50 protein-coding genes (2 of these 50 running past the window's edge) are annotated in these 57,671 nt (G+C 44.8%); 31 read left to right on the plus strand and 19 right to left on the minus strand.

Features of this window, described 5'->3' with window-relative positions; translation table 11 throughout:
- Both FDP09_RS05780 and htpG read right to left on the minus strand, forming a co-directional pair.
- Positions 1-2,499, minus strand: partial view of a SusC/RagA family TonB-linked outer membrane protein gene (locus FDP09_RS05780; RefSeq protein ID WP_137401747.1) — the 5' portion only. The gene continues 717 nt to the left of window position 1, outside the view; only the first 2,499 of its 3,216 coding nucleotides appear in the window; it begins with the start codon at positions 2,497-2,499; its stop codon lies off the left edge, out of view.
- A 292-nt stretch (positions 2,500-2,791) separates the two neighbouring features.
- Complete coding sequence (htpG, locus tag FDP09_RS05785; protein WP_137401748.1) at positions 2,792-4,675, minus strand: molecular chaperone HtpG; 1,884 nt, start codon at positions 4,673-4,675, stop codon at positions 2,792-2,794.
- Positions 4,676-4,981: 306 nt separating this feature from the next.
- On the opposite strand from htpG, the gene FDP09_RS05790 reads away from it, so the two are divergent.
- From FDP09_RS05790 to FDP09_RS05795, 3 genes are all read left to right on the plus strand, one after another.
- Positions 4,982-5,779, plus strand: coding sequence for a formyl transferase (locus FDP09_RS05790; protein ID WP_137401749.1), 798 nt, complete (start codon positions 4,982-4,984; stop codon positions 5,777-5,779).
- 576 nt (positions 5,780-6,355) lie between these two features.
- A complete protein-coding gene (locus tag FDP09_RS23720) occupies positions 6,356-6,523 on the plus strand; it encodes a hypothetical protein (protein WP_187328808.1) in 168 nt (55 codons plus the stop codon).
- Between the two features lie 156 nt (positions 6,524-6,679).
- On the plus strand, positions 6,680-7,267 hold the full coding sequence (locus FDP09_RS05795) for a uracil-DNA glycosylase family protein (RefSeq protein ID WP_137401750.1): 588 nt from the start codon (positions 6,680-6,682) through the stop codon (positions 7,265-7,267).
- A 762-nt stretch (positions 7,268-8,029) separates the two neighbouring features.
- Here FDP09_RS05795 and FDP09_RS05800 read toward each other — a convergent pair.
- The 4 genes from FDP09_RS05800 to FDP09_RS05815 are packed head-to-tail and all read right to left on the minus strand — an operon-like array spanning position 8,030 to position 11,146.
- Positions 8,030-8,605, minus strand: coding sequence for an FKBP-type peptidyl-prolyl cis-trans isomerase (locus tag FDP09_RS05800; RefSeq protein ID WP_137401751.1), 576 nt, complete (start codon positions 8,603-8,605; stop codon positions 8,030-8,032).
- Between the two features lies 1 nt (position 8,606).
- A complete protein-coding gene (locus FDP09_RS05805; protein WP_137401752.1) occupies positions 8,607-9,167 on the minus strand; it encodes an FKBP-type peptidyl-prolyl cis-trans isomerase in 561 nt (186 codons plus the stop codon).
- 4 nt (positions 9,168-9,171) lie between these two features.
- Positions 9,172-10,119 (minus strand): FKBP-type peptidyl-prolyl cis-trans isomerase, encoded by a 948-nt coding sequence (locus FDP09_RS05810; RefSeq protein ID WP_137401753.1) that lies wholly within the window; start codon positions 10,117-10,119, stop codon positions 9,172-9,174.
- Positions 10,106-11,146, minus strand: a complete 1,041-nt coding sequence (locus FDP09_RS05815; protein WP_137401754.1) for a DHH family phosphoesterase — start codon at positions 11,144-11,146, stop codon at positions 10,106-10,108. Before FDP09_RS05815 ends, FDP09_RS05810 begins: the two co-directional genes overlap by 14 nt.
- Positions 11,147-11,340: 194 nt before the next feature.
- Between FDP09_RS05815 and FDP09_RS05820 the strand changes: the two genes are divergently transcribed.
- The gene (locus tag FDP09_RS05820) at positions 11,341-11,763 is read left to right on the plus strand and encodes a nucleoside-diphosphate kinase (RefSeq protein WP_137401755.1); all 423 of its coding nucleotides are present in this window, start codon (positions 11,341-11,343) and stop codon (positions 11,761-11,763) included.
- 504 nt (positions 11,764-12,267) lie between these two features.
- Here the strand turns inward: FDP09_RS05820 and FDP09_RS05825 are convergent.
- Positions 12,268-12,504: a hypothetical protein gene (locus FDP09_RS05825; RefSeq protein ID WP_137401756.1), complete on the minus strand. Its 237-nt coding sequence runs from the start codon at positions 12,502-12,504 to the stop codon at positions 12,268-12,270.
- A complete protein-coding gene (locus FDP09_RS05830) occupies positions 12,479-13,081 on the minus strand; it encodes an RNA polymerase sigma factor (protein WP_137401757.1) in 603 nt (200 codons plus the stop codon). The genes FDP09_RS05825 and FDP09_RS05830 overlap by 26 nt, the downstream gene beginning before the upstream one ends.
- A gap of 404 nt (positions 13,082-13,485) precedes the next feature.
- Between FDP09_RS05830 and FDP09_RS05835 the strand changes: the two genes are divergently transcribed.
- The 4 genes from FDP09_RS05835 to FDP09_RS05850 all read left to right on the plus strand — a co-directional run bounded on the left by FDP09_RS05835 (position 13,486) and on the right by FDP09_RS05850 (position 19,357).
- Positions 13,486-14,121, plus strand: a complete 636-nt coding sequence (locus tag FDP09_RS05835) for a hypothetical protein (protein WP_137401758.1) — start codon at positions 13,486-13,488, stop codon at positions 14,119-14,121.
- Between the two features lie 79 nt (positions 14,122-14,200).
- Complete coding sequence (gene uvrA, locus FDP09_RS05840) at positions 14,201-17,017, plus strand: excinuclease ABC subunit UvrA (RefSeq protein ID WP_137401759.1); 2,817 nt, start codon at positions 14,201-14,203, stop codon at positions 17,015-17,017.
- Between the two features lie 356 nt (positions 17,018-17,373).
- Positions 17,374-18,420 (plus strand): WD40/YVTN/BNR-like repeat-containing protein, encoded by a 1,047-nt coding sequence (locus tag FDP09_RS05845; protein ID WP_137401760.1) that lies wholly within the window; start codon positions 17,374-17,376, stop codon positions 18,418-18,420.
- A gap of 190 nt (positions 18,421-18,610) precedes the next feature.
- Positions 18,611-19,357 (plus strand): 1-(5-phosphoribosyl)-5-[(5-phosphoribosylamino)methylideneamino]imidazole-4-carboxamide isomerase, encoded by a 747-nt coding sequence (locus tag FDP09_RS05850; protein ID WP_137401761.1) that lies wholly within the window; start codon positions 18,611-18,613, stop codon positions 19,355-19,357.
- A 79-nt stretch (positions 19,358-19,436) separates the two neighbouring features.
- On the opposite strand, the gene FDP09_RS05855 is transcribed toward FDP09_RS05850, so the two are convergent.
- Positions 19,437-20,549 carry an aminotransferase class I/II-fold pyridoxal phosphate-dependent enzyme gene (locus tag FDP09_RS05855; RefSeq protein ID WP_229683536.1) on the minus strand — a complete coding sequence of 371 codons (1,113 nt, stop codon included), beginning with the start codon at positions 20,547-20,549 and terminating at the stop codon, positions 19,437-19,439.
- A 24-nt stretch (positions 20,550-20,573) separates the two neighbouring features.
- Positions 20,574-21,584, minus strand: coding sequence for a dipeptide epimerase (locus FDP09_RS05860; protein WP_137401762.1), 1,011 nt, complete (start codon positions 21,582-21,584; stop codon positions 20,574-20,576).
- Positions 21,585-21,919: 335 nt separating this feature from the next.
- Between FDP09_RS05860 and FDP09_RS05865 the strand changes: the two genes are divergently transcribed.
- From FDP09_RS05865 to FDP09_RS05890, 6 genes are all read left to right on the plus strand, one after another.
- Entirely contained in the window at positions 21,920-23,413 is a 1,494-nt protein-coding gene (locus FDP09_RS05865) for a M14 family metallopeptidase (RefSeq protein ID WP_137401763.1), read from the plus strand.
- A 537-nt stretch (positions 23,414-23,950) separates the two neighbouring features.
- Entirely contained in the window at positions 23,951-24,283 is a 333-nt protein-coding gene (locus tag FDP09_RS05870; RefSeq protein WP_137401764.1) for an ArsR/SmtB family transcription factor, read from the plus strand.
- Between the two features lie 54 nt (positions 24,284-24,337).
- Positions 24,338-24,799, plus strand: coding sequence for an SRPBCC domain-containing protein (locus tag FDP09_RS05875; RefSeq protein WP_137401765.1), 462 nt, complete (start codon positions 24,338-24,340; stop codon positions 24,797-24,799).
- A 198-nt stretch (positions 24,800-24,997) separates the two neighbouring features.
- Positions 24,998-25,396, plus strand: a complete 399-nt coding sequence (locus FDP09_RS05880; protein WP_137401766.1) for a DoxX family protein — start codon at positions 24,998-25,000, stop codon at positions 25,394-25,396.
- A gap of 11 nt (positions 25,397-25,407) precedes the next feature.
- Entirely contained in the window at positions 25,408-25,773 is a 366-nt protein-coding gene (locus tag FDP09_RS05885) for an iron chaperone (protein ID WP_229683537.1), read from the plus strand.
- Positions 25,770-26,366: a YdeI/OmpD-associated family protein gene (locus FDP09_RS05890; protein ID WP_137401768.1), complete on the plus strand. Its 597-nt coding sequence runs from the start codon at positions 25,770-25,772 to the stop codon at positions 26,364-26,366. Before FDP09_RS05885 ends, FDP09_RS05890 begins: the two co-directional genes overlap by 4 nt.
- Before the next feature lie 49 nt (positions 26,367-26,415).
- Here FDP09_RS05890 and ccsA read toward each other — a convergent pair whose 3' ends face one another.
- The 3 genes from ccsA to nrfH form a co-directional block, all read right to left on the minus strand.
- Positions 26,416-29,490 carry a cytochrome c biogenesis protein gene (gene ccsA, locus FDP09_RS05895; RefSeq protein WP_308421172.1) on the minus strand — a complete coding sequence of 1,025 codons (3,075 nt, stop codon included), beginning with the start codon at positions 29,488-29,490 and terminating at the stop codon, positions 26,416-26,418.
- A gap of 108 nt (positions 29,491-29,598) precedes the next feature.
- Positions 29,599-31,092: an ammonia-forming cytochrome c nitrite reductase gene (nrfA, locus tag FDP09_RS05900; RefSeq protein WP_137401770.1), complete on the minus strand. Its 1,494-nt coding sequence runs from the start codon at positions 31,090-31,092 to the stop codon at positions 29,599-29,601.
- Between the two features lie 4 nt (positions 31,093-31,096).
- Positions 31,097-31,747, minus strand: coding sequence for a cytochrome c nitrite reductase small subunit (nrfH, locus tag FDP09_RS05905; protein ID WP_137401771.1), 651 nt, complete (start codon positions 31,745-31,747; stop codon positions 31,097-31,099).
- A 555-nt stretch (positions 31,748-32,302) separates the two neighbouring features.
- Between nrfH and FDP09_RS05910 the strand changes: the two genes are divergently transcribed.
- Both FDP09_RS05910 and FDP09_RS05915 read left to right on the plus strand, forming a co-directional pair.
- A complete protein-coding gene (locus FDP09_RS05910) occupies positions 32,303-32,488 on the plus strand; it encodes a hypothetical protein (protein ID WP_137401724.1) in 186 nt (61 codons plus the stop codon).
- Between the two features lie 648 nt (positions 32,489-33,136).
- Complete coding sequence (locus tag FDP09_RS05915; RefSeq protein WP_137401772.1) at positions 33,137-34,912, plus strand: arylsulfatase; 1,776 nt, start codon at positions 33,137-33,139, stop codon at positions 34,910-34,912.
- Between the two features lie 353 nt (positions 34,913-35,265).
- Here FDP09_RS05915 and FDP09_RS05920 read toward each other — a convergent pair whose 3' ends face one another.
- Together FDP09_RS05920 and FDP09_RS05925 are read right to left on the minus strand one after the other, a co-directional pair.
- On the minus strand, positions 35,266-36,351 hold the full coding sequence (locus FDP09_RS05920; RefSeq protein ID WP_137401773.1) for a BamA/TamA family outer membrane protein: 1,086 nt from the start codon (positions 36,349-36,351) through the stop codon (positions 35,266-35,268).
- A 60-nt stretch (positions 36,352-36,411) separates the two neighbouring features.
- Positions 36,412-38,928, minus strand: a complete 2,517-nt coding sequence (locus tag FDP09_RS05925) for a PemB family protein (RefSeq protein WP_137401774.1) — start codon at positions 38,926-38,928, stop codon at positions 36,412-36,414.
- A gap of 22 nt (positions 38,929-38,950) precedes the next feature.
- On the opposite strand from FDP09_RS05925, the gene FDP09_RS05930 reads away from it, so the two are divergent.
- The 10 genes from FDP09_RS05930 to FDP09_RS05975 all read left to right on the plus strand — a co-directional run bounded on the left by FDP09_RS05930 (position 38,951) and on the right by FDP09_RS05975 (position 50,617).
- The gene (locus tag FDP09_RS05930) at positions 38,951-40,747 is read left to right on the plus strand and encodes a MutS-related protein (RefSeq protein WP_137401775.1); all 1,797 of its coding nucleotides are present in this window, start codon (positions 38,951-38,953) and stop codon (positions 40,745-40,747) included.
- 83 nt (positions 40,748-40,830) lie between these two features.
- Positions 40,831-40,983, plus strand: a complete 153-nt coding sequence (locus FDP09_RS05935) for a lmo0937 family membrane protein (protein ID WP_112784064.1) — start codon at positions 40,831-40,833, stop codon at positions 40,981-40,983.
- A gap of 1,571 nt (positions 40,984-42,554) precedes the next feature.
- Positions 42,555-43,694 carry a 5-(carboxyamino)imidazole ribonucleotide synthase gene (locus tag FDP09_RS05940; RefSeq protein WP_137401776.1) on the plus strand — a complete coding sequence of 380 codons (1,140 nt, stop codon included), beginning with the start codon at positions 42,555-42,557 and terminating at the stop codon, positions 43,692-43,694.
- 3 nt (positions 43,695-43,697) lie between these two features.
- Positions 43,698-44,213, plus strand: coding sequence for a 5-(carboxyamino)imidazole ribonucleotide mutase (gene purE, locus FDP09_RS05945; RefSeq protein ID WP_137401777.1), 516 nt, complete (start codon positions 43,698-43,700; stop codon positions 44,211-44,213).
- A 166-nt stretch (positions 44,214-44,379) separates the two neighbouring features.
- On the plus strand, positions 44,380-44,808 hold the full coding sequence (locus FDP09_RS05950) for a hypothetical protein (RefSeq protein WP_137401778.1): 429 nt from the start codon (positions 44,380-44,382) through the stop codon (positions 44,806-44,808).
- Positions 44,809-45,005: 197 nt separating this feature from the next.
- A complete protein-coding gene (locus FDP09_RS05955) occupies positions 45,006-45,803 on the plus strand; it encodes a helix-turn-helix transcriptional regulator (RefSeq protein WP_137401779.1) in 798 nt (265 codons plus the stop codon).
- A 120-nt stretch (positions 45,804-45,923) separates the two neighbouring features.
- A complete protein-coding gene (locus FDP09_RS05960) occupies positions 45,924-46,610 on the plus strand; it encodes an ion channel (protein WP_137401780.1) in 687 nt (228 codons plus the stop codon).
- A 994-nt stretch (positions 46,611-47,604) separates the two neighbouring features.
- Positions 47,605-48,912: a sensor histidine kinase gene (locus FDP09_RS05965; RefSeq protein WP_137401781.1), complete on the plus strand. Its 1,308-nt coding sequence runs from the start codon at positions 47,605-47,607 to the stop codon at positions 48,910-48,912.
- Positions 48,913-48,951: 39 nt separating this feature from the next.
- Entirely contained in the window at positions 48,952-49,965 is a 1,014-nt protein-coding gene (locus FDP09_RS05970) for a TlpA disulfide reductase family protein (protein ID WP_137401782.1), read from the plus strand.
- A gap of 43 nt (positions 49,966-50,008) precedes the next feature.
- Positions 50,009-50,617: a peroxiredoxin-like family protein gene (locus FDP09_RS05975; protein ID WP_137401783.1), complete on the plus strand. Its 609-nt coding sequence runs from the start codon at positions 50,009-50,011 to the stop codon at positions 50,615-50,617.
- Positions 50,618-50,716: 99 nt separating this feature from the next.
- On the opposite strand, the gene FDP09_RS05980 is transcribed toward FDP09_RS05975, so the two are convergent.
- On the minus strand, positions 50,717-51,085 hold the full coding sequence (locus FDP09_RS05980; RefSeq protein ID WP_137401784.1) for a winged helix-turn-helix transcriptional regulator: 369 nt from the start codon (positions 51,083-51,085) through the stop codon (positions 50,717-50,719).
- A gap of 113 nt (positions 51,086-51,198) precedes the next feature.
- Between FDP09_RS05980 and FDP09_RS05985 the strand changes: the two genes are divergently transcribed.
- Positions 51,199-51,846, plus strand: coding sequence for a nitroreductase family protein (locus tag FDP09_RS05985; protein ID WP_137401785.1), 648 nt, complete (start codon positions 51,199-51,201; stop codon positions 51,844-51,846).
- 287 nt (positions 51,847-52,133) lie between these two features.
- Positions 52,134-52,715, plus strand: a complete 582-nt coding sequence (locus FDP09_RS05990; protein ID WP_137401786.1) for an O-methyltransferase — start codon at positions 52,134-52,136, stop codon at positions 52,713-52,715.
- Positions 52,716-52,779: 64 nt separating this feature from the next.
- Here the strand turns inward: FDP09_RS05990 and FDP09_RS05995 are convergent, their stop codons facing one another.
- Positions 52,780-53,193, minus strand: coding sequence for a hypothetical protein (locus tag FDP09_RS05995; RefSeq protein WP_137401787.1), 414 nt, complete (start codon positions 53,191-53,193; stop codon positions 52,780-52,782).
- Positions 53,194-53,553: 360 nt separating this feature from the next.
- Between FDP09_RS05995 and FDP09_RS06000 the strand changes: the two genes are divergently transcribed.
- Together FDP09_RS06000 and FDP09_RS06005 are read left to right on the plus strand one after the other, a co-directional pair.
- Positions 53,554-54,252 carry a DUF4328 domain-containing protein gene (locus FDP09_RS06000; RefSeq protein ID WP_137401788.1) on the plus strand — a complete coding sequence of 233 codons (699 nt, stop codon included), beginning with the start codon at positions 53,554-53,556 and terminating at the stop codon, positions 54,250-54,252.
- 27 nt (positions 54,253-54,279) lie between these two features.
- Complete coding sequence (locus FDP09_RS06005) at positions 54,280-54,660, plus strand: DUF805 domain-containing protein (protein WP_137401789.1); 381 nt, start codon at positions 54,280-54,282, stop codon at positions 54,658-54,660.
- Between the two features lie 121 nt (positions 54,661-54,781).
- Here the strand turns inward: FDP09_RS06005 and FDP09_RS06010 are convergent, their stop codons facing one another.
- On the minus strand, positions 54,782-55,384 hold the full coding sequence (locus tag FDP09_RS06010) for a DNA-3-methyladenine glycosylase I (protein WP_137401790.1): 603 nt from the start codon (positions 55,382-55,384) through the stop codon (positions 54,782-54,784).
- Between the two features lie 101 nt (positions 55,385-55,485).
- Positions 55,486-56,550 carry a carbohydrate-binding family 9-like protein gene (locus FDP09_RS06015; RefSeq protein ID WP_137401791.1) on the minus strand — a complete coding sequence of 355 codons (1,065 nt, stop codon included), beginning with the start codon at positions 56,548-56,550 and terminating at the stop codon, positions 55,486-55,488.
- Between the two features lie 212 nt (positions 56,551-56,762).
- Between FDP09_RS06015 and FDP09_RS06020 the strand changes: the two genes are divergently transcribed.
- A protein-coding gene (locus FDP09_RS06020; protein ID WP_373289257.1) for a deoxyguanosinetriphosphate triphosphohydrolase crosses the window boundary here: on the plus strand, positions 56,763-57,671 show its 5' portion. It continues 438 nt past the right edge of the window; only the first 909 of its 1,347 coding nucleotides appear in the window; the start codon lies at positions 56,763-56,765; the stop codon falls past the right edge of the window.

Consider the following 57,671-nt stretch of genomic DNA (forward strand, 5'->3'; position numbering starts at 1 on the left):
CGCACGGCTGATCGTGAGCGATGGTACCCGGGTGGCCCTGCCAAACAGCACTGCATTTTCGCCTTCATCTAGTTGGTCCACATTATTGCGATACATGGAGTAGTTACCTGATATGCTGTAACTAAAATCCCGGCCATGGGCAGTATTGTTATATCCCAAACTAATATCCATTCCTTTGTTGGTCATCTGCCCGACATTGAAATATGGCGCTACTGCATCGCCGTGGCCATAGCTCACCGGAACCTGAAACAACATGTCCGTGGTTTTTCTGTTCCAAAGGTCCAATTCGAAAAAGATCTTTCCAGCGAGCATTTCTACGTCAAGCCCGAGGTTATTGGAAGTGGTGGACTCCCATTTGGCATTTCTATTGCCAAACTGCAGTACATCAAACCCCACAGTGGGGGTAGAAGTGGAGCCATCAATCGGGTAACCCGCATTAAAGATATTGGTTTTATAAGTGGTGTAGGCATTGTAGTCTCCAATCAGCTGGTTACCAGTCTTGCCCCAGCCATAGCGCAATTTCATATCCGATATAAAAGGCAAGGCATTTCTGACAAATAATTCATCCGATAATCTCCATCCTAAGCTAAACGCAGGGAACACTGCTGATCTGGAGGCCTGTAAGAACCTAGACGATGCATCATTCCTAAGGATAAACTGTACGAGGTATTTGCCTTCATAAGAATAGTTAAACTGGCCAAAAGTGGAAAATAGGCTATAGTCCACATTTACCTCGCCCGAGTTTTTTGCCGTGGAGGCATCTCCCAGGTCAAGGTAGCTAAGCACTTGGGTGGACAGAAAGGGAAACTTCTCCCTTCTGGCAGTGAATGTCTCACCAAATTCCCGGATGGCCTCGGTGCCTATATAAGCGTCCACTTTGTGTATATCGCCAATGGCATGAGACCAACTTAAGGTATTCGTCCAGACGGTCTGGAGAGAATATTGATTTTGGGCCTCTGAGCTATTGATGAAGTTTCCTTCTACATATTCAGGTTGCGGCCTTCCGAGGAGCCTGCTTCTTCTCATATTGCCATCAAATCCATAACTGGTCTTGAAAATCAGGTCATCCGTAATGTCATAGGAGGCATATACATTGCCAAATCCACGGATTCTGAAATGACGGTTATCTTTCTGCCGTTCAAGGATGGCAACAGGATTGTAGTTGTTGCCCAAATTCCGTCCACGGCTTCCTGCAAATTGCCCCATAATATCATATACCGGGAGAAGCGGGTGGTTTTTATATGAACTGGAAACTGCGTTTTGTTCGTCGTCATTGGAAAATCCTCCCTTGCGGATGTCAAATGAGGTAGAAAGGTTTTCGCCAATGGTCAGTTTGTTGTTCAGGGCCTTGAATTCGGTATTTGCTCGAAGGCTGTACCTTTCATAGCCTACATTATTGACGATCCCTTCTTGGTTAAAATAATTTAGGGATAATGCATACCGCCCATTTTCGGTCCCCCCTGCAGCACTTACCTGATAATTCTGGATGGGAGCCTTTCCTGTAGATTCTTTCCACCAGTCTGTATCGCCTGCACGGGTGATGGGGTAAATATTACCAGGCTCCAGCGCATATAAGTCTGGATTGGTCGCCGGGTCACCTTCCATGGCGCCACTTGGAAAAACATAATCCGGTATCATTACTTCGCCATTGGAGCCATAGGTATATTGGCCATGATCTGTGGTTCTGCCGGCGTAGGTATTGGCTAAGTACAGGTATCGGCCGAGCTCCTCTCCATTGAGCACTTCGGGGCTGTTGGCGGCTGATTGAGTACCGTAATAGGCGCTGACAGCTATAGTGGGTTTTCCTACTTTGCCACGCTTAGTCGTGATGATCACTACCCCATTGGCCGCTCTGGATCCGTAGATGGAAGCTGCGGAAGCATCTTTTAGGATTTGGATTGACTCGATATCATTGGGGTTTAAATTGCCTTGGTTTTGGGTTGGCACTCCATCGATGACATAGAGTGGATCATTGTTTCCGATCGTACCAAAACCTCGAATCCTTACGGTAGCATTGCCGCCTGGAGTGGCATCGTTTACGATGTTTACACCTGATGCGCGGCCCTGAAGTTGTTGTGCAAAAGTAGTCGCCGGGACTTTTTGAAGTTCTTCTGAATCCACCGACGATACGGCGCCTGTGATGTCCTTTTTTGACTGGGAAGTGTAGCCTGTTACTACGACCTCTTCCAGACTGCTCATCGATGCCCCAAGCGTCACATCGATAGCACTTCTTGTGCCTACCTTTTCCTCTTTGGATTCATATCCTACAAAAGAAAATACGAGAATACTTTCATTGCTGGGGACCTCTATGGAGTACATGCCGTCCAGATCAGTCACGGTACCGTTTGAAGTTCCCTTCACCAAGACAGTGGCTCCGGGCAGTCCTTCTTCCGTGTCATCCGTGATCTTACCTGAAATCGTTCGCTGGGCAAACGCTGATAATCCGGTACTCAATAACAATAGCGTTATCAAGGACCATTGATTGTAAAACTTGGTCATACTAAATGGGTTAATGAAAATAAATAGATCAATAGTCTGCTAAATTCCTTTATAGACCTGTATGGTCACAAGGTGCAAGACCTGCTAAAAGTAAATAAATTGATAAATGGTTTCAAAAATATTTAAGAGGTTTTTTATATTTAAAAATAATAATATGTCGTAATAAGTTAAAAAAGCAAAATATTAGTTTAAATAAATCAAAAATAGTGAAAATGACCAATGCCTTTTATACAAAAACTCCCCATAGTATCTTATGCTATGGGGAGCTTTCAAATGGGCAAGAGGAGGTGAATTAGATCATCTCCACACTTCTCTTCACAAACTCGGTCAGGTCCTTTCCTGAAAGCATTCCTTGGGAAAGCTTCGCCAGATCAAATGCCTGCTTGGCCAGTCGCCCTTTTTCGTCCTCACCTTCTGCCTTGAGGATTTTGTCGATGATCTTGTGGTTGCCATTGATGGCTACTTTGTAATTGTCAGGCATAGCACCATAGAAGCCCATACCTCCTCCGGTCTGTGCCATGTCTTTCATCCTGCGCATAAACTCCTCCATGGTGATGGTCACAGGAAGTTCCTCTGGGCTGAGACCTTCCACTTCCACCGTATAGCTCTGGTTGGCTATGGCTTTTTCAAAGATCTCCTTCACTTGCTTGCTTTGTTCCTCTGTCAGGACATTAGCGGTACTATCCTCTTTTTTGATCAGCTTATCCACGACATCGGCATCCACACGCTTGAGGGAGGTTTTTTCCAGCTTCTGCTCCAAGTTATTGATAAAATGGCTGTCTATCGGAGAGTCGAGCGAAAGCACGTCATAATCCTTCTTGTTGGCGGATTCGATAAAGGTATTTTGCTTATCGGGATCAGTGCTGTAGAGGAAAATGGTCTGCTCGTCTTTGTCCGTCTGTGCAGCTTTTACTTTTTCCTGGTATTCAGGTATGGTGAAGTATTCATCCTTGGTGTTTTTGAGCAGGGCAAAATCTTTTGCTTTGTCATAGAACTTGTCTTCGCTGACCATGCCATATTTCACAAAGAGCCCAATATCATTCCATTTGGACTCGTAGGATTTTCTGTCTTTTTTGAACAGTTCACCCAGCTTGTCGGCCACCTTTTTGGTGATGTAGCTGTTGATCTTTTTCACATTCCCGTCCGCCTGTAAGAAGCTTCGTGATACATTTAGTGGGATATCCGGAGAGTCGATCACACCGTGCAGCAACATCAGGAATTCCGGAACGATGTCTTTCACCTCATCGGTAATGAATACCTGTCTTGAGAAGAGCTTGATTTTATTGCGCTGTAGCTCGAATTCATTTTTTACTTTAGGGAAATATAGGACCCCTGTAAGGTTAAATGGATAGTCCACATTCAGGTGGATCCAGAATAGCGGATCTTCGCTCATGGGGTACAGTTCTTTGTAAAAAGCGAGATAATCCTCGTCTTTTAGCTCACTCGGCGCTTTGGTCCAGATGGGCTGGGTGGTGTTGATGATGTTATCAACTTCTACTGACTTGTATTTAGGTTTCCCTTCTTCATCTTTGCCATCCTCTACATTTTCGGTTTTGGTCTCAAACTTGATCGGGATGGGGAGGAATTTACAGTATTTGTCCAGGATTTCCTGAAGTTTCCACTTGTCCAAAAATTCCTCGGACTCTTCATTGATGTGCAGCACGATCTCGGTACCGCGCTCGGTACGGTCTCCTTCAGAAATCTCAAATGAAGTACTGCCATCACATGTCCATTTGGCAGGCGTAGCGCCTTCTTGATAAGAAAGGGAGTGTATGTCCACCCGATGGGCCACCATAAAGGCAGAGTAAAAACCCAATCCGAATTTACCGATGATCTCATTGGCATCTTTGGCGTCCTTAAACTTCTCTACGAATTCGGTGGCACCAGAAAAAGCAATCTGGTTGATGTATTTTTTGATTTCCTCTGCCGTCATACCAAGGCCTTTATCGGCAATGGTAATGGTCTTTTTCTCCTTGTCAAAACTCACTTCTACGGTCAAATCACCCAATTCACCGCTGTACTGGCCTAAGGTTGCCAGCCGCTTTACCTTCTGGGTAGCATCCACCGCATTGGATACCAACTCTCTGAGAAAAATCTCATTGTCCGAATAAAGAAACTTCTTGATGATCGGGAAAATATTCTCGGTATGGATCGAGATTGTACCTTTTTCCTGCATAGCTATTTATGTTTTTAGATTTTTTGCTGAATTTAACCATCTGCTAATTATCAAGCGGTGTTCCAATTCTCGTTTTGTGCCAAAATGACAGTACTGGAGTGGGTTGGTGAAAAACACTTAAAAATTGAAACTTTTAAGAATCATAAGAGGTTTATATAAAGGAATTTAATATATGTGAAATACATTTTTAATATACTGTAATTCATTTATATTGTAGGTGGCTGCTGTTTTAGTGGCAATGAAGCCATTTCTTTTCCACCAATATAGTGCCATGGATTGCTGTAATTAATTGAGAGTCTATCAGATATGAAAATAGTAGTGATAAGTGAGTGTAAGGCTAGAGAGATGATTGTGGTGAACAGGATTCTCCAATTTCAGCCTCGAGCGGTGGTGGTGCAGCCGAGTTTTGCTAAAAAGCGCAAGAAAAGAAGTTTTGGGGATTTGGCAACCCGCCTCTTGGCAAAACTGCGCTATCGCGCACTGAAGCGAAATCTGGCCGTGGTGGATGACGGGAGCAGTGGGATATTAAACAAAGTAACTTTCGATAGTAAAATGCTGAATTCACCAGAGGGTATCGAATTTTTAAAGAGATTGTCTCCAGACCTGCTGATCACCTGCAGGGCACCGCTGCTCAGTCAAGAAGTCACTCAAATCCCAAAATTGGCAACGGTAAATGTTCACTATGGAATAGCACCAGAATACCGCGGGAACGACACGCTATTTTGGGCGCTTTATGAAAAGAATTACGAAAAGGTAGGAGGTACCATCCATCATATCAGCCAAGGGGTGGATACTGGAAATATCTTGGCAAAAGTTTATCCTGCACTTGTACCAGGTGACGACGAGACTTCCATCGATATCAAGACGTCACAGCTGCTTGCCGATACCCTATACCAATACCTCGAAGAAATTTCCCAAGCACGACAACCGATTCGGGGAGTGACACAGCAACACAAAGGAAAGAACTACCGCGCCACAGATAGGACACCGGCTAAAAGCCTTAAGATGCAATTCAGAAACCTACTTGGCAATTCATCCATACCCAGCCAAGAACAAAAGGTAGAAACTTTCTTTGAGCAAGAGAGCATTAGTATTTTTGCCTGATCGAGAAGCCGCATGGTGTATTGTACTAAATTGTTCGAAAGACTTTTTATCATTGAACCCATTAGTTAGTGCGTATCTGATAAATACGGGTTCTATCTTTTTTCCTTGGGCAGTTATTTCTCCAACCTGAGCTCGACTTAATTTTAGTATTAAAAGCGAACCCTTTTAAGGAGGATGTGGGTTGGAAAAGGGTGTGGCAATCCCGAAACTGCCACGGCTTCCACCCGCTCAGGCCTCCTCTAAGCCTCGCAGTGACGGTTTTATAATCGAACTGAGGTTTCTAGCTAAATTCCTAGGTGGTTTTCATCCCTTTACCTTTGTTACTTTTTTGCTTCAGGTCAAAAAAGTAACCCAAAAACCCCGCCGCTGGGCATCTATTGGGCTAAAATTAAAGCCTACCCCCATGCAGGCAAACTCCTCCTTTTCTAGTGGCCAACATTCTTTTTGGTCAGCATTTCGTCAAACAAGCCTGCCTTACTGCCCGCCCGCTTTTTAATTTCTTAACGCCCAATACCTGCAAGGCGGATTCAGTTAATAAGTCCCAAAAATGTATCGCTTTTAGGCCGCAGTCATCGGGTGGAAATTAATATAGGTGACGGATCCACGTCGCAGGGGAAATCCATGTCCCATTTTAAAGGGCAGACCACCGGCCTAGATTTCCTGCTTGCCGTAAGGCATGGTTTTCTTTCTTTTTTCATCAATAGCCTGCCCGAAGGCTTTCGAGGGAAAAAGGGAAAAGGATAAAATCCACCAAAATGACCAAAGCCATACAGTTTAAGTCAAATAGAAAGAAACTCCTAGCAGGTAAAAACAGATAAATAGCCTTAACTAAACGGCATTGATGCTGGTTTTAAAATATTGAGTAAGCTTGTTACCTTGTAAGAAAATTGGAACAAGCCCATGCAGCAATTGTTAGAGGAAATAGCATCTTGTAAGGCCTGTAAGGAATTTTTGCCATTAGGTCCCAAGCCCATCGTGGCGGGCAGTCCGCACAGCAAGATCATCATCATCGGCCAGGCACCGGGCAAAATCGTCCATGAAACCGGCATTCCCTGGAACGACAAAAGCGGAGACAACCTGCGCAAATGGCTGGGCGTGGACAAGACTACCTTTTACGATCCTCATAAAATCGCGTTGGTACCCATGGGGTTTTGCTATCCGGGCAGGGGAAAATCGGGAGACCTTCCGCCAAGACACGAATGCGCACCGCTTTGGCATGGAAGACTCTTGGACATGATGAAGGAAGTGCAGCTGACCTTATTGGTGGGTAATTATGCGCAGGCATATTATTTGGGAAGCCGGGCAAGGAATACCCTGACCGAGACGGTGAAAAATTTCCACGATTACCTGCCTGAATATTTGCCGCTGCCCCATCCCTCGCCCCGAAACAATATCTGGCAGGCCAAAAACCCGTGGTTTGGGGAGGAAGTGCTGCCTACACTGAAGGAGCGGACAAGGCGGGTTTTGGATCAGGGCAAACGCATTTAGAAAATCCAGTTTACGGCAGGCCACAAATCTGCCGTGTCCAAGTATGCACTAATGGCAGCATATGGGAAATTGTGAGGTTGTCTCATAAGTCCTCATCATTGCGATTGCGATGGATATCGGAAGAAGCGATCTCGTCATACGTGCAATGAAAGCACATCGAGATCACTTCACTCCGCTCGTGATGACGTATATTTATTTATAAGACAGCCTCGACTTAATTCAGCCCAATGGAGCCCATTGGGCTATAATGGTGGGGACCAACACTCCTTACGTCCTGTAAGATCAATTCAGAATAATGTCCGTTAAAAATACCTGGTGGGAGTTTTGCGCTAGGCCTTCAGCCTTTGGCTTCTGGTGGTGGTTAGGGACAAAAAGTCCAATCTTGAAAGCACCATCAGGCTTAGAAAGCAAAATGGGAATGATCTCTTTAAATGCGTTTGCCCTGGGTTTTGGATGAGAAATAGTGTTTTTCGGAAAATGAATATTATCTTCTAACCTGAGCTCGACTTAATTTTAGTATAAAAAGCGAACCCTTTTTAGGAAGATGTGGGTTGGAAAAGGGTGTGGCAACTCGCCGCGGCGAGCTGCCACGGCTTCCACCCCTCAAATCTCCCTTTAAGCCTCGCAGTGACGATTTTATAATCGAACTGAGGTTTCTAAAAGCGTTAGATGAAAGATTTGCTATCCTATTCTCTATGAAAACAAAAAACACCTCAGCAAAAGTTGAGGTGTTTTTTGTGATATTAATTTTTTTAGCGTGGTTTAATCCATTCCCAAGAAGTCCACTTCAAAGACCAAAATAGAATTGGCGGGAATAACTCCAACTTCCTGATCTCTATACATTAAAGGAGATGGAATGACAAAAATGGCTTTGGATCCACTTCTTATTGGCTTAAATCCAAAATGAAATCCTGCTTTTGGAGATACATTTGGATTAGGATTAGCTGGATTCAATTGAAAAAGTTCAAAACTTAGAGGCCTATAGGTATCCCCATCTTCATGTAGATCATTTTCAACAGCTATTGATTCAATATTCGTATCAAATACTTCTCCATCCATAAACTTACCGACATAATTGGTATAAATGACGTCACCGTAATTTGGCTTAGATGCATCTCCTTCTTCCTGCACAATGATCACAGTGCCACTTGGGTCATGGATGCGGTAAAGGCTGTCGATCTGGGCAGTGTCCAAGTAGGCGGCGATCTTGAGGCTATCGGTTTCCATATTGCCTTCAAAATCATACTGTGGGCCAAAATCATATGGATTGTTCGGTTCACATGAAAAGGCAACTATCCCTACTATCGCAGCCATCAGGCCTATCATTAACTTTTTCATATCACTCTTCGGTCGTTATTTCTTCTTCGTTTTTGATGACGTCCTTGATTTCCAGGTCAAACATCAACACGGAATTTGCTGGAATCCTGCCCGAAACTGCCCGGTTGCCAAACCCCCATGCAGACGGCATGATGACTCGCGCTCGGTCGCCTTTTTCCATTTCTAATAGCGCATAAATAAACCCCTTCAAATATTCTTGGTTATAAACTTCCAATGGGGCGTAATTTCTTTCGGAGGAGAACATGCCATTTTCCCGCGCTACTGCCTCGATATTGGTATCGAATACCGATTCATCCAGCAATCTCCCCACATAATTTACTTTTAAGGTATCTGCACCAGTAGTTTTTACTCCAGAATAGGAGAGCGAATCCCAAAGCATCACGATACCTGAACTTGAATCCTGCTCCTGCTTAATGTACTGGTAGTCCGTAGTGGTCAGGTACTCTTCGATCTTCTTGAGATCGTTTTGGAAAATTTCCTGCGGGCTTTCCTGATCCTCGATGCAGGACACAAACAGCCCTGCTAGGAGGGCTGTCAGTAAAATATGATTTAGAAATTTCATGCTATTATTTCTGCACGTCCATTACTTCTACGTCAAATACCAAGATAGAGTTTGGCTTGATTACCTCGCCTGCTTGTCTTGGGCCGTATGCTAGGGTAGAAGGGATTAGGAACTTGGCTTTACTTCCGCCTTTAAGCAGCTGCAGCCCTTCATCCCATCCAGGGATCACACGGCCTTTTCCTACCATCACCTCAAAAGGCTCATAAGGTCTTCCTTCGTTAAAGATGTCATTCTCCTTGGCCACGTCTTCCAAACTGGTGTCGAAGATCGTCCCACCTTCCAGTACATAGCCGGTGTAGTTTACCACAGCGGTATTGCCTTCTTCTACCACTTCACCATTACCTTCTTCCTCGATGACATAAAACAATCCGGATTCAGTTTTGGTGGCGTTGATATTGTTCTCGGCCATATAATCCTGGATTTTCTTAATGTCTTCTGCCAGCTGGGCTTCGGCTTCTTTTTCCATTTTGGCACGCTGCTTCTCCTGTACCTTGGTCATGAACTCCTGCATCTCCGACTCATCCAGGATGTCCGTAACACCGATGTTTAGGGTCACCTTCTCTTCAGCAGTCAAAAATGGAGGGGTGTTCATCTCGCCAAAGATGTCCTTGGCGGCAGCACTGAATTGGATGCTGTCTCCTTTGCGAAGGCCGTTGAAAATCTCATCAATTCCCGGTCTTACCTTAGTGGTGTCGTAGTTTTTGACGCTGTCATTGTGCATCATATAAGCAGGAGCACCGTTTTCGATACTGGAGATAAAGATGGAGTCCTTGCTGTTTTTGGCTGTAAATTCATAAATGACGAACTGGCCGTTTTCGGGTTTTTCACTACCTTCTTCGATGTAGGTATATTCCGTGCCATCTTCGGTAGTTTTGGTCTTTTGACAAGAGACTACTCCCAAGCATGTTGCCACCATACCGGCTGACAACATCAAACTTTTAATGTTTTTCATTGACTAATTCTAGTTGATTTAATAATCGATCTTGATTTTCTTTAATTAATTTTTCGAATCGTTCGATGGTGTCTTTCAGGGAGTCCATGGACTTGCCCCCTGCGGCATTTCGGTGTCCGCCACCATCAAAGTATTTGGCAGCAAACTTATTCACCGCGACGTTTTCGATGGATCGGAATGAGATTTTCACCCCGTCTTTTCGCTCGGTAAACATAGCAGCGATTTTGATGCCGTCCAAGGAAAGTGCATAATTCACGAGGCCTTCTGTATCACCCGTCTGCGAATCGTATTTTTTTAGGTCGCGCTTGCTGATCCAAAAGTAGGCCGTATGGAGATCGGTGTGGATGACAAGCCGCCTTGTCAGCGCAAAGCCAATAAACTTCAACCGATTGACCGAATTGGTGTCGTATATCAACCGGGAGATTTTGGAATTGTCTGCGCCCAGGCCTATCAGCTCTGCCGTGACCATGTGGACGTGCTTCGTGGTATTGGGATGCTTGAAGCCTCCCGTGTCCGTCATGATCCCAGAATAGAGGCAGTCGGCAATATCACTGTCGATAAGGTCCTTTTCGTCCATCTTCACGATCAGGTCATATACCAACTCACAGGTAGCGGCCGCATCGGTACTCCAATACCTGAAATCGGCAAAATCCTCCGGATCTTGGTGATGGTCTATGTTGACCTTGGTGGCATCGGCTTTTTTGACAAGTGCTCCCAGTTCGTTTATCCTGCTGAGGCAGGAAAAGTCCAGGCATATAATCATATCAGCAGCATTGATCAGCCCTATGGCTTGTTGCTGACAGTCTTCTTTCTCAAAGTTCACCACATCATCGTTACCTTTCATCCAGTAAAGGAAAGAAGGATAATCCGATGGGGTGATCACCGTTACCTCATGTCCTTTCTTCTTTAGGTAGTTTGACATTCCCAAGGAAGACCCCAAAGCATCGGCATCAGGCTTGTGGTGTGTGGTAATGACGATTTTCTTTGGCGAAGACAGTAGTTTTTTAAATGACTCAAAATCTAGCATCTACAATATTTTAGTAGCACTTTTTACAGTACACAAGACGCAAAGGTCTATATAATTTTTGAAAATTCCCAAATTTATATAAGCGTCTTATAATGAACAAGATAACCTACAAATAACTCCAAACATTCTGAGTTTCCAGTAAAAACGCTAATTTTGCTGCCAAATATAAACCTTCATTTTCAAAACTAAACAAAATGGCAAGTAACAGAACGTTCACCATGATCAAGCCAGATGCTTTTGCAGAAGGCAATTCAGGTGCTATCCTAAAAATGATCGAAGCAGCAGGATTTAAGATTGTAGCCATCAAAGCTACACAACTTACCGCTGAGCTTGCAGGTAAATTCTATGCCGTGCACAAGGAGCGCCCTTTTTATAATGACCTCTGCAATTACATGTCCTCTGGACCGATCATCGCTGCCATACTCGAAAAAGATAATGCCGTAGCAGACTTTAGAGCTCTGATCGGAGCTACCAATCCCGCTGAAGCGGCTGAAGGCACTATCCGTAAGCTGTTTGCCAAGTCCATCGAGGCCAATGCAGTGCATGGATCTGATTCGGACGAAAATGCTCAAATCGAAGGAAGCTTTTTCTTTAGTCAACTAGAGCACGTTAAATAAAGGATCAAAGCCCTTTTTTGTGGAATGACTTCACCACAAGGAATTCTCAAATGCCTTTCTCAACAGCCTGCATGTAAAATGTAGAGCTAGTGCGGGCTACAGATAATAAAGATCAACACCGGTAGGATGCTATGACCATGATTCCTATCGGTGTTGATCATGTCTATCTATCGGCGGAATTAAGGATGGTAATATAAATATATAGCGATCGAAATGTGCCTGCACACAACTTTTTGCCTTGATCGCACAAATGGATCAGACAATGTTTCTGGGGGCGATAAAGTCCTTTATTTATTGAGATAAGGTTCTGAGGCAAAAACCAATTAATAATCTCTCTCTGTGTAGGTTACAACACGCTCTTGGAGCCTTTGTGGCAATTTTTTAGAAAACCGGTAGTCCCCAACTTTACCGCTTGATCCCTAACGTTTACGCTTGGCTGGTACATAAAAGAAAAAAGCCCTTCCCAGTGTTGACCAGAAAGGGCATATGTAAAGCATCTCGAAATTAAACTCTTTCAAGGCCAGAAGACCTGGCTTTCTTTTTTATCGCTTTTACGGTCTTTTCCGAGGGTTCCATGACCATCTCATTGAGCCGACCAAGCATGTCCAGCGTATCCAGATACTCCTGCATTAAGCATTCATTCTGCTGCAAAAGCTGCTCGAAGGCAATGCTTTCCAATTCGCTCATTTCCTGATAGACATATCGTATCAGTTGTTCATTTGGGGTAAAATATTTTGTCATAGGCAACATTTATTTGTTTCAACTTTTTCCGCATGTTGATAAGTGCGTACCGCATTCTTCCAAGTGCCGTATTGATGCTTACACCCGTCTGGTCAGCAATTTCCTGAAAACTCAAATCCATATAATGACGCATGATCAATACCTGTTTTTGGCTTTCAGGTAGTTCATCGATGAGATCCCTTACCAGGGCATGCGTTTCGTCTTTGACCTTCTGGTCCTCGACATTGGAATCAGCGAATTTAAGTGTATTGAACAGATTCGAACCGTCTTCCATCATGATAAATGGATAGCGCTTCATTTTTCTGAAATAATCTACCGCTAGGTTGTGCGCAATCCGCATCAACCAAGGCTGAAATTTCCCTTCTTCGTTATATCGGTCAGAGTTAAGGGTCTGTATTACTTTCACAAACACGTCTTGCAGTAAGTCCTCTGCTAAACCCTGATCTTTTACTATCATATAAATCGTCGTGAACACACGGGATTTATATTTATCTACCAACACTTCGAAAGCAGCTTCACTCCCATTTCTATACTGAGCGATCAATTCACTGTCTTTCGGTCTTAACCTTTTACTCATAAATTCTGACGTTTAAATAACGTAGAAGTCTATTTCATATTGCGGGATTTAGGGTTGAAACAAATTCTGTTAAAGCCAAATGTATATATTTGAAATACACAATGCAATGAAACAACTGATTTTTTTGTTTAATTTATAGGTGACATTGACCTGTTATCAAAATATAAATTCGATTAGGTTGTTTTAACAAAATTATCGATTGATTTGATTTTTGGCAAAAATAATCTTAATGCAAGTCAATTTTTGTACCAAAATATACGAATCATGAGCTCTACATGGACGCATGATAAAAAATCTTTTTATAGTAATAAAATTTGACAATTTTCGTAATAACCGTGGCTCGCTTATTGTGGAGTTGCTTGTGTTTATGTGGAAATTTTCAACAACCTAAAAATTAATTCTACATGTATCGATTTATCCTGAAGTTTTTGGTTTTTTCACTCCTCTCTACGGCTGTGATCTCGTGTAATTTTAGCCATCCTGAATCCTCAAAATCCATTGAGCTTATTGGGCACAGCAAAATCACCCTGGAGGAAGTACAGCCCTGCATCAATGTAAGCTTTAACGGTAGCCTGGAACAGAAAAAAGCGCTGGAGGAGTTGATGGAAGGTGAGGAAATGCAAAAGTACAAAGTGGAGAAAACTAGTGAAAGCTTCTATAAAGATGGAATGTATGATAATAAGTCAAGCTCGGGTGAGTTTACCTACGGTCAGAATTATATCGTAGTGCTCAAAGGTGAGTCGGACAAATCCCTGATCAGTGACCTGCTTTCAAAAAAGGATATCCCCGCCAATATCAATAGCAACGGCTATTACTTGGCACCAGCGACCAACAAAAGCCTTCAAGACTTGAGCTTCCAACGGTCTTTGGCCAATGCCCAAGACCGAATAGCAGCTTATGCGGATTCATTGGACTTGGATTTTGAGATTATGGGGGTAGAAGAAATTGATGATTACCAGCTCTATCCTGTTGATGGCATTGTTTACAACAAAGAGTTGTCCAAAAAGGTGAAAGTTAAGGCCCGTTTGATGAAGGATTGAGCCAAGAGGGAACTTTTCCGGTAAATTCAGCTTTAAACAAATTACCAATTCACAGGTTGACTTGGTATCTTTGTAAGCTATGAATGAGACAACAGCCTTGAATCCATCATCGATAGAGAATTTAGACCCCAAATCAAATATCATCATCAAAAACGCTCGGGTAAACAACCTGAAGAACCTGAGTGTGGCCATCCCCCGAAACAAGCTGGTGGTCGTAACAGGACTTTCAGGTTCTGGCAAGTCCAGTTTGGCCTTTGATACGTTATTTGCGGAGGGACAGCGGATGTATGTGGAGAGCCTGAGTTCGTATGCCCGTCAATTTTTGGGAAGAATGGAAAAACCGGATGTGGAATACATCAAGGGGGTTTCTCCCGCCATTGCCATTCAGCAAAAAGTGACCACCAAAAATCCCAGATCTACGGTAGGGACCACCACGGAGATCTATGATTATCTTAAACTTCTTTTTAGCCGTATCGGTCGTACCATATCACCGGTCAGCGGGGAGGAAGTAAAGCACCATACGGTCACAGATGTGGTGGATTTTATCCATCGTTTTGATGAGGACGAAAAAGTAATGATCAGTTGCCCTTTACAGGCAAATGCGTCCCGGAGCATGGAGAAGGAGCTGGAAATCCTGCTTCAAAAGGGATTTACACGGGTTATCATCGAAGGAGAGGTATTTTATGTAGAGGACCTGCTGGAGGAGCAGGAGATTCCAAAAGGAGACATTGAAATCCTGATCGATAGGGCGGTGGTCAGAAAGGAGGACGAGGATAACCATTTTCGTATTGCAGATAGTGTGCAGACGGCATTTTATGAGGGACATGGGGACTGTTATGTGGTAATTCCCGGTAAGGAATCGAAGAAATTCAGTGACCGTTTTGAGCTGGATGGAATGTCCTTCGAGCTTCCATCGGTAAATTTCTTCAGCTTTAACAATCCCTACGGAGCCTGTAAGACCTGCGAGGGTTTTGGTTCGGTGCTGGGCATAGATCCTGATTTGGTGATTCCTGACAAGTCGCTCTCCATTTACGAAGGCGCCATTGCGCCGTGGCGGGGAGAGACCACCAAAAAATGGGCCGCTCCACTGATCAAAAACGGCATTCACTTTGACTTTCCCATCCACAGGCCATATGAAGAGCTGGATGAGGAGCATAAGGAATTGATCTGGAAGGGCAATAGCCATTTTAAAGGCCTCAATGCTTTTTTTGAGCACTTGCAAAGTAAAACGCATAAAATCCAATATAGGGTGATGCTTTCGCGCTTCCGCGGGAGGACCACATGTCCGGACTGTAAGGGCACCAGGCTTCGAAAAGATGCTGCCTATGTCAAAGTCAACGGGCATTCCATCACGGACATTGTGCTCATGCCGATCGATCGTGCACTGGAATTTTTCCAAACGATCCAGCTTACTGAAGCAGAAACAAAAACAGCCAACCGACTGCTCAAGGAAATATTGAACCGGTTGGAGTATATCGATAAAGTTGGTCTGGGCTATTTGACGCTAAATCGCCTTACCTCAAGCCTCTCGGGTGGAGAATACCAGCGGATCAAGCTGGCCACATCCTTGGGAAGTGCCTTGGTAGGCTCGATGTATATTCTGGATGAGCCAAGCATTGGGCTGCACCCCCGGGATACCGATCGGCTGATATCAGTGCTCAATTCCCTTCGGGACATGGGCAATACGGTGATTGTGGTGGAGCACGAGGAAAAGATCATGAAAGCCGCCGATGAGATTGTGGACATCGGGCCGGATGCGGGCGTTAATGGTGGGCAACTGGTGTTTCAAGGTAATTTGGAAGACTTGATTTCCCATGGAGAGACCTATACCGCAAAATACCTAAAAGGGGTAGAAAAAATAGATATTAAGCAGGGAAACAGAAAGTGGAAAGATAAAATCCTGATCAATGGTGCCCGGGAAAACAACCTGAAAAACATCAATGTGCAGATTCCGCTGCATACGCTCACGGTGATCACCGGAGTCAGTGGCTCTGGCAAATCCACTTTGATCAAGAAAGTCCTTTATCCGGCATTGGGTAAAATGCTGGGTACGGTCATTGATGAAACGGGGAAATTTGATCATCTGGGCGGAGACTATAAGTCCATTAGTCAAGTGGAATTTGTGGATCAAAACCCCATCGGAAAGTCCTCCCGGTCCAATCCCGTCACCTATGTGAAGGCCTATGATGCCATTAGGAGCTTGTTTGCTGAACGCCCCACCTCAAAGCAGCGCGGTTACAAGCCAGCTTATTTCAGTTTCAATGTGGATGGAGGGCGCTGTGAAGCCTGCCAAGGTGAGGGTACACAGAAGATAGAGATGCAGTTCATGGCGGACATCTTCCTTACGTGTGAATCCTGTAAGGGAAAGCGATTCAAGAATGAAATCCTAGATGTAACTTATAAGGACAAGAATATCGCCGACGTCCTCGAAATGACCATTGACGAGGCCATGGAGTTTTTTGAGGGCAAGAATGCAATCATATCACGTCTGCAGCCCCTGCAAGAAGTGGGCTTGGGATACATTGGCTTGGGGCAAAGCTCAAACACCCTCAGTGGTGGGGAGGCCCAACGGGTAAAACTGGCCTCTTTTCTCGGCAAGGGTGGAAACAAGGCAAAAGACCATGTGCTCTTTATCTTTGACGAGCCCACGACCGGGCTACATTTCCATGACATCAAGAAGCTGCTGTATTCCATCAACGCTTTGATAGAGGAGGGACACTCTGTGATCATTATTGAGCACAACACCGAGGTCATCAAATCGGCCGATTGGGTGATTGATTTGGGACCAGAAGGCGGTGAGCGTGGAGGAAACGTGACCTTTGAAGGAACACCCGAAGCGCTGAGGGAAGTAGAGGATAATTATACCGCCAAGTACCTGAGAGAGTCGTTTTCTTAATGGAATATTAGCAGATAGTTATCATTCTATGTGAAAGAAACTTTTGCGATGACTTTTGGGTTGGAAAGCGTATAGCCGCTAGTGTCAATTCAGTGCTTAAATGTCGGTTAAGGCAGTAGTGGATTTTGGGCTAGAGCAAGGCGCAAAAAAACGCCCCTAGCGTAGCTAAGGAAATCGTTTTGTAACACAGCCATAGGCCAAAAGAGGCACCGGATTACACGTAGGTTTAGGGTTGCTTGACACTAGATGCCGGTGTCGGGCTAACTGGCTGTGGGCCATTATTCCCGGAAATGGAGGGCGCAGCATTATGCAAAATCAATTTATCATCAAGTTGACAAGATTTTTATTGAGCAAAAATGAAACATCACACTTATCATCAAGTCATTGTATTGGCATTTTTAACGGTTCTTTTTTCATGCAATACTCCCCAGGCCACAGAAGGTGATGCGCCTTTGGGCTGGAATGAAGTCTCCACGCCCACAGAAGCTTCCTTAAGGGGGCTGTCGCCCCTGACGGCGGACATTGTCTGGGCGACGGGCAGTAATGGGCTCTGGATGCTTACCGTGGATGGCGGGGAGCATTGGGAAAAAGGGGTGATTGCTGGACTGGACACCGTAGATTTTAGGGATATTGAGGCCTTTGATGCTAAGACAGCGGTTGCGGTTTCTGCCGGACAGCCAGCGGTTATTTATAAGACCACTGATGGGGGCAAGTCTTGGGAGAAGAAATACCAAGGGCCCGAGGAAGCTTTTTTGGATGGATTGGCCTTTGTGGATGAAAAAAGAGGATACGCTTATGGAGACCCGGTGGATGGAAAATGGATGGTACTGCTCACCCTAAACGGCGGAGATTCGTGGGAGCCGCTTAGCCGAACTCCCAAAGTCCCTGAAGGAGAAGCCAGCTTTGCAGCCAGTGGATCGGGGATTTTGGCCAGAGGCCATGAAATATGGATTGCCAGTGGTGGTCTGAAAAGCAATATCTATTATTCGGAAAATGGCGGTGTCGATTGGGACACGGTCCCGGCACCCTTTATACAGGGAGAACCTTCCCAGGGCATTTTCTCTCTTACTTTTATGAACGATAGGCATATTGTGGCTGTCGGCGGGGATTACCTCGAGCCTGATCATACCTCCAATATCAGCGCGTTTTCGCTTGATCACGGCAAGACTTGGCAGGGCCCTGAAGGTGCACAGCCCGCTGGCTATCGGTCAGGAGTGGCTTATTTCCCCAAAAAAAGTTGGCTGATAGCAGTGGGAACCAATGGTAGTGATTATTCCAGTGATGGAGGGAAAAATTGGGTGAAATTTACTGATTATGGCCTTCATGCCGTAAAATTATCCAAAAATGGAGAGACCATTTGGGCATCTGGTGCTGATGGTAAAATTGCCAGGCTGGATTATTAGAGGAGACCATTTGGCCGGTAAATTGCGAATCTTACCAGAAGTAATCGATAAAAAATAATTGTAGGGATTAATTATTAAATCAGGTGGTTTAATATTATATTAGGAAAGGTTTGACCAGAAACAGTAGCGTTTCTTACTTGGAGAAGAATGACGCTAGGACAGCCATTTAACCCTATAACCTTGACCCAATATGTTTGAAATTATTCCATCTATATGGATCATGAACGGAAAATGCGTCCGTCTCGAAAAAGGGGATTTTACCACTGAGCAGGTGATATCCGATAACCCCTTGGAAATTGCCCAAGAGTTTGAAAACTGCGGTATTGAGCGTATTCATTTGGTAGATTTGGATGGGGCTAGAAGGGGAAGCCCAAAAAACTTTCATATTTTACATACCATTGCTGCTTACACTTCACTAAGCGTCGATTTTACCGGTGGAGTAGGGACTGACGGAGACCTCATCAAGGTCTTTGAACATGGTGCCAAGACCATTACTGCTGCTAGTGTGGCGGCCAATTCACCCGAAAAGTTTGCCCAGTGGTTGATTTCTTATGGAAGGGAGAAAATCAATATGGCGGCAGATACTGACCCTAAAGACCATCTGATTAAGATCAAAGGTTGGCAGAAAAATACCGATATCCATCTTTTTGATCAGATTTCCTATTTTTACGACAGAGGATTGAAATACCTAAAGTGTTCCGACATCAGCAGGGAAGGCGTCATGGAAGGGCCAAACTTTGAGCTGTATGGAGAAATTGTAGAGCGATTTCCAAATCTCCATGTCGTGGCCAGTGGCGGTGTGCGAAATGTAGGGGACTTCAAGCGGTTGAAGGATTTGGGTATGAGAGGTGTGGTTTTTGGGAAGGCATATTATTCTGGGAAAATTACGGCAGAGGAACTGAAGACCTTTGTCGCAAGCTGCAAGGAGCCCATATAAAGAAAATAGGTTTTCATATGGCTGTGGTGGTAATTTCTCCACAGGCCTTTTGCATTTGATCCACTATTCCGTATTGATGTTAGCCTGAAACAATGGCGCTAGCCAAGTGTGCGAGATCCTCTTTAGTGTGGTAGGCAGATAAAATAATTCTGTCCACAGGTGCATCTTCGGGTCTTGGATAGGAGAAAGAAGAAATCATCATTCCTGCTTCCAGCAATTTTGGAGCCCAACCGCTATTTTTGAAGGTTACGACCGGGAAACGAGGGTCATATCTTAGTTGGTCCGAGGTATTGTCGATTCGTTTAAAAAAATACTCCATGTTTTCTTGAAGTAGCGTTTGCTGTTGTTCATAGAGCTTCTCGGCCTGCAAGAATGCTTGACAGTAACCAGGCGCAGGAGGAGAGGCACCTCTGAAGGTTGCACTGCTTTTTACTTTTTCAATAAAATACGCATCCCCCAAGATTATTCCCGCAGGAATGGCCAAAGCTTTGCCGAGTGAGCCCGCCACGATCAAATGGGCAGGAAGATTTTTCCACTGATGATAAGTGCCGTATATGCCTTTTCCAAGCAGTCCAAAGGCATGGCTGTCATCCACCAGCAAATAATAGGTGTTTGCTGGTGACAGGTCCTTTACCCAGTTAAAATCATGAATGGCCGGCAGGATGGTATCCACCGCATTGGAGAGAATGGCGATGGTCTGGCCTTTTACCTGATGGCTCTTCTGGATGCACTCGTTAGCAAATTCGTGAAAGGATTGGTCTGGATCTGGCTGATAGTTGGCAGGAAGGATAGCCGGATGGGCATCAGGGGCAGCCCATACCGTGTGGGCCATTTCGCAGAGCAAGGTCTGCGTAAGGTAGCCAGCCATAAAACCACTACTGAGCAAAGCAGCATATGGAGCTCTAGCTCCAGAAGCAAACTGCTGCTCCAAATCCTCGTACACTTCCAGTTGGACATTGCTAAACCTGCTGGCTCCGTGATTGGGACCGTATTGTTGGATGCCTTGTAGGATTTCCTGTTCGAATGGCGGCACACTGCCCATCCCCAAATAGGCAGTGCCGCTGAAATAACGGTAGTCCTTTCCCTGCCAAGGAATAAGTCGGCCGATTTTATGATCTGTAGGGTGGTGCTGCATGTGGTTTGGGGAGGAGATTTTATGGTTATGGTAGAGCGTCATGCCGCTATAATGCATATTCCGGGTTTTAGGCTGGTAAAATCAGATCAGTTCAGCACCAATGCCTGGTCCTTCTGGGAAAGTGACTTTTCCGGGCTCGATATGGACGCCCGTGGCAATGTCCTTGGCAAGCAGCATGGCCCCGTCCATATCTACATAATCCAGTAGTGGTGCGATATGGGCAATGGCCGTGACGCCCACAGAAGATTCCGTCATACAACCTACCATGGTCTGCATGCCCAGCTCCTTGGCCTGATAGAGCATCCTCAATCCCGGTGTGATGCCTCCTGCCTTGACCAGCTTGACATTGATGCCGTGGAAGAGGCCGTGGCATTTTTTGACATCAGATTCCACAATGCAGCTTTCATCTGCGATGACAGGCAACTTGCTGTGCTCATATACTTTCTTCATGCCCTCCAGGTCGTCTTTGGCCAGTGGCTGCTCCATAAATTCCACTTGGAGTTTTTTCAGTTCCTGGGAGTATTCGATGGCCTGTTCTGCCGTCCAAGCACAATTCGCATCGATGCGAAAAATAGCTTTGGTGTGTTTGCGGAGCTCACGTACGATTTCCAAGTCATGATCCGTTCCCAGCTTGATTTTATACAGTGGCCAGTCCAGTTCCTTCATTTTTTCCACCATTTTGTCGGTTTCGGCGATACCAATGGTGAAGTTGGTCGTTGGGATGTCCAAAGGATCCAGCTTAAGGTATTCATAGAGCTTTACGTCCAGTTTTTTGGTAAATAAATCCCAAGCAGCCAAGTCCAGCGCGCATTGGGCAAATGGATTCTGGGCAAAGATTTCCTTGCATTGTTCCCAAAGCTTCTCCGGTGTTTCCCAGTTGCCCGCTTCCACGATCGGCCGGGCTTTTTCGAGGGCGGCAGTCATATTTTCGACCGTCATCCCATAAAAGGGATTGGTGGTGGATTCACCAAGACCATAATGCTCCCCGTCCGTAAGACGCACTATTAGCGTTTCCTGCACATCACGACTTTGATGGGCGATGGTAAAGGTATGTTTCAGTGGCAACTGCTTGATCAATATCTCTAATTTCATTGGGCTATGGGTTTTTTACCTGCTTCCATTAACGTGATTTACGTGTGTTCTGTTGACGATAGTGTCTGTCTATAATGCCGTCAGAAAATCACCGCTTTCAAAAGATTTAGTGGCGGTTACTTCCACACAGGAGCACAATGCACGTGGTGACCATGGTAGTTATCTTTGTATTTAAATCAAAATATGCTTGAAGTTTATTATTTTGATTGACATTAAAAAGTGAATAATGATTTCTACGCAATGTTTTGGGGGGATAGAAAGAAAAAATCCCTGAAATCAGTGAGCCAGGGTGAGAATTGAAGGGCAATTTTGGAAAAGGATAATAATCGGAAGATATGAAGCAAATTTATAAGAACCATTTCGGCATTCTGGCATTGGCTAGTATAGGCTTGTCCATGTGCTTGTTTTCATGCGAATCGTCCCAAGAGCGCAAAAAAAGTCTCCAGCCCGAAGTATTGGAAAAGGCATTTGAGCATTACAAAGAGGCTGCGATCACCCATAGGAGGTTTAAGCATGTGGACTTGCAGCCGCTGATCGAGAAGCATGCCGGGACGTTTGACGTGACAGATCTGGGCCAGTCCGTGGAGGGGCGGGCTATCAGACAGCTCGCTTATGGAAGCGGAGAGACCAAGGTGCTGCTGTGGTCTCAGATGCACGGGGATGAAAGTACGGCCACCATGGCGCTTTTTGACTTGTTTAACTTCCTGGAAGGCAGTGGTGATGATTTTGACCAAATACGAAATGCCATTCGTGATCAATTGACGTTACATTTTATCCCGATGGTAAATCCTGATGGTGCGGAGCGGTTTACCCGCCGCAATGCTTATGGTATCGACCTGAACCGGGATGCCATCAAGGAAGTCTCTCCAGAGGCCAAAATCTTAAAGGCAGCGCGGGCGGACTTTGGAGCGGACTTTGGCTTTAACCTGCATGACCAGCAGATTTATTATAATGTGGAACAAACTCCAAAGCCCGCAACGATTTCGGTATTGGCACCTGCCTATAATTACAAAACGGAAGTGAATGACGTCCGTGCCAAGGCCATGCAGGTGATCGTGGGCATGAACAGGATCCTCCAAAAAGTAACTCCCGGCCAGGTAGGCAAGTACAACGATGCCTTTGAGCCCAGGGCCTTTGGTGATAATTTCCAGAAGTGGGGCACGAGCACCATCCTGATCGAGTCTGGGGGCTATCCCGACGACCTTGATAAGCAATACATTCGCCAGCTGAATTTTATGATTATCCTAAATGCCCTCTACGAAATTGCCCAAGGTGATTATAACCGCTATGCAGTGGAGGACTATTTCCGCATTCCGGATAATGACAACAAGCTGATGGACCTGCTCCTGAAAAATGTAACGATCGCTGATGCCAAGGGCCAATATCAGCTGGATTTAGGAATCAAACGGCGCAACGTGGAGACGGGCAAGGGAGATTATCATGTGCGGGGCAGCTTGGATGATGTGGGCGACCTGTCTGTGTACTACGGATATAAGGAATTTGATGCCAGTGGAATGGTGCTGAAAGAAGGCAAAGTGGCCGAGGAGACCTTGGATTCACTTAGCAGTATTACTCCTGAAAAGGCCCTTGAGCTGCTGAGTGCCGGAAACTTGGCGGTTAGGGTAAAGTATGCACCTGAAGAGGCACTGCATGAGTTGCCCATCCTGGTTTTTGCGGGGCAGGACAGCATTCCCAGCGGTACCACGACAGGTAGCGCTGCCAATTTTTTCCTAGAAAGCAACGGCCAACGGACCCATGCCATAGTCAACGGCTACCTGATCAATTTACAAAAGCCAATGGTGAAGGGACTGAAGCAGCGGGTGTGGTAGTGCAGTCCACATATTTAGCTCTTCTACATATTTGCCAGGATAGGCTACTTCGATTCCTAATGTACCAACTGGGGTATAGTGCCAGCGGCACGGATGAATTTTGTAACCTGCGGATTCATCCGCAGGAGGCTAAGGTTTCCTCAGCCTCCAGAAGGAGTGCCAGCGGCACGGATGATACCTAGCCTGTACAAAAAATGATTCCTTTCAAAACACTAAAGGCGATTGCCTTGGCCGCTAGGTAAATCGAACTAGTTCGTCCACATACCCTAACTTCTTAATAACCTGAGCTCGACTTAATTTTAGTATAAAAAGCGAACCCTTTTCAGGAGGATGTGGGTTGGAAAAGGGTGTGGCAACTCGCCGCGGCGAGCTGCCACAGCTTCCACCCGCTCAGGCCTACCTCTAAGCCTCGCAGTGACGGTTTTATAATCGAACTAAGGTTAATACCTAAATGCTTCAAGCCGAAACTATTAATTGATATAAAAATTTGCGCAGTTAAGTGATTGCGTTTATATTAGCAGTCAAATAGCTGCGTTTATGGAACTACGAAGAGATGTATTTCAGGCCATTGCCGATCCCACGCGGAGGGCAATCATTATGTTGGTGGCGATTCAGGCCATGACGCCTAGTGCCATCGCGGGAAACTTTGACTCCTCCAGACAGACCATTTCCAAGCATATCCAGATCCTTACCGAGTGTGAATTGCTGGAGCAGGAACAGTCCGGTAGGGAAATCTACTACCAGCTGAATCCAGAAAAGTTAAAGTCTATTGCGGATTTTATCGAACCTTTCAGGCAGTTTTGGGATGAGCGGTTTAATAAACTGGAGGCAGTGATGAAAAACTATCAACCTAAAAAAGAAGGTGATTGATATTCTCTGTTGGACGATAAAAACTAACCATCAAACTTAACCACTAAACTTACCATGGCACTCAAGACAAACGTTCATGCAGAAGATGGCAAGCAGGAAATTCTTATTACGCGGGAATTTGACCTTCCGTTGGACTTGCTTTTCAAGGCATATATGGAACCCGAAATCGTGGAGCAATGGATGAGTACCAAAGTGCTAAAGCTCGAAAATCGACAACACGGAAGTTATCGGTTTGAGACCACAGATCCAATGGGTAATAAGCACGGCTTTCATGGAACGATCCATGATTTTGTCCTCAATGAGAAGATCACGCGAACCTTCGAAATGGAGAATGCAGATTTTGGCGCCCAGTTGGAGTTTTTGGAGTTTGAGTCACTCCATGAGGGCACCAGCAAACTCAGCATGCATGTCATCTACCGCTCGGTAGCCATCAGGGATAAAATCCTCCAGCTCCCCTTCGTCCAAGGCATCAATCTGGCACACGACCGATTGGAGGAAGTTCAGAAGAGTAGTTAATGACTGGTAGTGAGATGTGAGTCTTGAGATAAAATTGGGAGGTTAGGTGGGGGTATGTTGGCACACAGATAAAACCGGTTATTAACTGAAAAAAATACCAAACCATTTTCCTTTCCTCCCACGCTGTTTAGATAGGTCTATCAGGATACGTGGAGAAAATGGGTGAACTTAGAGAACGTACTGATTAAACTAAAAATCATGAAGAAACGGAACAGGATTATCTATTGGATTGCCACCGTTTGGCTGGCATTGGGGATGGTGTCCACGGGCATTGTCCAGTTGATACAGATGGAGGAGGAAGTGCAGATGATGGAACACTTGGGCTATCCTGTGTACTTACTTACGATATTGGGAGTGTGGAAAGTGTTGGGTACGGTGGCCATTTTGATCCCTAAATTTCCATTGGTGAAAGAATGGGCATATGCAGGTTTTTTCTTTGCGATGTCAGGAGCGGTGTGTTCGCACCTGGCCGTTGGTGATGAACCAATTACACTTTTTGGCCCCCTGCTCTTGGTAGTATTAACCCTTATTTCTTGGTATTTTAGACCTGAAGAGAGAAAAACTATTGCTGTAGCTCGCAAAGCAACGAACAAATAAACAAGATGCATATGGACAAGCCCAAAGATGTAGATTCATATATAGCCAACGCCACCGAGGAGGCTCGATCGGTCATGGATGAGCTGAGAAGCATCATTAAATCTGCCATGCCCGAAGCAGAAGAAGGTATCAGTTGGAATGTGCCCATATACAAATACCATGGGATATTGGTCGGGTTTTCTGTAGCCAAGCACCATGTAAGCTTCGGGGTGGATTCGCTACAGGAAGAGGATCGAAAGATTCTTAAAGAATTAGGTTATAAAACCGGTAAAAAAACGATACAGATTAAGTTTGACCAAGAGGTGCCTGCAGTAATAATAAAACGCCTAGTACTTGCTCAAGCTGAAGTTAATGAACTAAATATCAAGAACCGATGAACCCAAAAGTTGATTTTTTCTTTGATAAAGACACCCAATGGAAGGAAGCGTACGGCCAATTGAGGAAGATAGCGCTTGAATGTGGACTTACGGAAGAGCTGAAGTGGGGTGTGCCATGCTACACTAGTCCATCCGGCAAGACAGGAAAGCAAGCCAACGTGGTATTGATCCATGGATTTAAGGAGTACTGTGCGCTGCTGTTTCATAAGGGCGCTTTGCTTAAGGATACGGAAGGCCTGCTGATCCAACAAACGGAGAATGTACAGGCTGCCAGACAGATTCGGTTTACTGATGTTCAGGAAATTTTGAGCCATCGTTCGGCACTGAAAACCTATATTTTCGAGGCCATTGAGGTGGAGAAGGCTGGCTTGGAAGTGAAGCTCAAGAAGACAAAAGAGTTTAGTATGCCTGATGAATTTAAGGAATATTTGGAAGACCGCCCTGAGCTGAAAGCGGCTTTTGAAAAGCTGACCCCGGGGAGGCAGCGGGGGTATTTGCTCCATTTTTCCCAACCCAAACAGTCCAAGACCAAAGTGTCCCGGATTGAGAAAGCCATTCCGAGGATCTTTGATGGTCTAGGCTTGAATGATTAGAGAAAAAGTTAATTTCAAAACAGTTCGAGGATAACGAATAGGTTTTCATTCATACTCTGAGGTAGGTTTTTATGGTGGCAGGGAAATTTCTGTACCGCAAAATAGCCCCGATGGAAATGACCAATAAAATGGCCACGCACCAATACACCCACGATGGAATGGGCACAGGGTCGCCTTTTGCGTAGGAGTGCAAGCCAGAAAGGTAATAGTTGACCCCGAAGGATGTCATGATGATGGAGGCAAATGCCCAGAGACTGGCCAGCTGATAGACCATAAAGTTTTTTAGGCCCGGAATCAACCGCAGGTGCAGTACACTGGCATATACGAGAATGGAAATCAGCGCCCAAGTTTCCTTTGGGTCCCAAGCCCAGTAGCGTCCCCAGCTTTCATTGGCCCAGACGCCGCCCAAGAAAGTACCGATGGTGAGCAAAAACAGCCCAATGGTAATGGCCATTTCATTGACAATGGTCAGCTCCAGCAAGCTTCTCCACCAGTTGGCAAGGGGGCTTTTGGGGGAGAAAATCAGCAAAATCATGCTGAGCAAGGCCATGACAGCGGCGAGTGCCAAGGGTGCGTAGCTGCTTACGATGATCGCCACATGGATCTTAAGCCAGTAGGAATGCAGCACAGGCATGAGGTTGGTGATCTCCGGATTGAGCCATTCCAAAAAGGCTACGAATAGCAAAGTACCCGAAAATAGCAACCCTAGTGGTACTGTAAACCTGGACTTTCGTGAAAAAAGCAACCCGAAAAGCAAAACTCCCCAGCCCACGAATACGAGCATTTCGAACCCGTCACTCCAAGGAGGATGCTGTGCGATGTACCAGCGAAGACCCAGATGAAAGGTGAAGGCAAGCATACCCAACCCACTCAATACCATTCCTGCTCTCCAGAGCCTTTTGGTCCACTTATTTTCGGTAAATGTCTGCCAGATGGCTATTCCTAGCATAACAATTCCTAGCAACCAGAAGATGCCGAAAAGCCGATTGCCAAGGTTGAGCTGGTTATAAAACCGTTCGGCCTGTAGCCGTCGGTCATCGGGATAGACCGCTTCGCCAGCTTTGCGCTGGTACAAGTCGATGTATTCTAGGGATTCATTTGCTTTTTGCCAATTGTCAGTTTCCAGTCCTTGCTGTAGCCCCTGTAGATAAATGCCTGTAATATGCCGCACGAATTTCACATCCTCCTCAGGGAAATTTTGGGTGGAATTGTCCCGGGTAAACCAAGTGTGGTTTTCATCCAAGCGGTTGGGGAAGAGTTTGAGGAAATCACCTGTGAGCAGTCCGAAGAAAATGTTAAACCGTTCATCTACTTTGAGAAGTTCATTGTCGCCTTCATTTCGCTCAGAGGGTTTGAGCAGGTTGGCTTTTTCTACCTTTGCCTGCAACTTATATTGAACTTCATCATCTACAAAATCCAAAAAGCTCACTTTGCCCGATGCGGGCAGTTCCAAGGCCTCATAGATATGAAGACCTTTTTGCTTATCTATTTTGATGATCGGAAGGCTGCCCATCATTTCTGGGTACATCTGTATGGCCAGCAAAAATTGCTCGGGGCTCAGCTCCAACTGCTCATCTTCCAAAGTGATGGTGGATTTTCCGTTCAGTTTACGGACGATTTCATTGGCCAGGGTGCCCAGGGGTTTCATTCTGCCGTCCAAATCCTGAACGACCAATTGCCCATACATGTTGGCCTGCTTTTCAGGCACCACCCACGCGGCCGTTTTGGGCATTTCTTGAGCGATATTGGTACCACTCAGGAAAATCAACAGCAGGGGCGCTACTTTTTTGATTTTTTGGAGGTGCTTGTTGAGGTACTGGAAGCGGCTGTTGAGTGTAAAAAGGGTGAAGAACATCCCCAAGCCAAGCAGGAAATAGCCGATATAGGTCAATGTACTGCCCAGTTTGTCCTGATTGATGGAGAGTACTGTTCCCTGCTCATCTGTATCGTAAGAGGCTTGGTAGAAGCGGTAGCCACCGTGATCAAGTACATTGTTCATGTAGATTCTAAAATCAAAGGATTGCTCCTTATCTTCGACCATTACCTTACTGGCATAGCTGGAGGGGCTCTGGCTGCCGGGATAGCGCTGCATTTCAAAGTCCTTCAAGTACAAGGAAAAAGGCAGCTGCCGGGCCTTGGGGCCATAGGTAAATTGGTAGTTTTTACCTTGATAAGTGAAGTGGTTCCAAGAGGGGTTAAGCTTTACTGACTGTACATGGTTTTTTTGGAGGATATTTCCGGTTTTGTCCAGTACTTCTAAGGCCACCACATCGGGGAGCTGCTCGGCCAGTTTCGGATCTTTTTCTTCCACATAGGCCAGTTGGCTGCCTTCGTAGGTGGCCTTGATGAGGAAAGCCCCATTTTCCCATTGGTAGAGACTCCGAAGCTTTAGGGGCTTTGTTTCCCCAGCATGGAGGACGCCCAGGTTTTGGTTGCTCATCTGCATGACTTGTAGGTGCACATCAGTGCTGATCATCCAGCTGCTGTCACCTTTATAGATTTTGATGGGGTGGGCTGCTTGTGGTTGTGTGGCCAGGTGAAGCTCCTTCATGGGGAGGCTTTTGCCGATAGGCAAGATGATGTCTTCCCGCCCTTCTCCTAGGGTAAGCGCGATGTCCAGGTAATCTTCTTCCCCTTTTTCAAATGTCGGACGGCCGTGAGGAATATAATCGCTAATGCGGATTTTCAGCCCATTACTATTGGGCACAGCCACTTCCTGTGGCCGGAATGTTTGACTGGTGAGCTTGATGGGTTTTTGGAAGTGTTGGGAATTGTCCGGATCGTTTTGTTGTACCTGTAAGTATTTTTCTTGGGTAAAGTAGATGTTTTGGGCTTGCCCTTCCCGGATGTGAATGGTACCCGTATGGCTAAAATACCGGGTAATGCCCGCGCCAATGATCACCACGATAAAGGCGACATGAAAAAGTCCGATGGGCCATTTTTGACGGCTAAACAAATGATATCGTTTGATGTTGGCGACGAAGTTGACGGCGAGCAGGACCATGACCATTTCAAACCACCAGGATTCGTAGATGACCGCCCATGCCACTGCCGTACCGAAGTCATTTTCCATAAACGTGGCCACTGCCATGGCGGTGGCAAAGGTAAGCAGTAAAAGAAGCATGAACTTGCTTGATACCAGCAACTTTAAAAATCGCATAGAGAAGTAATTACTTTAGCAATGGTAAATTGGATATTGGCAATCAATAACGGATTTTTAGGGAGTTTGAGTTTATTCATTGGAGATCATCTCTATCGAGTAGCCGGCCTCTCTTTTTTTGCCTTCTTCCAGCCATTTAGGAACGACCTCTTCGAGAAATTGTGCCTTATCTGCCCGCTCCTTCTCCATGTCCATGCCGATGTACGCTTGGAGGGCTTCGGTGTCGTTAAAATCCGGCATTTCCACAGGTTTGTTATGTCCTAGATCAGCCAAGAGCCTGGCCAATTGGAGCCGGGATTCTTCGATGATGGAGGTTCCCGAGGTGACGATGCTGCTCGTCGGCAGTGGGGCATGGAAGGCCGCTCCGTGAGAGGCCACGGCATAATCCCATCGCCACTGGGCATGGCGGATACCTTCTTGGATAGGCGCCATCTGTTCTTCTGTAGCACCGAGTTCCCAAGCTTTGCCTGCTTCGATATGGGCTTTGGCGATAAGCTGCATAAGTTTTTGGGATCCCTTTTTGATGGTACGTTGCCGGTCATAGACATCGGTAATGAGGTCTTCTTTCTTCTCTCGGTGGCAGACAAAACAGGAATTTTCGACGTTGCTCAGTGGTGAGCCGATATGGTGATCGGTGAATTTTTGCCCACCTTCTGTCTTATAAGGCATATGACAATCGGCACAGGATACGCCCCTTTTAGCATGTACACCCAGAGAAAAGAGCTCATAATCCGGGTGCTGGGCTTTCAGCATGCGGGTTTTGCTGATCGGGTGTACCCAGTCGGCGAAGTCCAACTTGTCGTAGTAGGATTCGACGGATTCGACATCCATGCCGTCTTTCCAGGGAAACGTAAGGTATTGGGCTCCTTTTTTATCCGGTGCATTTTTATCGAAGTAATATTCCACATGGCATTGGGCGCATACGAGGCTTCGCATTTGTTGGTGACTGGCTGCATTGATGTCTTTTCCCATGGCTTCGAAGGCTTCCACTAGGGCAGGTCGCGTGATCGTGAGGTTCATGGTTTCGGGGTTATGGCAGTCTGCACAGCCGATCGGGTTGATCACTTCCGCGCCTAGGTCAGACCATTTTTTACTGTAAAATTCCGTCACACCAATTTCTTTCATCAGTCGGGGTACATCAGGGCTTTTGCAGGTCCAGCACGTGCTGGGCATAGGGCCTTCTCCCGGTTCCATAGGGCCACCTGTCCGGAGTATCTGACGGATGTCTTCTACCGCATGGGCGTGTCCCTTGGGCTGGTTGTATTCCTTGCTGAAGGCATATCCTGCCCAAAGGATTACGAGCTCGGGATCTTCTTCCAGCACGGCGACATGCCCAGAAGTATTGTACATGCTATGAAAACTGGTGTCCTTGGTTTTCATGTACGACTGGTATTGCCTGGGGTAGTTCAGCCCCCAAATGGAATCCCGGGGTTCGATATTTCCTATTTCTACTTTTGGCTGATAGGCATATTTGGCTTCGTTTTTTCTGTCCATAATGGAGTAGGCCAACATGGCCAATAAGAAGACCACTACTGCCGTGATTAAAAAGAGAATCCAGTTTTTCATAGCCCTAGTCGTTTGATTCGTGTTGATTGTTTTGTTTTTGCATGGAGGATTTTAGCCAAGCAGGGATTACCTCCAGGTCTTTGGGAGCATATTCTTTGATGGGTTCGATTTGGTAGCCCACGGAAGAGAGGCTTTTTATCTTGCCGTGGGGAACATCCCGGTGGCATTCCCAGCAGGTACGGTCAGTGCGCATTTCTTGGTGATTGGCGATGGTGGCCGTCATTCTGGCGTCGGTGACCTGATCTTGGTGGCAGCGAATGCAGTTGCTTTGGATCACTGCTTGGGAAGGTGCCAAGGCCCTGATCACCTCTGGCTCTTTTCTTAGTGTAAAGATGGATGCGTGGTAAAGCCCGTCTTTTGCCTTGAAGAAGTACTTGTTGAAGACATTGTCATGTGGCACGTGGCAATCATTGCAATGCGCCACTTCCCTATGGGAGCTGTGCGTCCATGTGATGTACTGGGGAGTCATCAGGTGGCAGTTGACACAGGCTTGCGGATCATCCGAAAGGTAGGAAGCTGCATTGCTAAGCTTAAGGACATAGATCCCCAACCCCACGATGGCCGCCACCAGCACAATAGCCGGTCTTCGCCAACGATGCGGTGGAATGAGTTTCCACCGAAACAGTGTTCGTTTTGTGGTTTGCCAAAAACCCATGGTTTCTGCTTTATGTAAAAAAAAAATATTTTACCCATCTGACTGGGCGTTTGACGTAATAGCTTTATCAAGATAGTAAATCTCTACTGCAAATAGTAAAAGTTATTAGTAATTTTCCTTTAAATCTTAACTTAAATTAGTAATTATGACATAAATCATACTTTAATAATTATAAATCACTTGATTTCGTGTTTAAAGACATTGAAGGTATCAAAAGGGGCGAATCGTTGTTTTGTTGGGTGTATTGATGGTCGATATGATCAGGGTAATTGCTTTTAACCCCATGAAGTTATTTAATTCAGGCAAAAAGCGTCAGACCGAGCGGAGTCGAGGTCCAACGCCTAGCCTTCGACTCCGCTCAGGCTGGCATCTCTTTACTAATAGTTTAAACCCGCATTATGCACTAGCCTATCTATTGCGACCTGATCCGCCGCGGCGGACAAAATCAGTTGCTTTGCTGCTGTTTTCGATTTCACCATCCGCCGCGGCGGATGATTCAATCTCCAAACAGCCTGATTCCTTGTAGTTTCAGCTCTTCCCAATAGCTGCACACCTGTGCGCCGTGGCGTAGCGGCGGTTTTTTTTGGTTACTTTGTGTGTCCTGAAGTTCGGGAAACCGGACATGCTATCCAACTGATGTCGAATAGGGCGTTACAACCCTTGGCACGACGGCTGGGACTGGATCAGGCAGACCAGTCAAATTCCCCTGATGGTGCTGCGCTTTCAAGGCTGTGGTACTGAGCGATCAGAAGGAATGCGTTTCGAAAAGCTGAACGAAAGTGAACCGTTCGATGAAGTGTCGTGAAAAATACTTCCTGTCAAAACCGGGGGCTAGAGTAACTTCCGGGACAAAATAGGCAGCGCAGACTGAGAGTTGGCCTATTGGCAGGCGGCATTAAGGCGGCAGGAGTTCGAAGCAGGCGGTTGGATGGAACAGGAGAACCATCCCCTTTAATAGGGATGGGGCGGATCAGTCCGTAGTAGTGTTGAAAGCTCTGGAAACGGAGAAAGAGCGAAGGGACTGAGGCAATCAGTTTTAAATGGTTACACAACCTAAAATTAGGGAAGATGGAGTTGTTTGAAACAAAATCTGGAACATCAGATTTGATTGCCAAGAGCCGTATGACGGGAGACTGTCACGTACGGTTCTGAGAGAGGCTTGGGCATAGTGCCCAGGCCTACTCGACTTTGACCTGAAGCAAAAGATTAACAAAGGTAAAGAGGTGAAGACCATCTTGGAATTTAGCAGAAAAATAATAGAACCAATATTTCCAAATTCACACTAACTAAACGACATTGATAAAGCGGGTTAAAGCGTTTTCCCTGTCGATATAATTAACGGTTTTATGAAAACAGATTATATAACTATCTTGGGGAAAAAATCATTAAATGAAGGCAATATTATTTACCATTGTAAGCGGCGTTTTTTTTAGTTTTCTGATGGGAAAAGTGATGGCCCAAGGTGCAGAAAGGCCAAATGTGATATTGATCATGACCGATGATCAAGGTTTTGGCGATTTTGGCTTTACGGGCAACCACCTTGTCCATACGCCGCATTTGGATCAGTTGAAGGAAGAGAGCACCTATTTTGATCAGTTTTATGTTTCGCCGGTCTGTGCTCCTACCCGAGCGAGTCTTATGACGGGCAGGTATTCGCTGCGGACGGGTATCCGTGACACCTATAATGGTGGAGCGATCATGGCGACTGAAGAAATCACCCTTCCAGAAATGCTGAAACAAGGAGGGTACCAAACGGGTATTTTTGGTAAGTGGCACCTTGGAGACAACTATCCATCACGCCCCATGGATCAGGGGTTTGATGAATCGGTCATCCACCTTTCTGGTGGGATGGGACAGGTGGGAGATGTCACTACCTATTTTAAAGGAGACAGGAGCTATTTTGATCCTGTGCTATGGCATAATGGCCGTAAGGAAGCTTACCAAGGGTATTGCACAGATATTTTTGCAAGTGAAGCCATTGATTTTATGGAGAATTCCCTCAAATCAGGGCAAGAACCCTTCTTTTGTTATCTGTCATTTAATGCTCCACATACGCCTTTGCAGGTGCCCGATAAATACTACCAAAAATACAAAGATATCGACCCGACAGCTGGCTTTGATTCGGGCAGGGGCGATTTTCCGGAGATGACCGAAGAGGACAAAGAGGCTGCCAGAAAAGTCTATGCCATGGTCGAAAACATTGACGATAACCTTGGGAAGGTTTTTGACAAGCTGCGTGATTGGGGGATTGAAGAGAATACCATCGTGATCTTTATGACGGACAATGGTCCCCAGCATTATCGCTACCTGTCAGGGATGCGTGGGAAAAAGGCTACCGTTTACCGGGGGGGAGTCAGGACACCTTTCTTGTTGAGGTACCCGGCCAAACATTCTGGTGGTATTACCATCAGCACTCCCGGGGTCCATATGGATGTGATGCCTACGCTGGCCGAACTTTGCCAGGTTACATTGCCATCGGATAGGACAATAGACGGTAATAGCTTGGTGCCACTAATCGATGGAGAGCAGGTGGATTGGGCCGATCGGCCATTGTTCTTTTATTGGACCAGAAGATATCCAGAGCTTTACCAAAATATGGCCGTGCAGCAAGGTGAATTTAAACTTGTGGGCCATGCAGACTATGATGCTACTCATAAGGATTTTGAACTTTTCGAGATGGGCACCGACCCCGGTGAACATACCAACATTAACCTTAAAAACTCCACAAAGGCAAAAATGCTGAAAGGAGCCATGGACAGTATTTATCAGGAGCTTATTCAATCGCCCCATCTTCTTCACCAGCCCCCGATCGTAATCGGCAGTGCAGCGGAAAACCCTTCTATACTCAACAGAAATGATGCGGGTGGTGATCGTGGTATTTGGAGCCAAGAAGATATTTATGGAAAGTGGTATGTCAATGCAAAACCCGGTACTTATACCATGAAGTTTCGATTTCTAAACCCGGTACCAGAAGGAGGTCAAATGACCCTTGAGGTAGGATCACGCGTATTTCGGATGGAAAACCCATCCAAAGGAGAATGGATCGTCATGGATAATGTAACGTTGGAGGAAATGGAAGGTGACTTTATCCCATTTTATACCCATAATGGCAAACGGATCTTTCCTTTCTGGGTGGAGGTAGAAAATAATACGCTCTCTGAATGAGTCGAGGCCCCAAAGTCTCGAAGTCACAACAGGCGGGAAGTCGGCACCTTAGTTTCCCCAAAGAATACTTAGCGGCATTTTTTTTGCCACGAAGTCTCGAAGTCACCAAGGGGGATGAATTGGGATATTTGCGTACTTGGCCTATTACTTTGCAAAACACTTAGTGTCTTGGTGCCTTAGTGGCTTCTTACTGTTCCCGCATAAGGCAGCGGCTGATTCATCCTATTGTGCGCTATGTTCCTATGTAGTTACGCATAAATCATACTCCAAAGTATAATTTTTATAAGTGGTATTGAGTTAAAAACTCAATTTTAGGTGTTCCCGCAGCATAGCTGTCGGAACAACAGGTGGGGTTAAAAAGACTCGCCAATTCGGAAATAGACACCCCAGTCGTCCTTGCCTACGGCTGCATCCAAGCCGATATTGAACTTGACAGTCTTGAAGGCGCGGTAGCGGTAGCCTACGCCTGCTCCGGGGTAGAGCTTCCAGTTGAAGCTATCGGTATCTGATCCATAAATGGTAGCCATTCCGGCAAAGCCTACCAAGCCCATTTTTTCATTAAAATTATACCTGTACTCACCTTGCAGGGACATCAGGCCATCACCACGGTATTTCCCTTGGGAATAACCCCGGATATCTTTGCCGCCTACGGTTACTTGTTGCTCGAAGGCGATATCTCCGAGACCAAATTTCCCAGCAAAGCGAGCGGCAATGACATCCCTGTCGTCATGTACTGAAAAGTAATGGTTGTACTCCGAGAGAATCTTATTGGCTTCCACTTCATTTCCTAATCCTTGGGGATAGGTAATCCACCGAAGCCTTGATCGCCTACCTGATGTAGGATAATACACGGCATCTCTGGTGTCCAGCAAGAGGTTAAATTCCAAACCATTGGTTTTGGTAGTAGAAGGAGGCTGGACATCATCTTCGTATTGGGTGTCGTAATGGGAATAGGTATAGGTGATCCCACCATAGAGATTATCAATGATTTTCCGTTGGATGCCCACACTGACTATCGTGGTCTTGGTGCCATAATCGTAAAAGCCCGGCGTGTCGATGTCATCCATGAAAAATTGGGAGTTGTTATCTCCTGTCAATGCAAAAAGACTGGCCCTCCATTGGTCTTCCTTGAAATACCACCTGTTAAACCCGGCCACAAAGAAAGAACCATTCGTAGTGTAGATGGCCGATAGTCCAGAAAGGGACTTTGGCGAGATGGTATCAGCCTGATCAAGCTTGTACATCATCATGGGGATCGCCCCAAACATCAACTCCAAATTCCGGTTATAGCTAAGAAAGGGCATTAAACTGAAATCTACCTTTTTGGTACTGTCGGTTTTAGTGGATCCTTGAGTAGTATCCTGTTGGGCAGATAATAGGCCCGGAGCAAAGAGGAGCCACAAAAATAGAATGGGGAAAAGCTGAAGTGGTTTTTTCATGAAAAGTCGGGGTTTCGATTTGGTTACCAATATAGGGATAAATTCACCAAGGGGCTGTAATTAAGGCCATTGCAATTTTACCTCATTGATCATGGTGGTGGAACCACCGTTGTATTCGATGGCAAAGCCCCCGTGGTCGTTGGGGTTTACGGTTTCGCTAAGATGCACTTCTTTTTTGACCTGCGCGGGGTAATGGGAAGCATCGAAGTCAGTAGTGGAATGGACATGGGCAATGAGCTGATTGTTATTGATGCTGAGGGATATCATGCAAGGAGCTCGGAAACAACTCGTCGATACCGGTTGGCTGATGGGGCGGACGTGGTTATTTTCATATCGTACCAAAAGGCAATCCACTGAATTGGCAAATTTTGTGGTACGCATGATCCGGAGTCCATAGCCTGTTTTGGTATGAGCATCGTATTTGATCAGCACGTCCATGTACAGCGGTGCGACGCTAAAGCCCTGTCCGGCAGTTTTGTGCGGTGAAACCACCAAGGAGACGTTCATATCCCCTACTTTTTCTATGATCGGCGTATAGCTCATAGAGCCAGTTCTGGCAGATTGCAGTAGTCCTACCATTCCTTCTGATCCGCCTGAGCCTTTTTCATATATCCAGGCATCTTCGGGCAGTGAGGACGGGCGGTAAGCGGAAGACTGTAAAGTGTCGAACGTCCAATAGCCTGGGATTACCTTGGGTTGGTTAGCGACTGATAATATACTGAAGTCTGTTTTCAGTGATCTTGGATCCACCTTCAAATCCTTTTTTTGGATAGGCACGGCCATCGTGTATCGTTTTTCTTGTCCTGCCTCACTGCGGAGGTGTTTTGGAGCGATACCCACCGAGATATACTTTCCAACGTCTCCTGCTGTAAGAGGGTATTCCTGTAACGGCGCGCCTCCCCTGCTGACGGCTATTTTAATGGCTTGTTTTGCTTCAGAATCAGGGCTGCGGTACCAGGAAATTTCGGATTGATCAGTAAATTTCAATTTCCCCAAAGAATAGTCAACCGAAAGTTTGCCATCAGCCCTGAGGTTGATTTTGGGGAGTTTGGAAAACCCAGGAGGAGGCAGTTGGGTCGGATGTATTTCCAGTTCGCAGGCCGCTTCCAGCCCTGCTTTGGTAAGGGCTGTGAGCACCACTTTTTTTGGAAAATTGGAGGTATTGGTGGGGATTACTTCCAGCTGGTTTCCATCCTCAGAGGGTTTAATGGCCACCAAGTCCTTGTCATTTTCCGCTATTTGCCAGTGGATGGGTTGCTTTTTGGCGGGATAATTTCCAAAGCGAAAAAATGAGGTGTTGAGCCAAGCGGTGTCTTTTTTGGTTTCCAGGCGATGGGTGGAGGAACTTACCTTAAGCTGAACGGGAATGTCGGTGAAGTCCTCCTTTTGGGAGGCTAATGATTCGACTCTTTCCTTTATTCCTTCAGGATCCCAATCGTCCTCACCGCTGAGTAGGTTATACGTGTTGTAAAGTATGCTGTCCCCAATTTCCAATCGATATGCGTTTAGCAATGGCTTATGGTCGAGCGTGACAGTGTTTTGAGGATGGTTGTTGCTGATCGTTATTGGTTTTCCATTTACTTGGACGTTGTATTGGTAATTTTTCATGGAAGCGGGTGGTTCATCACGCCAGGCCAATGCTGTCATGTGGGAAGCGCTAAACCGTGTATCAATAACCGCTACTTGGCCATTGGCTTTGGTGAAATATTGCTCTCCACCAGTGTGGGACCGGATGTCACAGTTCAGAAATACCGCTCCTGTTCCGGTGGTATGGTAAAATGGCTTGGAGCTGTAAAAATCCAAAGTACTGTTTTTGTAAACAGCAGTACCGCAGAGGGCATCATCAGTGGATTCGAAATGACATTGATCAAAGAATACCCGCTTTCCTCCTACAAAAGGGCAGAGGTTTAGCCGACTGATAAAATGGGTGTTTCGGGCTACGATCTTGTCCCCATTACAATGGATCAGCTGGGCTTGGACAATGGCGTCGGCCCGACGTTTTCTGCTGAGAGCCGGTTTTAAGGGGAATTTTAAATCCACATTACAATAATTGCCAAAAGTGATGTTTTCGGCTGAAGTCCCGTCGCCGTCAAAGCGGAACATGGTGAAATTGCCCTTAGCGCCCAGTGTTTGGCCACGATTGCAGGCCAGAATGACATTTTCCGGATGCTTGTTCAGCCCAAAAAACCGAAGCCAGTCACATTTGATTTCCATCCCATACGGAACGGATCGCCCATCTTGCGGCAGCCTGACTTTAGGGTCATCAGGATCATCTATCCAGTACACATATGGAGCGATATAAAGTACCATGGGTGAATTTTCGGTGCCATCTATCACTTGCGCTGTTGCTTCTTGGACGGAATTGAATACGAATGGCCATTTGTCTGCTTCCATATCACTGAGCTGACCATCCACAAAGAAGGCTTTTGGCCCAAGTACAATGTGATTATCCTGATAAATGATATGGTCACTGCCAAAAGTAATCGGGTCGTCGAGATCCAAAGGAGCGTATGCCTTTTGGGCCCATATCAATTGGGGCACAAACATCAGTAACCAGAAGGATAAGTACTTTTTCATGCTATGAAGATAAAAATTACCTATGAAGAAACCTGTTTTGGACTTTATATTATATTTGGGCATGAAACTAGATCTTCGCACCATCAATACTACTCAAGAACTACGTACCTGCAAGCGAAAAATTGCCAGTTTGGCATTATCGAGAATGTTCGTGTTTTTGGGCATGGTGGCACTGACCATCCTAGGGCTCACGGAAATCAGGTGGTTATTGCTTTTCTTTTTTCCCTTGGCGGGACTTTTTATTTACCTGATCCTGCTTTTTAACCTCCAGAAAGACCGCCAGGCATTTTTGAAGGCTGTGGCCAATATGGAGCATGAAAGGCAGCTGAGAAAGGAGCGAAAATTGGCTGGCTTTGATGCAGGAGAAGCATTTAAAGACAAAAAGCATCCTTTTTCCAATGATCTGGACTTATTTGGGGAGCATTCTCTGTTTCAGTTGCTGAACCATACCATTGGCGAGGGAGGAAAGCAGTTGTTGGCAAATTGGATGAAGGCTCCGGTCGATCCTGGCAAAGCGAAGAAGCGATATTCCGCGATAAAGGAATTGGCTGGCCATACGGACTTTATCAAGAATTTTGAGGCCACGGGAAAGGCATTCATCAAAGAAGAAAAATCAAAGAAACCATTTTATACTTGGCTAAAGACGCCGAGTGCCTGGAAGTCCTTTTATTGGCTTCCCCTTATCGGTGGGCCTCTTGCTGGACTTGCTTTTTTGGGTGGATGGCTTTATTTGGGCTGGCCGTTGGCTTACCTATTGATCTGGGTGTTGGGAGGCACAGGATTGTTGGGACTGATTTTTCGGCCGTTGCTGTTGGCCTTTAAGAATATGCCCGATGAGGGAGATTTAAAAACCTACAGCATTTGGGCGAGAGAACTAGAGCAGCTGGATTTTAAAGACGATTATCTTCAAGAGCTTCAATCGCCTATTTTGGGAGATGATTACCGTGCTTCTGATGCACTCAAATCCCTAGAGCAGCGTAGTTTTATGGTGCAGAGTCGTGCCAATATGATGTACTTGATCTTTAATTTGCTGTTTTTGGTGGATTTTGGAGTGCTTTTTTCATTGGAGCAATGGAAAAAGAAACACGGCAGCAAGGTCCAAAGATGGGAAGACGTCTTTCAGGAATGGCAGGTTTTGGTGTCACTGGCGGCCTTTACACATGATGAAGGTTTGGAGTGTCCGGTGACGTGGACAGATGAAATGGAGCTAAATGTAACCGATCTTAAGCATCCGCTTTTGTCCCAATCGGTATGTGTGGGGAATGATTTTGAGGTGTCAAGCGACCAGAAGACCATCCTGCTGACTGGATCCAATATGTCGGGAAAGACCACATTTATGCGTACTGTGGGGGTCAATATGGTGTTGACCAACTTGGGGCTGAGCCCCTATGCCACTTCCTATGAAAGTGGGGCTTTTTGGCTGTTTACCAGTATGCGCAATACCGATAACCTTGGAGAAAGTGTCAGCTCCTTTTATGCAGAGCTGGCCAGGATCAAAAGCCTGTTGGAACAAGCGGGAAAACAGTATCCCGTATTTTATCTACTTGATGAGATCCTCAAAGGCACCAATACCACCGACCGGGTAATGGGTAGTGAGGCATTGATCAGGCAGCTCGCGGAAAGCAATAGTAAAGGGATCATCAGTACCCATGATATTGAATTGGCTGAATTAGCTGATAAAATCCCAAGTTTGATCAATTATAGCTTTCACAGCGACATAAAGGACAATGAGATCCTCTTTGATTATAAAATAAAAAAAGGCCCCTGTCCAAGCTTTAACGCCCATAAATTGATGGAATTGATGGGGATTCGCTTTTAGAATATGCATGATTTTGGTGGTTTTGGCATAGCAATTGTTTATAAACAACTATAAACCAATTGTTTCACTAAACAACCATAGTTATGAGCTCTTTATTATATTTGATCGCATTGATTCTTGTGATAGGATGGATATTTGGTGCCTTCGTTTACAGTGTCGGAGGATTGATACATATTTTATTGGTTCTTGCCGTTATCGCGGTGTTGTTTCGCCTAATCGGTGGACGGACAGTTTAGCGAAGTACCAACTCACCATAATATTTAGCGAAAAAGTGCCAATCTCATGGAGGATGGCACTTTTTTTTGGCTCTATATGGATTATAGAGGGTAAAGATATTATTCCGGTTAAATTAATGTTGATTCATGTTCCTTTTCAGTGGGCAATTTTCTATTCTGCCTTGAGGTATTTGACGTTAAGAAATCAAAGAAGTGGGCTGGAAAAAGCGCAGGCTTGTTTGACGTGAATCAGTACAAAAAATTGGTATGCTGCACAAATAGAGGAGTTTGCCTGCGTGAGTGCTGGCTTTGATTTTAGTCATATAGCTCACCGCAGCGGGTTTTTTTGGTTACGTTTTTCACCTGAAGGAAAAAAGTAACAAGGCAACAAGATGAAAGGCAAGCTAGAATTTGACATGCAAAGTAATAGTTACCCATAGTAAATCATATAGAACCTTTTTTTTAGATCAATCGGAAAAGTTACCCTTGTTACTTTTTAGGAATCAAGCGTAAAAGTTGGGGGCTGCCAGTTTTCTTAATGGAAAAACCACCGATACATAAAAATGCCACAAAGGTCCAAAGGCACCAAGTGCATGTTGGACCTGCATTGAACCCGCATTCAATGCCGTTTAGTTAGTGCGTATCCGGAAAATACGGGTTCTATCTTTTTTCCTTGTGCAGTTAGTTTTCTTGCTAAATTCCAGGTAGGTTTTTCATCTCTTTACCTTTGTTACTTTTTTGCTGCAGGTCAAAAAAGTAATCCAAAAACCCCGCCGCTACGCCACGGCGCACAGGTGTGCTTCTATTGGTCTAAAATTAAAACCTTCCCTCATGCAGGCAAACTCCTCCTTTTTAGCTGCAACATTTTTTTTGGCCAGCATTTCGTCAAACAAGCCTGCCTTCTTGTCCCCGCTTTTTAATTTCTTAACGCCCAATATCTGCAAGGCGGATCCATTTTATACATGTTTAAAAAAGGCCATGGATTAAAACCATAATTCTCTCAAAGGACGATTCGTATTGGAAAAACTTCTTAACTAAACGACATTGATATTCCGGGTTAAACTCATCTAAATCATTCTCCCCACTTGGGCAGACAGGTGCGATGCTTTATTAGTACTTTAGACCAACTGATTTCCTTGCTCTTTCAGCATTTTCTGCGATAGGCTGCTGTTATCCTAATGTACAAACTTGGAGAAAGTGCCAGCGGCACGATGGATTTAGTAACCAGCGGATTCATCCGCTGGATGTTAAGGCCTCCTCCACCTCCAGAAGGAGTGCCAGCGGCACGGATGATAGGTGCCTACACAAAATTAATGTTAAATGCGTTTGCCCTGTTTTCAAAAGCCGGATTCGGTAGATTAGGCATGCATACTTATTTTGCTGCTGGCTACTAATAGAACCGATATCAATCTGGCATACTAAGGAAATATTGCTTGGTTTACGACCTATAGGTGCCCATTCTTTTTCTATGTGCATTATATTCATAGAATCAGCAAACCAATGGAGTTACAAGGACAAATTATGCGTTGAAGGTGCGTGGTACGGAGAAATTGTTTTAATTTTGGGCATTATTTCCAAAAAATAACGTAAAAGTGCAAGATAACTATCAGCAAAAGGTATTAGGAATAGTAGGGGGAGGTCAGCTTGGACGTATGGTCATACAGTCGGCCATCAACTATAACATCGATATCCACATCCTGGATCCGGATGAAAATGCACCCTGTAGGCACATCTGTCACGATTTTAGTCATGGGAATTTGACGGATTATGATACGGTGTATGCCTTTGGGAAGGACTGTGATGTAATTACTATTGAGATAGAGAATGTAAACACGGAGGCACTGGAGCAGCTGGCCAAAGAGGGCAAAAAGGTTTTTCCCCAGCCTGAAATCATCCGTTTGATCCAAGATAAGCGGGAGCAGAAACAGTTTTATAAGGCAAACAATATTCCTACGGCGGATTTTATCCTGACGGATACCAAAGCAGCTGTACTGTCGAATGCCGATTTTCTACCGGCTGTCAATAAATTGGGAAAAGAAGGATATGACGGAAGAGGTGTGCAGGTGCTTAAATCCGAGGAGGATTTGGAGAAGGCTTTTGAGGCACCGAGCTTGTTGGAAAAGTTGATCGATTTTGATAAGGAAATCGCTGTAATCGTCTCCAAGAACGAGCATGGAGAATTGGTGGCTTTCCCGCCAGTAGAATGCGCTTTTCACCCTACCGCCAACTTGGTGGAATTTCTATTTGCTCCGGCGCAGATCGCTGATGAGATAGGTGAAAAGGCCACCAAAGTGGCAAAGGACGTCATTACCAAATTAGATATGATTGGAATTTTGGCCGTGGAGATGTTTGTGACCAAATCAGGAGACATCTTGGTCAATGAAATTGCGCCAAGGCCACATAACAGCGGTCACCATACCATAGAGGCCAATTTCACTTCTCAGTTTGAGCAGCACTTAAGGTCCGTCATGGGCATGCCGCTGGGGAATACTGAACTTCGGATTCCTGCTGCCATGGTCAACCTCCTTGGAGAGGATGGGTTTACCGGTGAGTCAATGGTGGAAGGAATGGACGAGGCCATGAAAGAAAAAGGTGTCTATATCCACTTGTATGGTAAGAAAATCACCAAACCTTTCCGAAAAATGGGGCATGTGACTATTTTGGAAGAGAATGTGGAGGCTTTGAAAGCCAAAGCCCTTAAAATCAAAAACAGCATAAAGATAAAAGCATAGATTATGAGCAAACAGGTAGGAATCATCATGGGGAGTAAGTCTGATCTTCCCATCATGTCGGAAGCAGCGAAGGCGCTGGAAGAATTAGGCGTCAACTATGAACTTACCATTGTCTCGGCACACCGAACCCCGAGAAGGATGATAGATTATGCAGAAAGTGCTCGCCAGCGCGGTATTAAAATAATTATTGCCGGAGCCGGAGGAGCAGCTCATCTTCCTGGAATGGTGGCCTCACTGACCTCTCTGCCTGTAATCGGCGTGCCAATCAAGTCTTCAAATAGCATCGACGGCTGGGACAGTATCCTGTCGATCTTGCAAATGCCCGCGGGCATCCCTGTGGCTACTGTAGCCCTAAATGGCGCTAAAAATGCCGGAATATTGGCGGCATCTATGGTGGGAGCTTATGATGCTAAGGTCGCCGAAAATATGGAGAAATTTAAGAAGGAGCTGCGGGAAAAAGTAGAGGAGAATGCACGTGATGTGGAATTGAAAGGCTGGAAGGATACCTTGGATGATTAGCTTGCCATATGTCCACGCCCAAGCTTTTATAGAAACCATCCAATGCAACCCTCTATTTTAAGGGTTATATTGGATGGCGTATCATCTTTAAAGGCTGTTTTTTGTAGTAAGTAATTAAATTTTAGTATATTATATGTTGACGTATTAGTCGTATAATAGTTTAATTATGGAAAAAGTAAGCATTCCTATTTGGTTTTGGGTAGTAGCGGGCGTGATGCTTGTATGGAATTTACTGGGAGTGGGTTCCTTTTTTATGCACGTAGGGATGACAGAAGAGAGCCTAGCAGCATTACCAGAAGCAGAGAGGGAGTTATATGCGGTTTATCCTACTTGGGCTCTTTTGGCTTTTGCAGTGGCAGTTTTTGGTGGAGTTTTTGGGTGTATCGGGCTATTGATGCGAAAAAAATGGGCTAAATTCATACTTGTCATTTCCTTGATTGGCATCATCATTCAGATGTTCCATAGCCTGATCATTGCAAGGGCTACCGATGTATATGGACCAGGTGCTATTGTGATGCCGGTTTTGGTAATCGTAATAGCAGTATTTTTAGTTTGGATGGCCAATTACAGCATTAAAAGACATTGGCTTATCTGATGGAAATGCCCATTTTGATGATGAAGTAATTTTCTTTTCTACTTTCAAATCATTGATTTATGATGATTTATGTGATAAAATGAGTAGGTTTGTGTGATTTTAACGTTGATTTTTGTTAATAAGATATAAATTTTAGAACTAAAGTCCTATTTTTAGAAAAAGGGTAACTTTGTACCCTGATTGAGTATAAGGAAACTATGGAAAGAAGGATAAACAATCTTATAGATTTGTGGAAGGAAGGATACTCAGAGCGTATCAAGAGGCATCAGCCATATCAAGCGATGCAGCAAATTAAGCACATTGCTTCATTATTTAGTCCCGGGGATTTTTTCTATTTTATATTAAACATGCACGATCTTGATCTGGAATATGTCCACCCAAATGTCAAAAACTTTATGGATGTGGATCCTTTACGTGCCACCATTCGAGACCTACTTGGCTACATTGTGCCAGAGGATATGGAGTCAGTAAGAAAGAAGGAAATGGTGCTTCAGGATTTTCTGGAAAAATTTGATGATCCTTATGAACTTCCCTTTTATAAGATTCTGTACATGTACAGGATGAAAGATCGCCATGACCGCTATCGTACGATGCTCCTTCAGGTCAATGTGCTTTCCGTTTCAGATACCGGAACCATAGAGCATGTCCTTAGCGTCCATACGGATATATCTTATCTTGGAATCGCCAAAAGTGATCACATATTCTTTGTTAGCCTTAACGGTCAAAAATCCTACTACAACGTTGATTGCGAAAATGGGAAATTTGATGAATCCCTTTTTGATCGTCCTTTTAATGGTTTTGGGTCTGACCTTACCAAAAGAGAGTTGGAAATTATCTTTTATTTTTCTAAAGGCCTTGGTGCCAAGGAAATCGGGGAAGCCCTCAATATTTCGGAATATACCGTGAGGACTCACCGAAAGAATATATTAAAGAAGACCAATCAAACCAATATGGCACAGCTGATTTCAATGTGCGTCATGGAGGGGTTGATATAAGGTAAAGATGTCGGCTTAGTTTGAAAAGTTTTTTATAATCGTGCAAATATCCATTACATCTGTAGATCAAATACAGGATGTTTTTTTAACCTTGTGCAGTAAGCCCAAATCATGATTCCAATGTTTCAGTTAAAAAATTTGCCATTCCTTCTAGAGAGGAAAAAGTACGAGGTTTTGATATTTTCCCTGATTGTGCATTTGTATGCAGGGGTGTTTTTTGAAAATTTAAACCTGTATATCCTTTACTTTTGGCCTTTGAGCTTTTTAATGCTAGGTCTTGCGAGTGTTGGGGTTTTTAAGGAGAAGGGAAGATGGAAGATCATTATCAAAAATACGTTGCTGTTGGTGGTCATCATATTGCCGGTTTTGCATCCTTTTTTAAAGGACCATGTTTTATTCATGCAGGTGCTCAGCCTGTTATATGTGTCATTTTTTTCATTGATCTTCTGGGAGGTCATGAAGTTCTTGATACGACCTAGCTATGTCAATGCAGACATAATTTTCGCGGCTGGGTGCGGTTATTTTTTATTGGTGGAGATCAGTGCCTTTCTGCTGCTGTTTATGTACTATAACCATCCAGGGTCGATCGCCAATGTGGATGCGAGCCAAGTGGCCAGCACCTATATAGATTTGGTCTATTTGGCCAGCGTAATTCAGACTTCTATAGGTTTTGGAGATATCACGCCGAGTTTTCATACCACCAAACTGGCCGCATCTTTTATGGGTGTTCTGAGCCAGCTGTACAATGTGCTGCTGGTGGGCATACTGATCAGCAAATTCTCGTCTAAAATCAATTCGAAAAGTTGATCGAGATATGTTTTTTGTGGTAAAGGTTTCAGTGGGTTGCGATTGGAATAAAAAGGATGGTTCTATATGATTTACTATGGGTAACTATTACTTTGCATGTCAAATTCTAGCTTGCCTTTCATCTTGTTGCCTTGTTACTTTTTTCCTTCAGGTGAAAAACGTAACCAAAAAAACCCGCTGCGGTGAGCTATATGACTAAAATCAAAGCCAGCACTCACGCAGGCAAACTCCTCTATTTGTGCAGCATACCAATTTTTTGTACTGATTCACGTCAAACAAGCCTGCGCTTTTTCCAGCCCACTTCTTTGATTTATTAACGTCAAATACCTCAAGGCAGAATAGAAAATTGCCCACTGAAAAGGAACATGAATCAACATTAATTTAACCGGAATAATATCTTTACCCACTATAATCCATATAGAGCCAAAAGGATTCATCAAAATAGCGCTCCTAAATAAGTGTTTTTCCTAGGGGTGGCCATTGCTGAAATGATCATATGCTTGTTTTTTTGGTGAATTATAAATATTATTAGTTTTTATTACATTATAATTGGTTGTTTTTTTGTATCTTTTATTTTCAGTTAAGCTCCGTGTCGTTATCAAAGAAATATTGCTAGATCCGGTTTTTCTGCGGTGACCATCGGCGGGAAGATTTAGGTTTGTGTGCGGTGGAGACAGGCGAGTGGTTAATAACCTTCATTTCACGTCCGCCCATATACTCATTGGCCACATAAAAGCCGGGTTTGCGGTGGCATGATACCAGATTGTGTCGTCAAATTGCCGATGCAAGCCCACATCGGTACCTGTCCAAGAAAGACATGTCCATTTTATTGCAAATGCCCTAAAACATATCTAATATTGATGATGGTATTTTGTTAGCTTAAATAAAATATCATTGTCTAAGGGTTTTTTAATGTGCATGCCTTTTTTGAAGAAGAATTACACTTTATAGACATATAAAGCGGGATGTAATTTTATGTTTTTGCCTAGGAAGTATGGAGATCATCATAAGAAATTTAAGACAAATTAAACGTGTAGTCCGATACGTCATTCTAGTGATCATTTCCTCTTTATTGGCAGATGCATATGTGGAGTGGAGGATGGGAGACCACCCCGTGCTTTACATAAAGGACCTTATCAATATTGCCATTATTTTAATTGCTGTATTTTTTTATTGGTTAGGGGCTGTAAAACTCAAGTTTGTTTTGGCCATTGCGGTATATTCCATTTTGGTAAGCATATATGTATCTATTCCCTTTCGGCTAGAGAGTGATTCGTTGGTGATGGAGGCGTATTTTGTCAAGGTAGAGCTGATTACGATCTTATTAATGCTGTTAGCAGGGATTCTTATTCATCGGCATCATATGGTCTATATCTTATTGATTAATGCAGCATTTATATTTATGTGTATGTATGCCCTTCCAGTGGAATACCCCGTATCCAAATACCTGTTTTATTTGGTGCTACTGACTGGTGCTGGTCTTTCTGGCCAAAGCCTCCAAAAAGCCCTAATGGAATTAAGGGAGAATTTGTCGGGTGCCAATGCTGAAATTGCACGGAACAATAAGAAGTTGATCGAGAATAATAAACAAAAAGACCAACTTTTTCGGATTATTGGGCATGATGTAAGGACTCCGTTTAATCAGATCAGTATGGTGCTGAGCATCATGTCCAAGGACTTGGATAAAGAGAAATTTGATGATCTCAAAAATGTCATGGAGACAGCCGTGGAAAATGGTAACCGGCTGCTTCAGGACCTTATGATCTGGGCAAAGGCACAGGCGACCGACTCAATGGCGGTAAAAGAGAAGGTCCCCATTTACCCATTGATCCAGAAGGAAATACATTTTTTTGAGGTGCAGGCCAAAAGCAAATCCATCAAAATCAATAATGGCATCGAGGAAAACATACAGGTCTTGGCGGATCCCAACATGACGGCTACCATCGTCAGAAATTTCATTTCAAATGCCCTTAAGTTTTCCTACAGGGATTCTTCAATTGATATTTTTGCACAAAAAGACGAAGGCTATACGAGTATTGCCGTGCAGGACCATGGTACCGGAATGAAAGAAGATAGCTTGGAGAGTTTACAGTATTCTGGAAAAAAAGTAGTCTCTAATGAAGGCACAGAAAAGGAGGTGGGGACAGGATTTGGTGTTAGAATATGTCAGAAACTAGCAGAACATCAAGGAGGGAAAGTAGAAATCACCAGTAAATGGGGGGAAGGTAGCGTCTTTAGGTTATTGCTTCCCAATGCACCTGACCCTAAGGGTTCCAACAAAGCAGAACCTTTAGAAACCTAATGGCGTACACTTCAATGTCCCAATCAATTTTGTGATGATATGATACGAGTTTTTTTTGGCCTGATCCTCAGTATTGTCAGTGTTAGCGCTTCAATTGCCCAAAAGGAGGGATACACCATCCGTGGAAGGTTTGATGTGGATTATGAAGGAATGGTGTATCTCCATTGTGATGGAAAGGTAGATAGTACGCTGGTAAAGGACAATGAATTTACCTTTTCGGGTAAGGTGCCCTACGTGATGGAGGCTTATTTTACGGCAAATACGCGTATGTTCAATGGGGATTTTTATTTGGAGAACAGTAAAATGAAAGTACTTCTGGGAAGAACAGATGAGATTACTTTTATCTCCGATGTCAAGGGTTGTGAGGTACTGAAGCAAATGGATAAGCTAAGCAGGTTCTATGAGGAGTCTTCCGAAGACCCAAACTTCCACCTTGAACTCTATCATAAGGTATTGGCCATCGTGAAAGCCGATCCCCAAAGCCAATTTTCGGGCATGCTGGTAGAGGCCTTGGTTAGCAATAAAAAATATGGATCAGCTGAAGTCAATCACTTGGTAAGTGCTGTGGATACCACTACACAAACCCCGGCGACGATGAAGGAGATTAGATTGACCATGGAAAAAAGAAGGACAGCTTGGGTAGGGAATGTACTTCCTCCATTACATTTCCCGGATGATAACGGACAAGAGCGCAGTACAACGGAATTTTCCGGAAAGTATCTTTTGGTGACCATTTGGGCATCTAACTGTGGCTATTGTAGAAAAGAGCATCCTGCCATGGTGGAGATCTACCAAAAATATCACGCCAAAGGGCTGGAAGTACTTGGTATCTCAGTGGACAACGGGCGGGACCAGTGGTTGGCGGCAATAGAGAAGGATCAGCTACCCTGGGTAAATACGCTGGCGGAAGGAGGGATGAAACATCCCGATATAAAAAATCTTGGAATATACTTTACACCCAGCAACTATCTTCTTGATCCTAGTGGGGTCATCATTGGGGTCAATGTTTCTCCAGAGGAGTTGGATCGTCAACTGCCATTGGTGATGGAGTAATATTTTTCCAGTGTAATTAATTACCTTAAACTAAACTAATATCATGCAATTTAAAAAGTTATTCGTGTTGGCGAGTATGGCCACCTTGCTGCTTCAGTCAGCTTACGCGCAGGAAGTCCCTGCGGATCCTACGGATATTTCGCCTCTTCTGATTGGTGAGCGGATTCCTGAAAGTACGGTGAAGGATCCGGATGGTAATGTCCAGTCGCTTCAGGAATTAATAAGTGAGCAAGCTACTGTCCTAATCTTTTACCGCGGAGGCTGGTGTCCTTATTGCAATAAGCACCTTGCTGAGCTACAAGCCGTGGAGCAGGATATTTTGGACATGGGCTATCAGATCCTAGCGATAAGTCCTGATGCTCCTGAGCAGTTGAAGACTACCATGGACAAAAACGAGCTGACATACAGCCTTTTTTCTGATAACGACCTGAAAGTGACCAAGGCATTTGGATTGGCTTTTCAAGCGCCTGACCGTTACCAGAAAATGCTGTTCAAGGCGTCTGCAGCGCAAAACCCTGGTGAACTTCCCGTGCCAGCGGTATTTGTACTGGACAAAGAAGGTACGATCCTTTTTGAATACATCAACCCCAACTACGACAGCCGGATGAGCGGAAAGATGCTGAGAGCTGTTCTGGAGAGTCTGCAAGACTAGGCTTATTTATGATATAAATTTGATCAGGCTGTTTCATGAGTGGGCATTCCCATTTGAGAAACAGCTTTTTTGTAGTCAATTGGGTCGATTTTTAGGATCTTATTCAGTGCTCATCACCGCTTCACGATGCTGAAGGCCCCATTTTACCATGGCATCCAACAGTTCACGGATTTTTCTGCCTGAAGGGGTGAGTTCATATTCCACGGTCACGGGAGTGGTATCGTACACCGTTCTGGTGACAATACTGTTCAGCTCGAGCTCCTTGAGTTCTTTCGAAAGCATACGCGGGGTAATTTTGGGGATGTCATTTTCAAGGTCTTTAAACCGCTTTTTGCCATAGCAAAGCGATCCAATGATGGGAAGTTTCCATTTACCCCTGATTACATTTAGTGTGTCGCGTACAGCAACTACGAATTCGCTTGAGCAAATCTGAACTTTTTCGTTGCCATTTGTCGTTGATGTGTCCATAGTTATTTTAGTATTGCTATACAAAAGTATAGTAATATATATTAGTATGTTACTTCCTTTTGTATAGCAAATATAGCTAATTTTGAATATCAAAAAAACGAAACAAACAGATCATGAGTTTATTAGAGAATTTAGAATGGAGATACGCCACTAAAAAAATGAACGGAAAGGCTGTGCCGCAAGAAAAAGTGGATTACATTTTGGAAGCTGCGAGACTTTCCCCTTCATCATCGGGACTACAACCCTATCGCGTGATCGTAATTACCGATCCGGAAATCAAGGAAAAGATGAAGCCTATCGCTTGGGACCAGAGCCAGATTACCGATGCATCCCATATTTTGGTGTTTGCGGCATGGGAAAATTATACAGAAGAAAAAATCAAAGAAGTTTTTCGTAATACATTGACGGCTAGGGGGCTTCCTTTGGACAAAATGGATGCGTACAGAGAACGGCTTTGGGGAATGTACAGCCAGCTTCCTGAAGAATGGCATGCGCATCATGCGGCCAAGCAGGCATATATTGCTTTCGGCACGGCCATCGCTGCTGCGGCGGAACAGAAGGTGGATGCTACCCCAATGGAAGGCTTCGATCCAGCCGCTTTGGATGAGTTGCTTGGTTTGAAGGAGCTGGGGCTGCGAAGTGCAGTTGTTTTGCCATTGGGCTATAGGGATGAGGAGAATGACTGGCTTGCAGGTATGAAAAAATTCCGTACTCCGAAAGAGGAATTTGTGATTTCACCAATGGAGATAATGGAAAAATAAGTGCTGGTCAGGCTAAATTGCCGACCATTTTCTACAAACAAAAAAAGCTGTATCCTGAATTTTGGGATACAGCTTTTTTTGTCCAAATTAATCTTTGCTTTAACCCGCTTTATGCATTAGGAATCGTTATGAGAGCTGAAACTGCAAGAAAATCAGGCTGTTTGGAGATTGAATCATAGCATCGCTATGGTGAAATCGAAAACAGCAGCGAAGCAACTGATTTTGAAGTAGTTTCAGGTCGCAATAGATAGGCTAGTGCATAATGCGGGTTTAAAATACCAAGATATATGAACGATGCTGATTTTGTAGATGTTCCGGCCATTTATCCCCGAATTTTGGCCAAGTCCAAAGAAATAGGCTTCACCATGCCTTCAGACCAGTATATAGGGGCGCTGTTAAAAACCTTGATGTGGTCAAAGCCAGGTGGTAATTTCCTGGAAATGGGTACAGGGATTGGGCTTTCTTTGGCTTGGATGGTAGATGGACTCAGTGACAATTCCACGCTGACCACTGTGGATAATGATCCTGCATTAGCGGCCATAGCAACGGATTTTTTTGGCCATGATAAGCGGATCAATGTGGTCTGTGCAGATGGCAGTGAATGGATAAAAACCTATTCGGGTGATAAGTTTGATTTGATTTTTGCAGATGCTTGGCCAGGGAAGTACAGTGACGTGGACGAGATACTTGCATTGCTGAAAATTGGAGGTTTTTATATCATCGATGACATGGATAAACAGCCCAACTGGCCCGATGGACATGAAGAAAATGTGGAAAAGCTTGTCGATGCCTTGCAGTCACGCACTGATATCACTTTGTGCAAGATGAATTGGTCCACTGGCTTGGTCGTGGCAGTGAAGATGACTTAGTAGTGAGGTAAGTGCAAGGTACAAAGTATCAAGCACGAGGTACATTTGAAGGTTGTGCAGGGGCTCACTGCCCATTCACCGGTAGTTCTCGGTTACCGGAGCGCTCACGTTGCTTTCCGACATCGATAACTTCATAGACCACGTGTTTGCTGGCACCTCGCCAAGGGAGTTTACCGAGGTATTCCCTGTAGCGGACTTCCACGAATTTGCCACTGGCCCTTTCCAGTTTTTCAGAGACTTCACCATCAACGCCGCTGAAGCGGAATTCATTGCTCTGAAGGGCACCAGCGGTGGGGCTTTGGAAGCCTTCCTGTACCAAGCGACCTTCCCACGTTTTGAAGATAAACCCCTTTTTCTCATAATAGTTTAGGGTTCCTCCTTTTACACCTTCTGCAAAAACAAAGAAATACCTCCAATAAATAAATCCCGCCATAATGATCAGGAGGGAAAAAATAGCAATCTTAACGTACTTGTTCATGGTAAAATCAGCTAGTCGGCAGTAAAATCCAATACATTGGCCCATATATAGCCAAATAGCCATCAAATGGCGATTTTAAGTTCTGACTATTTGGGGAATAAAGCAATAGTTGGAGGCATTAAAATAAAAGCGATCGCTTAAATAGCCTGTTTCTGAACACGCATTGTTGCTTGGTGAGTTTCATATGAAACGATACTTTACATTTACAAAAAGGGTGCGTTTGATGTTATTTTTTGTATTTTTGCTTACCCATTAGTTTTTGATGTGTGCAATCAAACTCTTTTTAAAGGATTGATTTTTTGGTAGATGGATAGGAATCAATAAAAATTTTTGGGATCATTTAATGAAACTACTACTCATTTGGAAGCATTAAGACCTAATCAAAAAAGGGCCAAGCTGGCTCAGTTGTTTGTTTATTTAGTAATAGCCCTTCATGCCGTCAGCATCATTTCTGGCTATATGCAGTATGATCTGCTCAGCAAAGCAGCAGAAACCGGGATCTCCGATCAAGAAGCAGAAGTGAATGATTTGAGGGAAATGGTAATAGCTGTTTTGATAGTCGCTACGTACATCGTCTCGGCAATAGTTTTTCTTAACTGGTTTCGACGGGCCTATTTTAATTTGCATAAGCTGATGCCTGGCCGGCTGGACTTTTCAGAGGGATGGGCCGTAGGTGCTTGGTTTGTGCCTATCATTAACCTTTATAGGCCATACCGGATCATGATGGAGTTATTTGATGAGACATTTTCTTATTTAAGGAAGAAGAAGGTGGTGTCTTATTCCCGGCATCAGGAGGGATTGGTGATCAGTTGGTGGATAGTCTGGATTTTGGGTAGTTTTATCGACCGTCTGTCTTGGAAAATCTACGCGGATGCCAATACAATTGATGAATTGTTGGATATGACCATTTTGGACATGGTTACCTCGGGAATAATTATCGTTTGTGGAGTTTTAGCGGCTAGGATTATCAAAAATTATAATCTGCTCGAAGTGCAACTTGCCGAACAAAAAGACAGCGAAAACGTGCCAAACGCAACAGAAGAAGCCTTGCTGGATTGAATCTTTTACTAATATAAAAAATAGATTATGGAATACTACAAAAAAGTACTTAGCCATTACGCTGATTTTACTGGGCGTGCACGACGAAAAGAATACTGGATGTTTGCACTGTTTAACATCATAGCCTTGATTGTTGCTGGAATGTTAGATAACCTACTTGGGTTGACATTTGTTGAAAATATTCCTTATGGCTTTATCTACACCATTTATGCATTAGCTGTTTTTATTCCTGGTTTGGCAGTGACCGTACGCCGGCTTCATGACATTGGTAAAAGCGGATGGATGTACTTAATTATCTTAATCCCATTAGTGGGAGCGGTATGGCTACTAGTGTTGTTGGTTTCTGAAGGGGGGCACGGGGCAAACCAGTATGGCGAAGATCCCAAAGCGGCCGAAAGAAGCTTTTAAATTGCCGATTTACCGCTGGCAGGACAAAGAGGAATTGCTTATGGCATTAACCTGTACTGAGGCACAGTCCTCAGTACTAATTTTCCTTTATTGTATCTTCAGCCTGTATTTTAGCATCTCTCTACCTCACCATTCGCTTTACCTCTTGGTGGCGAAAGCACTGCATCAGGTGGTCATTGACGAGTCCTGTGGCCTGCATGTGCGCATAGATGGTAGTGCTGCCAAGGAATTTGAACCCTCGCTTTTTGAGATCTTTGGCAAGTTTGTCTGATTCCGGGGTGGTGGCTTTGGCATCTGCCATGCTTTTTAGGTGACCATCAATGGGCTTGCCGTTTACGAAATCCCAGATATAGTTGGTAAAGCTGCCTATTTCAGCTTGTACTTCCATAAAGCGTTTGGCATTATTGATAGCAGCAGCGATTTTCAGCCTGTTGCGGATGATTCCGCGATCTTGTAGCAGCTCTTCTACCATGCTGTCCGGAAAATCAGCCACTTGCTTATAGTCGAAGCCGGCAAAAGCTCTTCGATAGCCTTCACGTTTTTTCAGAATAGTAGCCCAGCTCAGCCCCGCCTGGGCACTTTCCAGCACCAAAAACTCAAAATGAACCCGATCACTATATACCGGTACACCCCACTCTTCATCGTGGTATTTGATATAGTCTTCAAATCCGAGGCACCATGGGCATCGAAATTTCTCACTTTGATTGATTTGGAAATTGGCCATCTAAAAGGTTTCTAGGGTTAGGAGTTAAAGCGTCTTTTACCAAAACAATTTAGCACTTTGTAAATAGTTACCCAAGATAATTGGCTGTTAGTGCATCTTTATCATTCCAGCCAAACTTTACTGTCTTCGGTGATGTACCAGGTCTTGTCACTGACCATTGATGGTGCCGAAATCTTAAAACGCGTTGCACTTACCTCAAATTCAAGATGGAAGTTTTTGAGATCCCCGGTATCCGGTAGCAGGGAAAGTTGGGCCGCATACTCACCCTGCTTTTTAAAATAGCGGTGTTGTTTATGGTAAAGCGAGCGTAAGGCATCTTTTACTGCTTCGTCTTTTGCCATCTTGAAAGGGATTTTTTCAGTCCCTACCGGTGTGGCCGCAAACTGTAGATAGCCCCAGTTTTCGGGAATATGCATGTTAATGTGTCCTTGGGGCGACCACACCCAGTTGTATTCAGGATAGTGCTTGCCCGTTTTGGGATTTGTTTTTTTGGTGTACTGTCCGTCCAAGATGTCCAATTGCCATTGTACCCTGGAAAAATTGATCCGCCACTGCTGCCCGTCTGCTGGGGGGGAATAGGCTGGGCCTCTTTGGGAAAGTGCTTTCCAAGGAATGGCCATTTCTATTGTCCAAGCGCTATCCCTGTCACTGGGATCATTGATCGTGCCTTGCAGGCCAAGTCCTTTTTGGAAACCATTGATATTCCAGCCGTTGATGGGGGCGCCGCCGTTGCGATAAGGTTTGGTCATCAGCAGGTCCCACTCGGTACCAAGTGCATTGACCTCCAACTCGTAGTAATTATGGGTGTCTCCATCGGGATCAATGAATACTTCAATGTCATTTTGGTGAAATATCACGGATTCCCTTTCTGTGTAGATGGCCCATAAGTCAGGTTCCTCCATCCACACTGCGATGTAGAGGTTTTTCTCATCCCAAAGCATTTTTAGCTTAGTGTCAAAAAGCGGAGCCGGTTTTGTATCTCCCTCTATATCCACAAAAAGATCGGACCAAGCCGCTTCCTGCCAATCCTTTTCATCCATTTTACCATCCATTTTCAGGGGAGCAGTGGCTTGGTAGGCGACATAGTGCTTTCTGTCTGCTATCTGCTGTGCTGAAAGCGCTAGAGGGAACAATAGCAGGAGCATAAGTAATCTGGGAACAACCATCTTCGAATATTTTTAGTAATAGTAAAACCTTAACAAATATATTTAAATATGTAGGTCTGACCGTGCCAAGAAGTGATATTTTCCTCTAATCTTCCACCAGTGGTCTTGCTGGCGCTTTGGTGAAAGATGACGAATGCTCATAAATAAGACTTTTAGTTGGATTTTGTAGGTGGAATTATCCATTAATTGGGGAGGGATGATTAATTTTGGGTATGATGAAATGGGAAAAGCTGCTAACAGCAGGTCGCGCGGATTTTAAAAAGCAGGCGAATCAAAGCCAAGAACAATACCGAAGTGAGTTTGAAAGGGATTATGATCGGATCATTTTTTCGGCTCCATTTCGGAATTTACAGGACAAGACACAAGTGTTTCCACTGCCAGAGTTGGACTTTGTGCACACCAGGCTTACCCACAGTTTGGAAGTTTCGAGTGTGGGCAGGTCCCTTGGGAAGTCTGCTGGGGAGTATTTGCTCAGCAAATATCCGGCACTTTTTGAAATGGGCATTGGTTCCAATGATATAGGAGCGATCGTAGCGGCAGCAGCGCTCACCCATGATCTCGGGAACCCTCCTTTTGGCCATGCTGGGGAAGATGCCATTTCAGATTTTTTTAGGTTTCACCCGTCCGGGCTGCGGTGGAGAGATCATTTGCGAGAGGAAGAATGGGCAGATATGACCCAGTTTGAAGGCAATGCGCAAGGATTCCGAATGCTCCTGGACAAGAGCAATGGCCTTCAGGTCTGCTATGCTACCTTGGCGGCGTTTACCAAATATCCAAGGCCTGCTTTTGTGCAGAAGAGGGATCCTTCCAGACGGAGTCAGAAGAAATTCGGTTTTTTTGCAGATCAATTATCGCTTTTTAAGCAATTGGCGGACACATTGGGGATTCCTTTATCGGGTGAGAATACCTGGTACAGACATCCCTTGGCGTTTTTGGTCGAGGCAGCAGATGATATTTGCTATAACATTATTGATTTGGAGGACGGCTGTACTCTCGGACTGGTACAGTTGGAAGAGGCCATTCCACTTTTGGCAGAGATCATTGGGGAGAAATTTCAGGAGGAAAAGCTCCATTCACTGAAAACTTCTGCCCAAAAATTGGCTATTTTGAGGGCCATGGCT

The sequence above is a fragment of the Echinicola rosea genome (genome assembly GCF_005281475.1).
Taxonomy (GTDB): Bacteria; Bacteroidota; Bacteroidia; order Cytophagales; family Cyclobacteriaceae; genus Echinicola; species Echinicola rosea.

Coding starts and splice junctions, on each gene's coding strand:
- htpG (WP_137401748.1), bottom strand. CDS start 4,675: ATGCAGGAAAAAGGTACAATCTCGATCCATACCGAGAATATTTTCCCG.
- FDP09_RS05790 (WP_137401749.1), top strand. CDS start 4,982: ATGAAAATAGTAGTGATAAGTGAGTGTAAGGCTAGAGAGATGATTGTG.
- FDP09_RS05795 (WP_137401750.1), top strand. CDS start 6,680: ATGCAGCAATTGTTAGAGGAAATAGCATCTTGTAAGGCCTGTAAGGAA.
- FDP09_RS05800 (WP_137401751.1), bottom strand. CDS start 8,605: ATGAAAAAGTTAATGATAGGCCTGATGGCTGCGATAGTAGGGATAGTT.
- FDP09_RS05805 (WP_137401752.1), bottom strand. CDS start 9,167: ATGAAATTTCTAAATCATATTTTACTGACAGCCCTCCTAGCAGGGCTG.
- FDP09_RS05810 (WP_137401753.1), bottom strand. CDS start 10,119: ATGAAAAACATTAAAAGTTTGATGTTGTCAGCCGGTATGGTGGCAACA.
- FDP09_RS05815 (WP_137401754.1), bottom strand. CDS start 11,146: ATGCTAGATTTTGAGTCATTTAAAAAACTACTGTCTTCGCCAAAGAAA.
- FDP09_RS05820 (WP_137401755.1), top strand. CDS start 11,341: ATGGCAAGTAACAGAACGTTCACCATGATCAAGCCAGATGCTTTTGCA.
- FDP09_RS05825 (WP_137401756.1), bottom strand. CDS start 12,504: ATGACAAAATATTTTACCCCAAATGAACAACTGATACGATATGTCTAT.
- FDP09_RS05830 (WP_137401757.1), bottom strand. CDS start 13,081: ATGAGTAAAAGGTTAAGACCGAAAGACAGTGAATTGATCGCTCAGTAT.
- FDP09_RS05835 (WP_137401758.1), top strand. CDS start 13,486: ATGTATCGATTTATCCTGAAGTTTTTGGTTTTTTCACTCCTCTCTACG.
- uvrA (WP_137401759.1), top strand. CDS start 14,201: ATGAATGAGACAACAGCCTTGAATCCATCATCGATAGAGAATTTAGAC.
- FDP09_RS05845 (WP_137401760.1), top strand. CDS start 17,374: ATGAAACATCACACTTATCATCAAGTCATTGTATTGGCATTTTTAACG.
- FDP09_RS05850 (WP_137401761.1), top strand. CDS start 18,611: ATGTTTGAAATTATTCCATCTATATGGATCATGAACGGAAAATGCGTC.
- FDP09_RS05855 (WP_229683536.1), bottom strand. CDS start 20,549: ATGCATTATAGCGGCATGACGCTCTACCATAACCATAAAATCTCCTCC.
- FDP09_RS05860 (WP_137401762.1), bottom strand. CDS start 21,584: ATGAAATTAGAGATATTGATCAAGCAGTTGCCACTGAAACATACCTTT.
- FDP09_RS05865 (WP_137401763.1), top strand. CDS start 21,920: ATGAAGCAAATTTATAAGAACCATTTCGGCATTCTGGCATTGGCTAGT.
- FDP09_RS05870 (WP_137401764.1), top strand. CDS start 23,951: ATGGAACTACGAAGAGATGTATTTCAGGCCATTGCCGATCCCACGCGG.
- FDP09_RS05875 (WP_137401765.1), top strand. CDS start 24,338: ATGGCACTCAAGACAAACGTTCATGCAGAAGATGGCAAGCAGGAAATT.
- FDP09_RS05880 (WP_137401766.1), top strand. CDS start 24,998: ATGAAGAAACGGAACAGGATTATCTATTGGATTGCCACCGTTTGGCTG.
- FDP09_RS05885 (WP_229683537.1), top strand. CDS start 25,408: ATGGACAAGCCCAAAGATGTAGATTCATATATAGCCAACGCCACCGAG.
- FDP09_RS05890 (WP_137401768.1), top strand. CDS start 25,770: ATGAACCCAAAAGTTGATTTTTTCTTTGATAAAGACACCCAATGGAAG.
- ccsA (WP_308421172.1), bottom strand. CDS start 29,490: ATGCTTCTTTTACTGCTTACCTTTGCCACCGCCATGGCAGTGGCCACG.
- nrfA (WP_137401770.1), bottom strand. CDS start 31,092: ATGAAAAACTGGATTCTCTTTTTAATCACGGCAGTAGTGGTCTTCTTA.
- nrfH (WP_137401771.1), bottom strand. CDS start 31,747: ATGGGTTTTTGGCAAACCACAAAACGAACACTGTTTCGGTGGAAACTC.
- FDP09_RS05915 (WP_137401772.1), top strand. CDS start 33,137: ATGAAGGCAATATTATTTACCATTGTAAGCGGCGTTTTTTTTAGTTTT.
- FDP09_RS05920 (WP_137401773.1), bottom strand. CDS start 36,351: ATGAAAAAACCACTTCAGCTTTTCCCCATTCTATTTTTGTGGCTCCTC.
- FDP09_RS05925 (WP_137401774.1), bottom strand. CDS start 38,928: ATGAAAAAGTACTTATCCTTCTGGTTACTGATGTTTGTGCCCCAATTG.
- FDP09_RS05930 (WP_137401775.1), top strand. CDS start 38,951: ATGAAGAAACCTGTTTTGGACTTTATATTATATTTGGGCATGAAACTA.
- FDP09_RS05935 (WP_112784064.1), top strand. CDS start 40,831: ATGAGCTCTTTATTATATTTGATCGCATTGATTCTTGTGATAGGATGG.
- purE (WP_137401777.1), top strand. CDS start 43,698: ATGAGCAAACAGGTAGGAATCATCATGGGGAGTAAGTCTGATCTTCCC.
- FDP09_RS05950 (WP_137401778.1), top strand. CDS start 44,380: ATGGAAAAAGTAAGCATTCCTATTTGGTTTTGGGTAGTAGCGGGCGTG.
- FDP09_RS05955 (WP_137401779.1), top strand. CDS start 45,006: ATGGAAAGAAGGATAAACAATCTTATAGATTTGTGGAAGGAAGGATAC.
- FDP09_RS05960 (WP_137401780.1), top strand. CDS start 45,924: ATGTTTCAGTTAAAAAATTTGCCATTCCTTCTAGAGAGGAAAAAGTAC.
- FDP09_RS05965 (WP_137401781.1), top strand. CDS start 47,605: ATGGAGATCATCATAAGAAATTTAAGACAAATTAAACGTGTAGTCCGA.
- FDP09_RS05970 (WP_137401782.1), top strand. CDS start 48,952: ATGATACGAGTTTTTTTTGGCCTGATCCTCAGTATTGTCAGTGTTAGC.
- FDP09_RS05975 (WP_137401783.1), top strand. CDS start 50,009: ATGCAATTTAAAAAGTTATTCGTGTTGGCGAGTATGGCCACCTTGCTG.
- FDP09_RS05980 (WP_137401784.1), bottom strand. CDS start 51,085: ATGGACACATCAACGACAAATGGCAACGAAAAAGTTCAGATTTGCTCA.
- FDP09_RS05985 (WP_137401785.1), top strand. CDS start 51,199: ATGAGTTTATTAGAGAATTTAGAATGGAGATACGCCACTAAAAAAATG.
- FDP09_RS05990 (WP_137401786.1), top strand. CDS start 52,134: ATGAACGATGCTGATTTTGTAGATGTTCCGGCCATTTATCCCCGAATT.
- FDP09_RS05995 (WP_137401787.1), bottom strand. CDS start 53,193: ATGAACAAGTACGTTAAGATTGCTATTTTTTCCCTCCTGATCATTATG.
- FDP09_RS06005 (WP_137401789.1), top strand. CDS start 54,280: ATGGAATACTACAAAAAAGTACTTAGCCATTACGCTGATTTTACTGGG.
- FDP09_RS06010 (WP_137401790.1), bottom strand. CDS start 55,384: ATGGCCAATTTCCAAATCAATCAAAGTGAGAAATTTCGATGCCCATGG.
- FDP09_RS06015 (WP_137401791.1), bottom strand. CDS start 56,550: ATGGTTGTTCCCAGATTACTTATGCTCCTGCTATTGTTCCCTCTAGCG.